The organism is Paenibacillus sp. HGH0039 (genome assembly GCF_000411255.1).
GTDB lineage: Bacteria > Bacillota > Bacilli > Paenibacillales > NBRC-103111 > Paenibacillus_F.
Genome location: NZ_KE150412.1, coordinates 2569133 through 2626387, shown reverse-complemented (window position 1 = coordinate 2626387; position 57255 = coordinate 2569133). Strand labels below are relative to the sequence as shown.

Annotated in this window: 55 protein-coding genes, 1 other RNA gene and 1 riboswitch (1 of these 57 running past the window's edge); of the genes, 38 read left to right on the top strand and 18 right to left on the bottom strand. The window is 52.9% G+C overall.

Going from position 1 to position 57255, the window contains the following annotated elements; genetic code table 11:
• Positions 1–1756, bottom strand: partial view of a DEAD/DEAH box helicase gene (locus tag HMPREF1207_RS11480; RefSeq protein WP_009671585.1) — the 5' portion only. The gene continues 1127 nt to the left of window position 1, outside the view; the window shows 1756 of its 2883 coding nt (coding positions 1–1756); its start codon is at positions 1754–1756; its stop codon lies beyond the left edge, outside the window.
• Positions 1753–3342, bottom strand: coding sequence for an SWIM zinc finger family protein (locus tag HMPREF1207_RS11475; protein ID WP_009671637.1), 1590 nt, complete (start codon positions 3340–3342; stop codon positions 1753–1755). The genes HMPREF1207_RS11480 and HMPREF1207_RS11475 overlap by 4 nt, the downstream gene beginning before the upstream one ends.
• A 421-nt stretch (positions 3343–3763) precedes the next feature.
• Between HMPREF1207_RS11475 and HMPREF1207_RS11470 the strand changes: the two genes are divergently transcribed.
• Positions 3764–4063, top strand: coding sequence for a hypothetical protein (locus HMPREF1207_RS11470; RefSeq protein WP_009671638.1), 300 nt, complete (start codon positions 3764–3766; stop codon positions 4061–4063).
• A gap of 74 nt (positions 4064–4137) precedes the next feature.
• On the top strand, positions 4138–5937 hold the full coding sequence (gene recQ / locus HMPREF1207_RS11465) for a DNA helicase RecQ (RefSeq protein WP_009671630.1): 1800 nt from the start codon (positions 4138–4140) through the stop codon (positions 5935–5937).
• A gap of 320 nt (positions 5938–6257) precedes the next feature.
• Here the strand turns inward: recQ and HMPREF1207_RS29805 are convergent, their stop codons facing one another.
• Positions 6258–6413, bottom strand: a complete 156-nt coding sequence (locus tag HMPREF1207_RS29805) for a hypothetical protein (RefSeq protein ID WP_009671626.1) — start codon at positions 6411–6413, stop codon at positions 6258–6260.
• 1259 nt (positions 6414–7672) lie between these two features.
• Between HMPREF1207_RS29805 and HMPREF1207_RS29800 the strand changes: the two genes are divergently transcribed.
• From HMPREF1207_RS29800 to HMPREF1207_RS11445, 3 genes are all read left to right on the top strand, one after another.
• Positions 7673–8821 carry a sensor histidine kinase gene (locus tag HMPREF1207_RS29800; protein ID WP_170318596.1) on the top strand — a complete coding sequence of 383 codons (1149 nt, stop codon included), beginning with the start codon at positions 7673–7675 and terminating at the stop codon, positions 8819–8821.
• A gap of 20 nt (positions 8822–8841) precedes the next feature.
• The gene (locus tag HMPREF1207_RS11450; RefSeq protein WP_009671588.1) at positions 8842–9141 is read left to right on the top strand and encodes a 4a-hydroxytetrahydrobiopterin dehydratase; all 300 of its coding nucleotides are present in this window, start codon (positions 8842–8844) and stop codon (positions 9139–9141) included.
• Between the two features lie 151 nt (positions 9142–9292).
• Positions 9293–10678 carry a molybdopterin-dependent oxidoreductase gene (locus HMPREF1207_RS11445; protein WP_009671584.1) on the top strand — a complete coding sequence of 462 codons (1386 nt, stop codon included), beginning with the start codon at positions 9293–9295 and terminating at the stop codon, positions 10676–10678.
• Between the two features lie 241 nt (positions 10679–10919).
• Here HMPREF1207_RS11445 and HMPREF1207_RS11435 read toward each other — a convergent pair whose 3' ends face one another.
• Both HMPREF1207_RS11435 and HMPREF1207_RS11430 read right to left on the bottom strand, forming a co-directional pair.
• Positions 10920–11411, bottom strand: a complete 492-nt coding sequence (locus tag HMPREF1207_RS11435) for a GNAT family N-acetyltransferase (protein WP_009671612.1) — start codon at positions 11409–11411, stop codon at positions 10920–10922.
• 264 nt (positions 11412–11675) lie between these two features.
• Complete coding sequence (locus HMPREF1207_RS11430) at positions 11676–12119, bottom strand: MarR family winged helix-turn-helix transcriptional regulator (protein WP_009671623.1); 444 nt, start codon at positions 12117–12119, stop codon at positions 11676–11678.
• Between the two features lie 244 nt (positions 12120–12363).
• Between HMPREF1207_RS11430 and HMPREF1207_RS11425 the strand changes: the two genes are divergently transcribed.
• Positions 12364–12834 (top strand): GNAT family N-acetyltransferase, encoded by a 471-nt coding sequence (locus HMPREF1207_RS11425; protein ID WP_009671632.1) that lies wholly within the window; start codon positions 12364–12366, stop codon positions 12832–12834.
• 127 nt (positions 12835–12961) lie between these two features.
• A complete protein-coding gene (locus HMPREF1207_RS11420; protein ID WP_009671587.1) occupies positions 12962–13807 on the top strand; it encodes a sulfurtransferase in 846 nt (281 codons plus the stop codon).
• 127 nt (positions 13808–13934) lie between these two features.
• Here the strand turns inward: HMPREF1207_RS11420 and HMPREF1207_RS11415 are convergent, their stop codons facing one another.
• The gene (locus tag HMPREF1207_RS11415) at positions 13935–15014 is read right to left on the bottom strand and encodes an NAD(P)/FAD-dependent oxidoreductase (protein ID WP_009671633.1); all 1080 of its coding nucleotides are present in this window, start codon (positions 15012–15014) and stop codon (positions 13935–13937) included.
• A gap of 331 nt (positions 15015–15345) precedes the next feature.
• Between HMPREF1207_RS11415 and HMPREF1207_RS11410 the strand changes: the two genes are divergently transcribed.
• Both HMPREF1207_RS11410 and HMPREF1207_RS11405 read left to right on the top strand, forming a co-directional pair.
• On the top strand, positions 15346–15927 hold the full coding sequence (locus HMPREF1207_RS11410) for a TetR/AcrR family transcriptional regulator (RefSeq protein ID WP_009671581.1): 582 nt from the start codon (positions 15346–15348) through the stop codon (positions 15925–15927).
• A 58-nt stretch (positions 15928–15985) separates the two neighbouring features.
• Positions 15986–16873: an alpha/beta fold hydrolase gene (locus HMPREF1207_RS11405; protein ID WP_009671594.1), complete on the top strand. Its 888-nt coding sequence runs from the start codon at positions 15986–15988 to the stop codon at positions 16871–16873.
• 116 nt (positions 16874–16989) lie between these two features.
• Here HMPREF1207_RS11405 and HMPREF1207_RS28740 read toward each other — a convergent pair whose 3' ends face one another.
• The gene (locus HMPREF1207_RS28740) at positions 16990–17160 is read right to left on the bottom strand and encodes a hypothetical protein (protein ID WP_009671601.1); all 171 of its coding nucleotides are present in this window, start codon (positions 17158–17160) and stop codon (positions 16990–16992) included.
• A gap of 224 nt (positions 17161–17384) precedes the next feature.
• Positions 17385–17810, bottom strand: coding sequence for a hypothetical protein (locus tag HMPREF1207_RS28735; RefSeq protein WP_036744557.1), 426 nt, complete (start codon positions 17808–17810; stop codon positions 17385–17387).
• A gap of 381 nt (positions 17811–18191) precedes the next feature.
• Between HMPREF1207_RS28735 and HMPREF1207_RS11400 the strand changes: the two genes are divergently transcribed.
• The 3 genes from HMPREF1207_RS11400 (at position 18192) to HMPREF1207_RS11390 (ending at position 20693) form a co-directional block, all read left to right on the top strand.
• Complete coding sequence (locus HMPREF1207_RS11400) at positions 18192–19583, top strand: hypothetical protein (protein ID WP_231392074.1); 1392 nt, start codon at positions 18192–18194, stop codon at positions 19581–19583.
• Positions 19584–19754: 171 nt separating this feature from the next.
• Positions 19755–20237, top strand: coding sequence for a DinB family protein (locus tag HMPREF1207_RS11395; protein ID WP_009671592.1), 483 nt, complete (start codon positions 19755–19757; stop codon positions 20235–20237).
• Positions 20238–20264: 27 nt separating this feature from the next.
• Positions 20265–20693: a hypothetical protein gene (locus HMPREF1207_RS11390; RefSeq protein WP_009671586.1), complete on the top strand. Its 429-nt coding sequence runs from the start codon at positions 20265–20267 to the stop codon at positions 20691–20693.
• A gap of 89 nt (positions 20694–20782) precedes the next feature.
• On the opposite strand, the gene HMPREF1207_RS11385 is transcribed toward HMPREF1207_RS11390, so the two are convergent.
• A complete protein-coding gene (locus HMPREF1207_RS11385) occupies positions 20783–21358 on the bottom strand; it encodes a GNAT family N-acetyltransferase (protein WP_009671596.1) in 576 nt (191 codons plus the stop codon).
• A 233-nt stretch (positions 21359–21591) separates the two neighbouring features.
• Between HMPREF1207_RS11385 and HMPREF1207_RS11380 the strand changes: the two genes are divergently transcribed.
• The 4 genes from HMPREF1207_RS11380 to HMPREF1207_RS11365 all read left to right on the top strand — a co-directional run bounded on the left by HMPREF1207_RS11380 (position 21592) and on the right by HMPREF1207_RS11365 (position 24698).
• Positions 21592–22023 (top strand): MarR family winged helix-turn-helix transcriptional regulator, encoded by a 432-nt coding sequence (locus HMPREF1207_RS11380; RefSeq protein WP_009671620.1) that lies wholly within the window; start codon positions 21592–21594, stop codon positions 22021–22023.
• A 69-nt stretch (positions 22024–22092) separates the two neighbouring features.
• Positions 22093–22641, top strand: a complete 549-nt coding sequence (locus HMPREF1207_RS11375) for an NADPH-dependent FMN reductase (protein WP_009671609.1) — start codon at positions 22093–22095, stop codon at positions 22639–22641.
• 181 nt (positions 22642–22822) lie between these two features.
• The gene (locus HMPREF1207_RS11370) at positions 22823–23440 is read left to right on the top strand and encodes an ArsR/SmtB family transcription factor (RefSeq protein WP_009671583.1); all 618 of its coding nucleotides are present in this window, start codon (positions 22823–22825) and stop codon (positions 23438–23440) included.
• A complete protein-coding gene (locus HMPREF1207_RS11365; RefSeq protein ID WP_016423673.1) occupies positions 23433–24698 on the top strand; it encodes an MFS transporter in 1266 nt (421 codons plus the stop codon). Before HMPREF1207_RS11370 ends, HMPREF1207_RS11365 begins: the two co-directional genes overlap by 8 nt.
• 94 nt (positions 24699–24792) lie before the next feature.
• Here the strand turns inward: HMPREF1207_RS11365 and HMPREF1207_RS11360 are convergent, their stop codons facing one another.
• Positions 24793–25605, bottom strand: a complete 813-nt coding sequence (locus HMPREF1207_RS11360) for a helix-turn-helix domain-containing protein (protein WP_009671621.1) — start codon at positions 25603–25605, stop codon at positions 24793–24795.
• 145 nt (positions 25606–25750) lie between these two features.
• Here HMPREF1207_RS11360 and HMPREF1207_RS11355 point away from each other — a divergent pair, with 145 nt between their 5' ends.
• On the top strand, positions 25751–26200 hold the full coding sequence (locus tag HMPREF1207_RS11355; protein WP_009671619.1) for an SRPBCC domain-containing protein: 450 nt from the start codon (positions 25751–25753) through the stop codon (positions 26198–26200).
• 212 nt (positions 26201–26412) lie between these two features.
• On the opposite strand, the gene HMPREF1207_RS11350 is transcribed toward HMPREF1207_RS11355, so the two are convergent.
• From HMPREF1207_RS11350 to HMPREF1207_RS11325, 6 genes are all read right to left on the bottom strand, one after another.
• Positions 26413–26634, bottom strand: coding sequence for a DUF1540 domain-containing protein (locus HMPREF1207_RS11350; protein ID WP_009671636.1), 222 nt, complete (start codon positions 26632–26634; stop codon positions 26413–26415).
• Between the two features lie 41 nt (positions 26635–26675).
• On the bottom strand, positions 26676–28067 hold the full coding sequence (locus HMPREF1207_RS11345; protein ID WP_009671590.1) for a cryptochrome/photolyase family protein: 1392 nt from the start codon (positions 28065–28067) through the stop codon (positions 26676–26678).
• Between the two features lie 149 nt (positions 28068–28216).
• Positions 28217–28681 carry a C40 family peptidase gene (locus HMPREF1207_RS11340; RefSeq protein ID WP_009671580.1) on the bottom strand — a complete coding sequence of 155 codons (465 nt, stop codon included), beginning with the start codon at positions 28679–28681 and terminating at the stop codon, positions 28217–28219.
• A 3-nt stretch (positions 28682–28684) separates the two neighbouring features.
• Positions 28685–28829: riboswitch (cyclic di-AMP (ydaO/yuaA leader) on the bottom strand.
• Positions 28830–29006: 177 nt separating this feature from the next.
• Complete coding sequence (locus tag HMPREF1207_RS11335) at positions 29007–29597, bottom strand: SurA N-terminal domain-containing protein (protein ID WP_009671606.1); 591 nt, start codon at positions 29595–29597, stop codon at positions 29007–29009.
• Positions 29598–29800: 203 nt separating this feature from the next.
• Positions 29801–30622, bottom strand: coding sequence for a hypothetical protein (locus HMPREF1207_RS11330; protein ID WP_009671617.1), 822 nt, complete (start codon positions 30620–30622; stop codon positions 29801–29803).
• 9 nt (positions 30623–30631) lie between these two features.
• Complete coding sequence (locus HMPREF1207_RS11325; protein WP_231392036.1) at positions 30632–32659, bottom strand: M1 family metallopeptidase; 2028 nt, start codon at positions 32657–32659, stop codon at positions 30632–30634.
• Positions 32660–32777: 118 nt separating this feature from the next.
• On the opposite strand from HMPREF1207_RS11325, the gene HMPREF1207_RS11320 reads away from it, so the two are divergent.
• A complete protein-coding gene (locus tag HMPREF1207_RS11320; RefSeq protein ID WP_009671595.1) occupies positions 32778–33284 on the top strand; it encodes a YwhD family protein in 507 nt (168 codons plus the stop codon).
• A gap of 411 nt (positions 33285–33695) precedes the next feature.
• Here HMPREF1207_RS11320 and HMPREF1207_RS11315 read toward each other — a convergent pair whose 3' ends face one another.
• Positions 33696–35774: a transglycosylase domain-containing protein gene (locus tag HMPREF1207_RS11315; protein WP_009671597.1), complete on the bottom strand. Its 2079-nt coding sequence runs from the start codon at positions 35772–35774 to the stop codon at positions 33696–33698.
• A gap of 375 nt (positions 35775–36149) precedes the next feature.
• Between HMPREF1207_RS11315 and speE the strand changes: the two genes are divergently transcribed.
• The 4 genes from speE (at position 36150) to argS (ending at position 40239) form a co-directional block, all read left to right on the top strand.
• Positions 36150–36977, top strand: a complete 828-nt coding sequence (speE, locus tag HMPREF1207_RS11310) for a polyamine aminopropyltransferase (RefSeq protein ID WP_009671582.1) — start codon at positions 36150–36152, stop codon at positions 36975–36977.
• A gap of 34 nt (positions 36978–37011) precedes the next feature.
• A complete protein-coding gene (gene speB / locus HMPREF1207_RS11305) occupies positions 37012–37881 on the top strand; it encodes an agmatinase (RefSeq protein WP_009671608.1) in 870 nt (289 codons plus the stop codon).
• A 271-nt stretch (positions 37882–38152) separates the two neighbouring features.
• Entirely contained in the window at positions 38153–38569 is a 417-nt protein-coding gene (locus tag HMPREF1207_RS11300; RefSeq protein WP_009671605.1) for a DUF1934 domain-containing protein, read from the top strand.
• Complete coding sequence (argS, locus tag HMPREF1207_RS11295) at positions 38566–40239, top strand: arginine--tRNA ligase (RefSeq protein WP_009671603.1); 1674 nt, start codon at positions 38566–38568, stop codon at positions 40237–40239. Before HMPREF1207_RS11300 ends, argS begins: the two co-directional genes overlap by 4 nt.
• Before the next feature lie 309 nt (positions 40240–40548).
• Here the strand turns inward: argS and HMPREF1207_RS11290 are convergent, their stop codons facing one another.
• Positions 40549–41727: a S8 family peptidase gene (locus tag HMPREF1207_RS11290; protein WP_009671599.1), complete on the bottom strand. Its 1179-nt coding sequence runs from the start codon at positions 41725–41727 to the stop codon at positions 40549–40551.
• Positions 41728–42097: 370 nt separating this feature from the next.
• Here HMPREF1207_RS11290 and rpoE point away from each other — a divergent pair, with 370 nt between their 5' ends.
• The 16 genes from rpoE to HMPREF1207_RS11215 all read left to right on the top strand — a co-directional run bounded on the left by rpoE (position 42098) and on the right by HMPREF1207_RS11215 (position 56796).
• Positions 42098–42685: a DNA-directed RNA polymerase subunit delta gene (gene rpoE, locus HMPREF1207_RS11285; protein WP_009671589.1), complete on the top strand. Its 588-nt coding sequence runs from the start codon at positions 42098–42100 to the stop codon at positions 42683–42685.
• A 301-nt stretch (positions 42686–42986) separates the two neighbouring features.
• Positions 42987–44603 (top strand): CTP synthase, encoded by a 1617-nt coding sequence (locus HMPREF1207_RS11280; protein ID WP_009671614.1) that lies wholly within the window; start codon positions 42987–42989, stop codon positions 44601–44603.
• A 160-nt stretch (positions 44604–44763) separates the two neighbouring features.
• Positions 44764–45144, top strand: coding sequence for a response regulator (locus HMPREF1207_RS11275; protein ID WP_009671611.1), 381 nt, complete (start codon positions 44764–44766; stop codon positions 45142–45144).
• Positions 45145–45300: 156 nt separating this feature from the next.
• Positions 45301–46155 (top strand): class II fructose-1,6-bisphosphate aldolase, encoded by an 855-nt coding sequence (gene fba / locus HMPREF1207_RS11270; protein ID WP_009671622.1) that lies wholly within the window; start codon positions 45301–45303, stop codon positions 46153–46155.
• 341 nt (positions 46156–46496) lie between these two features.
• Positions 46497–47756, top strand: coding sequence for a UDP-N-acetylglucosamine 1-carboxyvinyltransferase (locus HMPREF1207_RS11265; protein ID WP_009671631.1), 1260 nt, complete (start codon positions 46497–46499; stop codon positions 47754–47756).
• Between the two features lie 93 nt (positions 47757–47849).
• Positions 47850–49142 (top strand): transcription termination factor Rho, encoded by a 1293-nt coding sequence (rho, locus tag HMPREF1207_RS11260; RefSeq protein WP_009671576.1) that lies wholly within the window; start codon positions 47850–47852, stop codon positions 49140–49142.
• Between the two features lie 54 nt (positions 49143–49196).
• A complete protein-coding gene (locus tag HMPREF1207_RS11255; protein WP_009671628.1) occupies positions 49197–50459 on the top strand; it encodes a radical SAM protein in 1263 nt (420 codons plus the stop codon).
• Between the two features lie 104 nt (positions 50460–50563).
• Positions 50564–50761, top strand: coding sequence for a 50S ribosomal protein L31 (gene rpmE / locus HMPREF1207_RS28730; RefSeq protein WP_016423669.1), 198 nt, complete (start codon positions 50564–50566; stop codon positions 50759–50761).
• A 100-nt stretch (positions 50762–50861) separates the two neighbouring features.
• Positions 50862–51263: a hypothetical protein gene (locus tag HMPREF1207_RS11245; protein ID WP_009671579.1), complete on the top strand. Its 402-nt coding sequence runs from the start codon at positions 50862–50864 to the stop codon at positions 51261–51263.
• A gap of 94 nt (positions 51264–51357) precedes the next feature.
• Positions 51358–51622, top strand: an RNA gene (gene ffs / locus HMPREF1207_RS28725) — signal recognition particle sRNA large type.
• Positions 51623–51811: 189 nt separating this feature from the next.
• Positions 51812–53260, top strand: coding sequence for an ATP-binding protein (locus HMPREF1207_RS11240; protein ID WP_009671635.1), 1449 nt, complete (start codon positions 51812–51814; stop codon positions 53258–53260).
• Between the two features lie 86 nt (positions 53261–53346).
• Positions 53347–55083 (top strand): DNA polymerase III subunit gamma/tau, encoded by a 1737-nt coding sequence (gene dnaX / locus HMPREF1207_RS11235; RefSeq protein ID WP_009671578.1) that lies wholly within the window; start codon positions 53347–53349, stop codon positions 55081–55083.
• A 35-nt stretch (positions 55084–55118) separates the two neighbouring features.
• Positions 55119–55430 (top strand): YbaB/EbfC family nucleoid-associated protein, encoded by a 312-nt coding sequence (locus HMPREF1207_RS11230; protein WP_009671602.1) that lies wholly within the window; start codon positions 55119–55121, stop codon positions 55428–55430.
• A gap of 62 nt (positions 55431–55492) precedes the next feature.
• A complete protein-coding gene (gene recR / locus HMPREF1207_RS11225; RefSeq protein WP_009671618.1) occupies positions 55493–56089 on the top strand; it encodes a recombination mediator RecR in 597 nt (198 codons plus the stop codon).
• A gap of 171 nt (positions 56090–56260) precedes the next feature.
• On the top strand, positions 56261–56536 hold the full coding sequence (locus HMPREF1207_RS11220; protein ID WP_016423668.1) for a YaaL family protein: 276 nt from the start codon (positions 56261–56263) through the stop codon (positions 56534–56536).
• Positions 56533–56796, top strand: a complete 264-nt coding sequence (locus HMPREF1207_RS11215) for a pro-sigmaK processing inhibitor BofA family protein (protein ID WP_009671598.1) — start codon at positions 56533–56535, stop codon at positions 56794–56796. Before HMPREF1207_RS11220 ends, HMPREF1207_RS11215 begins: the two co-directional genes overlap by 4 nt.
• Positions 56797–57255 lie beyond the last annotated feature (459 nt).

The window sequence follows — 57255 nt, the reverse complement described above, 5'->3', positions numbered from 1 at the left end:
GCGTATACGAGGTGATGACCAAGTCAGCGCTTTCTACGGATTCCGGGAAGAAGCTTCCTTTGGCGCGCTGCGGCCCGTAATGAATGTGAACGCGGAGGTTCGGCGCAAAACGGCGCAGCTCCATCTGCCAGTTCCCGATTACGGAGGTCGGACAGATGAGCAGGGAAGGCGCCTCCGGGGCTTCGGTTTCCTTCACCTGAAGCAGATAGGTGATGTACTGGATGGTCTTGCCGAGACCCATGTCGTCGGCAAGACAAGCCCCCAGGCCGAAGCGCCGCAGGAAGAGCAGCCACGTGCTGCCCTCCAGCTGATAAGGCCGCAGGGTCCCCAGGAACGAAGCCGGGGTATCGATTCGGGGCAGCTCGGCCGTGCGCGTGAGCTGCTGGAACAGCCGGCGGAGCTGGCCGGTCAGCTCGATCTCGACCGCAGGCGGCCGGTTGTCGGGATCGGCGGCTTCGTCCGCCGGTCCTTCCGGCTCTCCGCCCGTACCGCCGCCCAGCAGCTGGAGCTCCAGCACCTCGCGCAGCGTAAGTCCCTGCTGCCGGTCCGCTCTGGCGAGCAGCTCCTCCGCCTGGCGCAGAAACTGCGGGTCGAGCTGGACCCAGCGGCCGCGGATGCGGATGAGCTTGCGCTTCTCTTCGAGCAGCTGGAGGAACTCTTCCTCGCTCAGCTCGAAATCGTCGATGGCAACGCGCCAGTCAAACTGCATGAGCTGGGTAAGCCCGAACATCGACTCGCCGCCTCCGCCGCCAAGCGAATTTTTGAGCTTGGCCTGGAGCTTGGGGCGCAGCTTGCGCGCCCGTTCCCACCAGGCGGGCAGCATGACGGCGAAGCCCGCCTCCACGAGCCGCACGCTGCCTTCCGCGAGGAAGCGCCACGCCTCCTCGTCGCTCAGACGCGTGCGCAGCTGCGGCGGCTCTCCTTCGTCCGCCGCGTTCAGCCACGGCAGAAGGCGCAGCCATCTGCCGACATCCCGCGGGACGCGTCCGAGGTCCGCGATCCAGGACTCCGGCAGGGCCAGCTCGCCTTCCAGCGGCTCGCCCGCCGGAGTTACGGCGCGCAGGACCGTGTCGTCGGAGCGGTCCTGCAGCAGGATCTGCAGCCTCCAGTCTGGGTCCCCTTCGGGTTCCATCAGCTGGAGGCTTGCGCGGAACGGCGTCGGATCGTGCTTCCAGCCGATCGACACGAGCCAGTCCTCTTCGTCCAGCCAAGTATCGGCCGGACGTGTGCCCAGGCGCAGCAGAGGATGCGCCTCTTCGAGCCGGCGGAGCGCCGCTTTGCGGGAGCCGTCCGCTTCGATCCAGGCGGGGATGAGCTGGTCGAGCCACAGCTCCGCCTGCGAGGTGACGGACGCGGCGGCTTCCCCTTCGAGCTGCAGCTTCCAGCTCAGGGTGCCCGTCTTCCACTGCTCGTAATCGGGAACGAAGCGTCCTGCGGCAAGCGCTTCCTTAACTTCGGGAGCGAGCTTCCGGAGATTCGTGGTGTCCGTATCCCAGCGGATGGAAAGATGCTTCACCGTATGCGGATCGCCGAAAAAATCCAGCGCCGTTAGTGCGGGCAGGGACAAGCCTTCGCGGTGTCCCCATTCGGTCGTTTCAATAAAGGTTCCGTAAAAGGAAGGGGCATGCCAGGCGAAAAGCAGGCCCTTCAGATCTTGTGCATCCCAGATGCCGCCGTTCTCCCGGGTTCCCCATACGAAGAAGGCGCCGGACGGCATCCAGACGGCATGAACCGTCAGCGGACTCGTTTCTATCATGGCAGCCAGCTTCCTTTCTCCAGTTCTTCCTGAAACGCGCGGAGGCGGACGAAGTGATCCGACAACCGGTTAATGTATGTCTCCCATTCACGCTTCCGCCCGAGGGTCGTGTAATAGCCGTGAAGCTTTTTCAGAAGGCGGACAGCGGTTTTATAAGACGTTCGGTTCTTCTCCAGCACGGACCGTTCCACGGCCTGATGGTACAGGGGGAGAAGGAGGGACGGATCGGATTCCTCTACCGATCTCAGCTCCAGGGCATACAGGTTCTGGGGGCCGATCCGGTTGGCGATTTGCAGATCCACCCACTGCCGGTAGCGCTTCGTTTGAAGCAAATAGCCGGTGTAAACATAGTAGGAACGCGGAAGAAGCGTCTCCATGATACGAACCCACTCGTCGTCCGCATTGGCATGCTTGGCGGCGTCCGTCCAATACTGGCAGAGCAGGCGGAAGTCGTCCTGGGCCGCCGACTGCATGGTCGGAGCGAGCCAGCGGAGCCAGCTCAGCAGGGTGTTCCATTCGGCGCGTTCATGGCAGCGTCTCATATAGAGGATAAAATCTCTTGCTCTGCGCTGATGCAGAGCCTCCAGTCTAAGAAACGCCGCGTCCGGACTGTTCTCCATGAGGTCGAAATGAGCCCGGGCCACAAGCAGAACGTCCTGCTTGCGGTTCCGGCGGCCCTCCTCCCGTTCCTGGAGCTGTTTATCCAGCCGTTCTTTCTCGCGCTTGATCCATTCCGCTTTCTTCGGCAGAGCCCACCATACCGCCCGGTAGGCATACAGCCAGTCGTTCGGTCCCTCTTTGCCCTGGAGGGCCAGAGAGGCCAGGCGGTTCAACGCTTCCGTCCAGCGTTTGGGGTGCTCTTTGACCGAGACCGGAAGTGCCGGCGAAGCCAGAAGCCGGTCCAGACGGGACAGGCAGTCCGCCGCGGCCGTTGTGGCGTTGGACTCATGATAGCCGGATAAGTAGGAACTTTTCGTATCTCCAAAAAACTGTTCCATGCGGTGCATTACAAAAAAGGTCACGTGCAGGTCGTATAAAAGGCGGATGCCGTCCGGCCAGCCGGAGGCATAAGCTTGAAACCGCTCGAAAGCGGAAGTGACAAACAAATCGAACGAATACTGATGAGAAATCGAAAAGCCGTGATACTGCGCTTCAAAAAAACGGTGCCAATCTTCGGGAGAGCCTCCTGGCACCGGTTCGGAAGTGCGGCGCTTGGACTCGCGGTCGGCGTTCTTGGCGGGCTTCCGTTTCGTCGTCATCGCGCGCTTCAACTCTTGAACAAGCAGTTCAGGCCTGCCGTGAGGAACGTACAAGGCAAATATGACCGCTGCCATGTGTCTGCACGGTTTATCGAACGAGCAGGTGCAGTCGCCTGCACTGAAGCTTTCCAGATCGATCGTGGTATGGTAACGGTCGTTGCCCCGTACCGATGCATGCACGACCGTTCCTCCCACAAGTTCCACGCCGCTCACGCGGCCTTTGTGGTGAAACATCCAACCCCGTTCCATATCCTCGGGGTCCATGTGGGTCTGCATCTGCTTGATCAAGTAGTTCATTCTGTTCTTGGGTATTTGCAGTTCGAGCATTCCTTCTGAACCTCCGGGGTATCCTTATCTCTCCATAGTACCAGATTTTTTCCTGTTTTGCCCATTGGTTTAGGATTGGCTAATGGAGGATTTTTTAGACGTGCCATCAAGATAGGCGAAAGGGGCCTCAGCCTTGTAAAAAAACCGCATCTGCCGGGAGGCGGCAGCCCTCGCTTGGGAGCACGCTTGCGCATGCTCCGGCATGTAATAAAAAGATTGAACCGGCAGGGGAAAAAGGGTGAGGCCGCCGAGGCCTTCCTACCATTTTACCACTATACGTCTGCTGATTCAGGAATTCGGTTAAAATAATAAAAAACGAACGCAGGTTTGGAAATTCAAACATCCCGGTGGTATACTGGGAACACAAGAGCAAGGCTCCGGAGCAGGAGCCTTTTCCACTTAAGGGAGGCACTCGAAACGTATGGGGATCAAGTTCGGCAGAGAGTACGAAGACATCATCCGCGATTTGATGAACGGGCTTGGACATGTGGACGGGTTTTACGGATTTTTTGAAATGAGCGAGGCGGACTGGCATGAGCTTCCCGAGGAAGACCGTCAGGAGTGCCTTCGTACGCTGGCCGACGATGTGTTCTACGGACTCGGTTCCGAGCCGCTGCTCCAGATTGCGGACGCGAAGGTGCGCTATATGAAGGATAGACACCTTATTCAGATCGACCATGACGATCAGGTTGTCACGATTGTGCGGCTGACATCCGCGTAAGCACGGATACGAAAGAGGTTCCGGCCTTTGAAGGCCGGGCCGCCCAGGAAAAGAAACAAGAGGTGCAATCTAACATGCTAGCCAAAGCGCAAGAGCTTCTGCAGCAGTATTACGGATATCCGGAGTTCCGGGAAGGGCAGAAACACATCATTTCCGCCCTTCTGGAAGGACGGGATACACTTGGCATTATGCCGACCGGCGGCGGGAAATCAATCTGCTACCAGATCCCGGCGCTGATGATGGAGGGCGTCACGCTAGTCGTCTCGCCTCTCATCTCGCTGATGAAGGACCAGGTCGATGCTCTGCATACGGTCGGCATTCCGGCGACCTTCCTGAACAGCACGCTGGAGGCGGGAGAAGCCGGTCGCCGGATTAGGGAGGCGATGCAGGGCAAGTACAAGCTGCTGTATATCGCCCCCGAGCGGCTTGAATCCGACTGGTTCCGCCAGTGGATGCATTCCATGAATATCTCCTTCGTTGCGATAGATGAGGCGCATTGCGTCTCGCAGTGGGGGCATGATTTCCGCCCCAGCTATGTCAATATAGCTCCGTTCGTACAGGACCTTCCGAGCCGTCCGCTCGTTGCGGCTTTTACCGCTACGGCGACAACGGAGGTTACGCAGGATATCGCCCGGCTGCTGGAACTAGACGACCCGGAGGTCGTGGTAACGGGCTTCGGCCGGAGCAATCTGGAGCTGTCCGTACTGCGGGGCGTCAACAAACGCGACTTTGTTTTCGACTATGCCAAGGCGCACACTCACCAGCCCGGCATTGTCTATGCCGCCACGCGTAAAGAGGTAGACGAGCTGTACGAGCAGCTGCGCCGTAAAGGGCTGGCCGCCGGGCACTATCATGCCGGACTTTCCGACGAGGAGCGGGCCCGCAATCAGGAGGCCTTTCTCTACGACGACGTGCGGGTGATGGTCGCCACGAACGCATTCGGGATGGGGATCGACAAGTCCAACGTCCGGTACGTGATCCATTACAATATGCCGAAAAACATGGAGGCGTATTACCAGGAAGCGGGCCGTGCGGGCCGTGACGGAGATCCCAGCGAATGCATGCTGCTGTTCAGCGCCCAGGACATTCTGACGCAGAAATTCCTTATCGAGCAGAATCAGCTTTCCCAGGACCGTAAGAGCAACGAGTACAAGAAGCTGCAGACAATGATCGACTACTGCCACACACCTCGCTGCCTGCAAAATTATATTTTGCAGTACTTCGGAGATGAGGGCGAGCTTGTTCCCTGCGGCAACTGCAGCTCGTGCAAAGATGACCGTGAAACCGTCGATATTACGGTGGAAGCGCAGAAAATCTTCTCCTGCGTCCGCCGTATGCAGGAACGGTTCGGCATCTCGATGGTTGCCGGCGTCCTGAAAGGATCGAGAAACAAGAAGGTGCTTCAGTACAAGTTCGACAATCTGCCGACCTACGGCATTATGAAGGACCGGACCGAGAAAGAAATCGCCGATTTAATTAATGTGCTGATCGCCGAAGGGTACATGGGATTGTCCGAGGGGCAATATCCTGTGGTCCGGCTTCAAGCGCCGGCGGTTGAGGTTTTGCAGGGGCGTGTTCAGGTGTTCCAGAAGGTCACCCCGAGCCAGCCGCTGGAGTCCGCCGTGGACAACATGCTGTTCGAGCAGCTGCGCCTGCTGCGCCGGGACATGGCCGCGAAGGAAAAAGTGCCGCCGTACATTATTTTCAACGACAGCACGCTTCGTGAAATGAGCGAGCGCTGCCCGACGACCGAAGCCCAGATGTTGAAGATCAAGGGCGTCGGCGAGGTGAAGTTCCGCAATTACGGTCTTCCTTTCCTGGAGCTATTGCAGGAATATGTGCGGGAGCAGGAGGCTTATGCGGGGGAATTTTGATGTGAGGTAAGGGACTTATTGTTTATAGGTATTTATATGGCATTCTTTAAGGATTTGTGGGGAGCGGTTCGGACTCCACTACTCCTTAAAGAATGCCTTTTTTGCTTATAAAGATGGTTGGCGCTTCTTGCATTCGTTTCTCGTTCATGCCTGACTTGATTTCATTTACCCAAATTTGAGGATTCTTAGTAGAATCATTAGCAGGTATATATAACCTTTTGTATAATATAAATGGTAAATGTTCGAATAAAAATAGCCTCTAAAATTAGAGGCTATTTCCAAGAAGACGTATCCAATTGTAATCTAATTAAATTAAATGGTTAGCACCATGCTAGTTTATAGATTTTATTTTTCTCCAGTTGGTGCTTTAAGATTTCTTCGATACTTAAGCGTGCAGTAGAATTGTTATTCTTCAACTTTTCTGACCTGATTTCTTTCTTCAATTCCGGCGACCATAAAATAAGAGTTTGATCCATGCCAAAACCTCCTTTAATTGTTAGAAAATATAAGTAATTATAACATTCTGTAGAGGTGAAGTATATTGACTAAGCGAAATCTTATCATTTTTTTATGTTTTTTAATATTTGTAAGCTTACAGGCTCGCTTTCTCAATTTGATCTATACGAATCCTTACTTAGGGATCTATTTAAAAGAGAATTCTGAGAAAAAATGGAGTGTCGATTCGTTCGATCCTCTGGGTGTGGGTAAATATTATGATTTAAAAAATGGGGATGTTATACAACAAATCAACGGCAAGGATTCGATGGATCATACAGAGTTCAGACTATGGCGAAATATAGAGAAGGCAAATGCTCTGACTGTTGCCAGGGGTTCTGAAGTAATAGACATTCATTTTGATCAAAAAGTAAATATTCAGATACATGATTTGATTGCACTATTTTTTGAAATGGTTTGCTTTTCTTTGGCCGGCTTCATTTATCGTAAAGGAAACAGTAATAATCAAGAAATGTCTGCAAAATACCTTGCCCTTGTTTTTTTTGCAATCGGGGCAACATTTATGGCTTTGGGAGCTTCCAACAGAGGAGATATTTCGGCGAAGATCTTAATATCCACTTTTATTGTTCTTATCCCCTGTTTTTTCTTGCATTTTTTAGTCTTTTTCTTCAAACAGAAAAGGATAAATATTCCGTCCGAGTGTGCTTTGCGGTTTTGGTATAGTATCATCATTTTCTGTACGCTTATCCGGATGTTATATTTTATCGATCCTCTTGCTTATGATGTTTATATATGGTTTAACCTGATAGTTATTCCATGTTTTTTGTGCTGCTTGTTCAATAATTTCTGGCTTTTACACCAAGTCAATAAAAAAGTTAAAAGGAACAGGGAACTAAATTCTTTGCTGAAAACGATCTGGTATTCTTTATTCATCAGCTTTGCGCCGTTTGCTCTGCTTTCTTTTCTTCCTGCTTTGATTATTCAAAGGGAACTAGTACACTCTTTTTACACAAGCTGGTTTGTATTCATTTTTCCTGTTTCATTTGCTTATTTGATCTTATCTAAGAAACTTTACGATTTGGATTTATATATGCGCCGAATTTTGTTTTCAGCAACGATTTCAATTGTGCCGAGTGTTATTACTATATCTTGCATTACTTTTATTTTTCATAGACATATTTCATGGATAGAAATCACTTATATATTTACAGTCATCCTATTTATTTTCTCCATCTTCGCTTACTCCATGGAATACTTCACTACAAAACTCGAAAAATTCATGTTTCCTCGTAAGTACTTTTTACAGCAGTCCCTTAAGAAAATTTCCAAAGCTCTTGGAACGATCACCAATTTTAACGCACTTAAGGAAATCATCCTCAACGATATTGTCAATACCCTCGACATCCACGGCGGAGCCATCGTATTTGTAGAAAAAGAAGGCATCCAAGTGATCACGGCGGGTGACATTGATGAAGAAGATGTTAAAACCTCTATGGAAAATGGAGTCTACAAAGGGGACAAGTATACGGCTTTTGAGATCAACCGGCACGAAGAGTATCGAAGTTTCCTGGTTGTAACCGGCAAAAAGTCCAACACGCATCTCGGCCAAGAGGACCGGCACTGGATCAATTTAATCGTGACTTATCTGTCCGCAAGTCTGGAGAACGTATACCTCATCCGCAAGCTGACGCTGAAAATGTACGAGCTGATGGCTAATATCCCGAACGAAGAGGCAACGCCGGAATTTGTGTGGCTCCGCAAAACGATGTACGACATCCAGGAGAAGGAGCGCATCCGCATTGCGATGGACTTGCACGATACGACGATGCAGGATCTTTTTCTGCTCAAAAGAAGGCTGTACCCGATTCTTCAGCGTTTCCCCAAGATGACGGACGAGTACGGGCAGTTGACGGGCATTCTGACGCATATCGATTTGATTAATGAAAACTTACGGCAGAGCTGCTTCGAACTGAATCCTTATGTGCTGCAAAAGACGGGGCTGGTCGGCAGTATCCGCAAACTGGTCGATGTGGAGAGTTCCTACAGCGAATTTCAGGTTAATTTTATCGCCGACTGTACGGCGCAGATCGAGCTGCTTGAGGTCGAAAGGAAGAAGCACCTGTTCCGGGTAATTCAAGAGCTGCTCAATAATGCGAAGAAGCATTCGCAGGCCGAGCATGTCACGATCCGTCTGGTGGAGGAGAACAGCAGCATCAGTCTGTTGTATGAGGATGACGGTATCGGGTTCGATCGCCAGGTAAAAGAGATGAACCGCAAGAACCGGATTATTTCGGGGGCGGGCATCGGGCTCGATCAGATGCAGGGAAGGGTGCTGCTGATGAACGGTGAGTTCTATATGGATACCGAGCGTGGAAAAGGTGTACAAATCGAGATTCGAATCCCATTCCTGGAGGGTATTTCTGCTTAGAGGGGAAAGGAGGGAACACAATGGCTGCTGCAAACAAGCTTTCGTACGATCAGGTGGCCGTGAAGCTGGCCGGATTGAACGGCTGGAATTTGCGGGACGAACGTACAATCGAGAAGACCTATGAATGTCGTGATTTCAAAACGGCCATTGATTTTGTCCGCCGGGTGGCCGATGTGGCAGAGTCTCTAAAGCATCATCCCTTTATCAAAGTGGACGACAGACGGGTCACGATGCAGCTCAGCACGCATGATGCGGGCGGTCTCACAGACCTTGATTTTACTTCGGCGGTACAATACGATGGTGTGCTTCCCGTAGCTTAGCTTCCGGCTCCGGCCGGAGGATAGATAGAGGACCGCTGTCTTGCGGTCTCTTTTTGTGGGAGGGCATGGCCCTTTGTTAAAATAGAAAAAAAACCATTCACATGAAAAAACGTTAATCACGTTAACGATGAAGCGGGAGGAGTAGGCCGGTATGGAACGTAAGAACAACTGGCTGTCGGCCGGGTTCGGCAAGAAGCTGAACCGGCTGCACGCCTGGAATGCCTGGGTCACGCTTGTTCTGGCCCTGACCGGCATTGTGCTCAGCATCGGCTGGATCCGCGGCGACCTCGGAGCTTTGCGTGTGGTGCTGAAGCAGGGGCACATCTGGCTCGGCGTCTTCTCCATCCTCCTGCTGGCGCTGTACGTGCCGCTGCTTCCCAAGCATCTGGGGCAGCTGCGCAAGCGCAGGAAAGCCGGGCAGCAGGGCAATCTCGCCGGCGTGCTTGTGTTTACGGCCGGCTGGATCGTCAGCGGCGTCATCCTGTGGCAGTTCCGCAGCCTGCCGCCGGTGTGGAGCAATACGGCCCTGTTCATCCACGATGCTTTTACGTGGGTGGGCGTGCCGTATTTGCTCTACCACTCCGTCACCCGCAGCCGCTGGGTGAAGAAGCGCAGCGCGGAGCTGCCTGCCTCCGCATCCGCGTCGAGTCCGCCTGCACGGGCAGCCGAAGCCGCACGTCCGCAGGCGGATGCGCGGCAGCCTATCCTGCGCGCGGATACGGGCGCCGTCTTCCGCGACGAGACGCGGGATGCCGGCGGGGCGGCGACTCAGGCGAGCGCGTGGAGCGAGTCGCTGGGAAGGCGCATGACACGGGGCGCCTTCCTGAAGCTGGGCGCGGCGGCGGCGCTCGCGGTCGTGATCGGCCCATCGTTCGTCAGGTGGGCCCGGGGCAATCTCTTCGGCGGGGGAGGGCTGGAAGAGGCGGTGCGCGCGGATGCGAACCGCATGCTTCCGGCCCCCGTGCCGCTGGCGGAATCGTCGCCTCCCGTCGGCGGCGGGGCGAAGGGGGATTTCCGGATCTATACGGTAACGGAAATCCCCGCGTTCTCCTCCGACAACTGGGCGTTCAGTGTGTCGGGGATGGTCGACAAGCCGCTCCGATTCACCTGGGAGGAGCTGCAGCAGGTGGAACGCCTCGTCCAGGTCAGCGACTTTCACTGCGTGACCGGCTGGTCGGTGAACAGCGTGACCTGGGAGGGCATCCGGCTGTCCGAGCTGCTCGGACGGGCAGGGGTACAGCCCGGAGCCGGATTCGTGAAGTTCATCTCCGGGGACGGGGTTTATACCGACTGCCTCAGCTTGGAGCAGGCCCGCATGGATGAAGTGCTCGTCGCGCTGCTCATGGACGGCAAACCCATCCCGCAGCAGCTTGGAGGGCCTGTCCGCCTTATCGTCCCGAGTATGTACGCCTACAAATCGGTCAAGTGGCTTCAGAGCATCGAGCTGATCCGCGATGAGCATATCGGGTACTGGGAAGTGCGGGGGTACGAGAAAGACGCCTGGGTTCCGGCTTCCCGGCTGAAGAGGGGCGTCTAGTGGAGCTTGCGGACTTTTGGAAACCGGTGCACCCGTTAGAAAGCAAAAAAGGGAAGGGGCTTTATCCTCCCTTCCCTTGCCGGACAACCGATTGCAGATCGTTACAGGATGTACAGCTTCTATATCCGGTAGGCGACGATGGCGTCCGTTTAATTGTAAACGCTATCACGACAAGGCGGCAACAGGCCCATGCCGAAAGAAAGTCTGCCGAGGAGATGGTCGGAGGCGCAGCCGGATAAGCTTACGCGGGCTCCGCTCCGTGAACCATACAGTGCATCATAGCCATGCCGGTTGGCGTCATCCGCTCGTACGTATCCGTGACGGCAAACCCCGCTCGGATGTAAGCTTTTATGGCACGCTCGTTGCGTACGAGTACTTCCAGGTCAATTTCGTTGCCGGGATTCCGTCTGCGCGCTTCGGCAACCAGGCATTCCACGTACGAGGGTCCGAGTCCCTGCCCGCACAGATCGGGACGGATTCCGAGTCCTAGGCGGGTCACGCCCGTCAGAGGGAAAAATTGCGCAAACCCGCACAGCTCGTCCCGCTCGTCGACAATGGCCGCATACTGCTTCTCACGGATATCGGGATCTGCGAATTCTTCCGCTCTCGCTGAAAGCTCTTCCCAGGAAGGCCAATTGTACACGCTGTAGGGGGCCGGATAGGACCAGGCGCAGATGGCTTTTCCATCGGTTTCGGTAAAAGGGCGCACGCGCCATGAGGTTGCAAGAGTCATGTTTTGTCCGCCTTTGGTTAAAATAGGATTGGGTCTATTATAGAACAGAATTCTGTATTAGAACAGGCTTGAAGTTAACCTTATACAGACTAAGAACAGCCGCACGGAACGAATGCTGTGGTGAGGGAGGGGAATCTCGGAATCATCCGCTGAAAAGTAAAAACGGCCCCGTATCCCCGTTAATTTTTAAAGGAATAGGCCGTTATTCTGTGTAAATTATTCGGATGCGGAACCGCTTGCGCAGGAGAGACAGCTATCGGCAAACTAGTCTGCCGTTTCTTCTCCTTTATCGAGGTTGTCGATCATATGAGCGAAAATCCGCGACATATGGGTCATGTCTTCGTCGGTTAAGCCTTGCATCATGCGCCTGATAATGCCGAGCCGATACTCACTCATCACTTTTACCATCTCGCGGCCTTTCTCAGTAACAGCCAGGAACACCACACGACGGTCTTCTTCCGTCCGTATCCGTTCCGCATAACCCCCGGCAATCAGTTTGTCCGACATTCCCGTAATAGCTCCCGCCGTAATAAACAACGCTTCCGCCAGGCTCGATACTTTCTGGGGTCCTTCTTTAACCAGCGTTTCCAGAATAAGAAACTGCGATTTGGAAAAAGAGCGATCGACGTACTTCGTCCATTCATTGGACATTTTCCTCAAGAGTTGTCTGAAGGACTTTTCCATCTCAAGATAACCCTGATCGGGCATGATCCATCTCCTTTACCGGGCATAAGATTCTAAAAAATATTTTAGAACTAAATCATATACCGCTATAGGTATTTTTCTTATGGGGTTCCATATGGTAAACTTATAGTTACCCCCGTTTATTATCTCTATTATAAAATACCTTGTCTATAAGGGCAAAAAGAAATCCCACATTTTTTGTCGATAAAAATCAAGTGACAGGAATGGAAATTTAAGGAATACTAAGGGTTAGAAGAGGAGGTTGTGTATGAGCCGTGTTGAAATACGTGAGGCGGAGCTGAACGACCGTGATGCTCTCCGCGGGTTGATGAATACTTATATTTATGATTTTTATCAATATCCGCGTCCGGAAGAAGAAAAGTTGGAGAACCTGCTGGATGTCTTGTTGGAAAAGAAAGCAGGCACGCAATTCGTCGCCGTGTACGAAGGGGAGTTAGTCGGTTTCGCCACCTTATATTTTACATATAGTACGCTACGCACGGGCAAAGTCGTCATTATGAACGATCTGTTCGTGACGGAGAAATGCCGGATTCAGGGCGTCGGTACCAAATTGTTCCGTGCATGCAACCAGTATGCCGCTTATAATGGCTATGTGGCCATGCTTTGGGAAACGTCTAAGGCCAATGAGAATGCCCAGAAGTTTTATGAGAAAATGGGCGGAGAACGCGAAGAATGGTACCCTTACTCCATCAAGCCTGTCATCGGCGTAGGAGATTAGGCGGCCGGCCGGTTCCATAGCCGGGACGGCCGCGGTTCTGCCGGAGAGGGGCCCCGTTCTTCCCGCTCCGCCATGCGGTTTTAAACTCATTATGCAGCCTGCTAGGGCGGGGAGGACATTGATTCGGATGCGGAATATTGTCAGTTTGGAATGGCTTTACGAACACCTGCAGGACCCCGATCTTCTGATCGCGGACTGCCGGTTTGCGCTGGGTGAGCCGTGGAGCGGCCGCCAGGACTACAGCATCGACCATATCCCCGGTGCTTTCTACGTGGATCTGGAGGAAGACATGTCCGGCGAGAAGCGGGAGCACGGCGGCCGCCATCCTCTGCCGGACCTGGGCGCTTTCTCCATGCGCGCGAGCGCGCTCGGAGTTGACGCCTCCAAGACGGTCGTCGCTTATGACGACCAGGGCGGAGCGATGGCAGCGAGGCTGTGGTGGATGCTGCGCTTTCTCGGTCATGAGCGCGTTTACGTGCTTGACCGCGGCTATTCGCAGTGGAAGGCGGCCGGTTACCCGGTAACGGCCGAGGCTCCGCAAGCAAGCCCGGCGACCTTCTCGCCGAAGGTTCAGCGGCACATGCTGGCGAGCATGGACGAGGTGAAGGCGAAGCTCGGCGAGAAGGGCACCGTCCTGATCGATTCGCGCGAGGGAGCCCGCTACCGCGGCGAGCAGGAAGCGATCGATCCGGTGGCGGGACACATCCCAGGCGCTCGGAACTGCTTCTGGAAGGACGCGCTCGACGCGGAAGGCTCCTGGCGGAGCGCCGAGGAGCAGAAGGAGAGATTCCGCGGGCTGGAGAACGCGGAAGAGCTGATCGTGTACTGCGGCTCCGGCGTCAGCGCCTGCCCGAACGTGCTCGCGCTGGAGGAAGCCGGCATCCCGGGCGTGAAGCTGTACGCGGGAAGCTGGAGCGATTGGATTAGTTATGAGGAAAATCCAATTGCGGTGGGGGAAGAGGAGAAGGCGTAAGCAGTTATACAGGTTGTAACACGGAGTACGTCGTCGCTCATGTGACGATGTGCTCCTTTGCTTTGTGTCAAAGAGTATCGAGGTCAATTTGCACGTGCATGCGATTCCACTTGATTGATTCACAACCTCACGCGCGAGAAACAGCGGGGTCATCCCTCATGTGGTCCTTAAAACGGGAGAGTCGACAAGGGACTAATTCGCTTCTTGATTCCCGATTGATTATTTCACTTGCAGCCAGACGCGCAATCAGCGGCGCCAGCGTAATTGCAGAATGCATCACTGTCAGATAAAGTCCCTTTATGTGATCATGGAAGCCCACGATCGGATAGCCGTCTTCAGGCATTGGTCTCATCCCGACCCGGATGCTTTCCAGTTCCAATTGATTTCCGCCCTTCAGACTGCGACGCAACGTCTCGAACGCTCGCTTGCCGACCGCCTCTGGCCCGTTTTCTTCCGACTCGTCGATATAATCTTCCGCAGCCAGCAGCGTTTGATCCGTCAGTTGACGCGCTTCAAATTGCGCATTTGAGATTAAGGTGCGTATCAGCTTATTCGCAGTTTTCATCCGAATCAGAATGGAAGGCGACGGCGTTACCGGCACGGGACAACCTACCGGGTTGCAAAGTTCGGGTATGCCTGTACCTGCGGCCAATACCACGACATCCGACTCCAGAAAACCCTTGGACGTGTGGACGCCGACCAGGCAGGAATTTTCTTGCTGCAGCTGTGTAACGTTGGTACTGAACTGAACCTTTGCTCCGTACTCCCGCGCTTTGCTCAACAACAGATCCGTTAACCCTATCGGGTCCACCGCACCTTCTTCGCTGACAAACATCGCTTCATCCGGATATTCCTTCAGATTCGGTTCCAATGCCTCAAGCTGCTCCCGGTTTAATTTTTGAAAACGGAGTTGCTCCCTTAAGGGCGGATTGTCCCAAGTCAGCGCCCCGTGCCAATGAATTTGCAGTTCGGACAAATCTTGCTGAAGCGCATGATATTCTTCACAAGCCGCATCGTACAAATGCCAGTATTCGGGAGCCACACTATGCGTCGTATGTATCCAGGCAAACGATTTTTCCGTGACTTCACGCGCCGCGGCGGAGTGTCGTTCAATAACGGTTACATCTTGATTTCGTTTGGCCAGATGATAGGCCACGGACGCCCCGACAATTCCTGCGCCAATAATCACGATTTTTTGTTTACTCAATAATGTCGCCCCCTTTGTCACCTTATTGTAGCATAGGCGTCCTAATAATCCGACGTCATAACATAGGAAGACAGCTGGAGCGATTGGGTTTCCTACGCAGAGAATCCGATTGCGACAGGAGAAGAATAAGAGCCGAAAGACCTCGTCGGACGCGGGTTTGGGGGGCTGTGACAGGTTGCCGATAGACAGTCTGTCACAGCCCTTTTTGGGCTTTCCGTTCGATAGTTTGCAAACTTAAAGTCGAAAAAGGCAGTTGCGGGTATGCTTTAAACAAACAACTTGCGTTTATGGAAATTTTTTTCTATAATCAATAATGAACGGAGGTTCATTTATGGTTCAGGTTTTGAAAGAGGAATTGAGGCAAGCGGTTATCAAGAGTGCTCAAGTTGAGTTTGCTCAATTCGGATATGCGGGGGCATCCATGAAAAGAATTGCGGCCCAGACAGGTATCTCCGTTGGGAACTTGTACAGATATTATAAGGATAAAGAAGACTTGTTTGATTCCGTTATATCGCCGGTGTACCATGAGCTGGAAACGCTGATAAGCAATCATCATGCTCAACCACATGGTCAAGGGAATATCTTTGAACTTATCGTTGAAGCTTTAACGAATATCGTCATTGAATACCGTACACCACTCTTGATTTTAATCGATGGTGCTAGAGGCACCCGGAACGAAAACGCCGTTCAGAAATTTCACCAAATGATGGCGGATAATGTAGCTGTGCATTTAGCGGATTACAGCAATAAGGGCGGGGAGGGCTTGAAGCCGCAAGTCGCGTGGCCTGTTTCTGTCGCATTTCTACAAGGATATTTTGAGATTATTAGGCTCCATGAAGGAACCGAAGATTGCAAAAGAATGGTTCGCCAATATTTGTTGGTTTGGTTTCAAGGTCTGCAAGCCATTCTTTAAAAAGGATTACGATTTTTTGCTTCAATAACGAATTTAAGTTTATTTATGGAGGGTGTAAATGAATAAGTCTATTCGTCAACACCAGACAAAAGACGGATTTATCTTAGAGTACAGCATTGTCGGCCAAGGAGAACCGGTTTTGGTTCTGCACGGGGGCCATTCGAGTTGCTATGGAGAATTAGGCAGAAACGAACTCGCGGCTCGTCACTTCTCTGTCATTACTCCTTCGAGGCCAGGTTACGGCAGAACATCCAAGGAACTTGGAGAATCGCTTATTGTCGCATGTGATTCATATATCGAGTTGCTTGATGAGTTGCAAATTCCCCAGGTCAATGTTATCGCTATGTCCGCCGGAGGCCCGAGCGGAATTCATTTGGCATCCAGATTTCCAAATCGAGTAAGAAGCCTTGTCTTGCAATCCGCCGTAACCCAATGCTGGTTAAGTCCAGACGACAAGCTGTATAAATTTGCTCAATTCTTGTTTCGGCCTCCTATAGAAAAATACGTTTGGACTATGATTCGACTTTTGAATAAGCTATTTCCGTCCTTTCTGTTGAGCAGTATGATTCCCTCTTTTAGCAAACTGCCGAAGGAGAAGGTATTACCGCAAATCAATGATGCCGATCGTAGGAAATTTAAAAGCATTATAGCTCAACAGCGGTCAGGACACGGCTTTCTGATAGATGTGGTTCATACCGGTAAAGATGCGACTTCAGCACTTGCTGCCATCAAGTGCCCTACTCTAATTATGCATAGTATTCATGATGCATCCGTAAGTGTGGATCATGCTCGGCATGCTAGTCGACTGATACCGAACTCCCGACTTTGCGAGCTTGACTTATGGGGACACTTGATTTGGCTTGGAACAGGTGCCGATGAAATGAATCGACAGTTGTTTTCGTTCCTTGAAGCTGCAAACGTTCATCAACAGTCTGCAAACAGCTGAGTCTTGACCGAACCACAACCCCTCAATCCCTTTTGCGAGAAGGCTAAACATCGTTGCTTCCTGTCGAAAGTCCTTGTTAAAACAATAAGCCAGGCTGCTGATCGAAGACGATTCGTTCAGTGCCTGGCCGCTGCCGTAGGTGATGAAGTCACCGCGCCGAAGATGCCCGACTGGCTCGTCCGCATTTTCGCGTCGACGGTGATTCCGTAATCTTCACGCTCCAGTCCCCATTTCACGAGGTTTCCGAAATCACGATCATATCCGTGACTTACGACGACTTCATCCACTTCGATTTCATCCGACGCCCCGGTTTCCGCATGAGCAAGCGTGACCCGTTCGATTCGATCAGCAGTGCCGTGCAGGCTTAAGTTGCCGTCTCTTCCGTACTAGAGCAAAGCAGCCCATCCTCTGATAAGGAACGAGCTGCTTTTACTTTGTCATCTACACCATTCCCCAAATCGAGACATCTGCAGGTCTCTCTGTTCAGGTGCTGAAAAATGCGAATGGGTTGTTATGTTCTCGTTTTAACGGCAAGCCCGCTGAACGATATAGGCCCGACAACATCTGCTCTTGTATTTGCAGTAAGGTTTTCTGCTGTGACTGTATAAACATGGGTGCCCGTTCTTACATTTCTATCTTCCGCCTGGAACGTAACCGCATAATTTTGCTCAGAACCAGCAGATTCGATACCTTGCTGTGTGTTGAAAATCTCTTTCCCATCGCGGAAGATTCTAAATAATATTTGGGCAATGCCAGTGACACCTCGAACACCGACGGTTGCTACCAAATCTACCCGATTAGGTTGAGAATTCCTTGGAATAAGGATTGTGATTGTTGCAAGACGAGATCTTGCTGGTGAACGTCGGATAACAAATGAGTTTGCTAAGTTGAATTTGCGGCGCGGCTGAACGGCAGCTTTATCGAGTATACGTACCAAAAGATCAACTCCTATTGATTGATATCTGTAATATATTCTGGGCAAGCAGAGAAAGAGTGGGCAATTCTTTAATCTGCTTTGATTTGAGGCAAATACACTCACAACCCATCCACCCCTTAGGGTGCTGTCAGCAGCGTTTTCATTCCTTTGGCATTGCAGGCATCGCTTATTGTTGAATTAGAACCTTCCATGTTAAAATTACGTTAGAAAAACCGAGCATGCGGACATTCAGCTTACATAATCGGTTTTTGGATGGGATATTCCTTCAAGATAATGACTGGAACCCAAACTCACCTTCGGCTGCTACCTATAGGGTGGGTTTTTTGCTTTATCTTACTGAAGATGGCTTTCAGGTAAAGGAGAACGATCGTCTTGATCATTGTGCAGCTCAGCTACTTCGGACTCTTGTTTTGGTTCGGCTTATACATGGTTAATCGCGATGTAAGAAACATTCGGCTCTTGCTGGCCGGTCTCGGCGTAATTGTTTGCTCGCTTGGTTTCGGGGTGACTTTACTGATGCCCTATAGCCAAGGGGACCCGTTTATGGCGCCGCCGCTCAGCACGGTACGGGACATCTGCTTTTATCTGCCCTTGGTATTGTGGCAAGGTGCCGTTCTATCTACTGTCTCCCGAGAGGAGGGTGAACGGAACGTATTATGGCAGCTATGGAAGTATGTTCTGACGGGGTTGACAGTAGGCATCGTGATTTGGCTGGCCTTCGCTGCTAATCCGGACATATACTTCGTTTCCAGCAAAGCAGCAGTATATGTGTTTTTTATCCTGGTAACGGTGCTTTCCATATGGGGGGTGGTGTCCGGCGGGACAAAACGGTCTTTTCCCTTCTATGTCTTTAATTATGTGCCGCTTTTTGTATTTGCCTGTATGACGGCTTTGAATCTGTTTTTTCCTGAGGTTGTATGGAATAAGTGGACGCTTGTGGCCAACAGTGCCGGAATGCTGCTGTTTGGCGCATATACGATAGTCAAGGAGATCAGGGAGCAGGGGGAATCCTGGCTGCCCGATTTGTTCCGGTCCCTCGATTATTCCGTCTTTTTTACACTCATTTTTTCCGGTCAGGTCGCGCTTGTTATTTTACTCGGAACGGGGACGGGATTCGATTTTGCGACGCTGTTGTTATTGATGGTCAGCATAATGGTTTCCATTGCATTCCAAGTGTTTGTATATCCGATTCGGGCTTTGCTCGACAACATTGCTTTAATGACGTTCCCGAAGCTGCGCACGGAACGCTCCAAACTGCGTTTGGTCGAAAGCGTTCAGGTCCGTATTGATGGCGATGCGAATCCGGAGGAGATGGACAATGAGGAGTTCTACCGTCATATCCGGCGAGCGACTAGTAACTTGGGGAACTTGGAGCGATTGGCGGCAAGTCCGCTGGCGCAATTGGCGCTAATTGACGAGCGGCTTCGGAAATCCGGGGCGGCGGATGGTGTAGTGGAACGTGCTAACGAGCTTAAGTCTTTGCTTATCGAAAGTATATTGCAAATGAAGCCGCGCCCGGATGAAGCGTTCGGCACGACGGACGAATGGAAATTTTATAATGCTTTGTACTTTCCTTACGTCGCCGGCATTAAGCCGTATAGCGTGCGTTATTCGAACCATCAACTGGACGCTCCTTCCAAAGAAGCTTTGGAGTGGTTCCGTACCTGTGTGCCCGAGCGCACCTGCTATAATTGGCAGAACGCCGGCGCGCGTCTTATTGCGACAAGTCTAAAGGAGAAGAATGCCTTATTAAGGCGGAATAAAAATGAATGACATGGATGGCGGTTGTTTCCTTGGGAATACCCAGGGAAGCGGCCGCCTTTTTTTTGAACGAAAATAGGCAAGATTGGCACCAAACGGCAGTGAAAAGCATGGTTCTGGCAGTCGTTTGTAGGCTAATCTCGGTGTTGTCAGGCACAACCCAACCATTAGGAGGAATGTACAATGTCACAAGCAAGCATCCAAACCGCAAAAACGGCTCATCAATTGGTTATCGGATCCATTCAAGCGATTCAGGAAGAAATTTACGATATTACGCCCGCAGGATTCAATAATACGGTTCGTTGGAACGCCGGCCATATCGTTACCATGCTGAATTGGTTTCTCTCCGCAGGTCCGGCGTTAAATACGAAGCTGCCGCAAAGCTATGCCGGCTTATTTATGACCGGAACGAAGCCGTCGGACTGGACCGTCACGCCTCCGTCGAAGTCGGAGTTGATTCAATTTTTATCCGCGCAGCTTGACGATTTGTCCAATCTAGACATCGAGTCGTTGAATGTACCTTTGAGCGCGCCGTTTGAAATGGGGCCGCTGAGGTTCGAGACGGCAGGCGAGTTGTTTAACTTCGCTTTTATCCACGAAGCCGTGCACTTGGGAATCATTTCTTCACTTGTGAAAGCCGTACAAGCCGTACAAGCCGATCAATAATCGCCCCGAAAGAAAGAGGTGTGCAAGATGAAACCAAATGAAGCAATAACGCCGACAGGAGAAACTCTCATCCGTAAAGTTTTGCTGACGAATGCCGTTTCGTCCGGGATATTCGGGCTGCTGTTATTGGCCTTTCCCGGGTATGTCGCCGAATGGACGGGACTAGAAAGTAGAACCGCCTTGGTCGAAACCGCGGTTTTTCTACTCTTGTTTGTCGCATTTCTCGTTTGGACCGTATCCAGGAGTATGGTTCCTCCATCGGCGGTGCTTGTCATTGCCGTGATCGACATTCTTTGGGTCGCCGGCAGTGTGCTTCTGCTGGGGGATAAAGGAACTACGGGGAAGATGACCGTTTTCGGTATCACGGTAATTCTTTTGGTTGCTGCGGTAGTTGGCGTATTCGCGATTTTCGAGGTGTTGTATTATGGGCGCAACCGTTACTTCCGAAGAAATTAAGCAATCCGATAAACGGCAGCCTGCCGGGTCTCGGGGAAAATGGAAAGGAGCCGCAAATCTTGCGGCTCTTAAGTCCCGAACGTTAATCATCATGGTTTCGAAAGGGTCAATTCCCGTATAATTTCGATGCCGTCCCGGTCTACTTCTTCAAAACCTAATGAAGCATATAAATGGGACGCCCGTTCGTTTTCGGCCCGATGCCCGAGTACGATTTTGTCGCAGCCGTGCTTTTCGTGGATGTAACGTACCAGCTCCTTCATGCCGGATCGCCCTAAGCCTTTATGCTGGAACTTATGATCGATCATATAGGCCATGATCCAGTAGCTCCCATCGTCAGGATCGACGGCGTAGACCGCAAATCCGATTAACTGTTCGCCATTGTACATGGCAAGAGGAGTGAAGCCGCAATAAGCCGACTCTGCAAGCCAATACACAACCGGAACAGGAAATACGTTCTTCTGCTCGTCCGTAACTACAAGCTCGGTGCAGTCATACCAGTTGTTCTCATCAACAGGCTTGAGTTCGACGGTCGGTCGGTAACGTTCACCTATCCGATCGCATGCCCCTATGAGCTTCTCTTTAAGCTCAACGGCCCGCTCCGGTGAGTTAGGGTCCTCCATATCCTCATCGCTGCGGAGACTCTTTGTATTTTTGTTCCTATTCAAACAACATCAGTCCTTCAGGTCATGTGGGGATATAAAGGCTGCATGCTGATTGTCTGTTCCCCCATGAACCATCGTCGGATAATTTTGCATGGTTATCAAGGTTTAGTTTAGACTAATCCAATTTATCCAAAACCAGTCTGCAACAATGCCGGTTCCCTTGACATTCCACCAAGTTTTTAAGATAATAAAAGTGAAATTGTTGATATATCAACTAATAGGGTCAGGGTGAACGAATGGAACGGGACATGGAAGAACATATCGGTTTAATGATCCATATGGCGGATTTGGAGATTACCAGCTACTTGAAGAAACGGCTGGCTCCCATGCAGCTTGCTCCGGAACAGCATCTGGTGATCGCGCTTCTCATGAGGCAGGAGGGCTTGTCGCAGAACGAGATCGCGGAACGCCTCAGCAAAGACAAATCCGGCATTACGCGAATGCTTGCTAGTCTGGAGAGCAAAGGATTTATACGCCGTACTCCCAGCGCGAGCGACCGCCGCTCGATTGAAGTGTATTTGACCGATGAGGGACGGGCGCTAAAAGCAAACGTGGAAGAGATCAGCAGCCATATGAAACAGCATCTCAGAGCAGGCTTTACGGCTGAAGAGACGGCCGAGCTGAAGAGGCTTCTTACAAAGGTCCGCGAGAATGTGCGTAAGTGGTAGCCCGTCTTGCGCTCCTGTTCATCTTTTAGTTGATATAGCAACTAAAACTATATATCGGAGGGTTCGTTTATGAAAATCGCAGCAGTTATCGGAAGCAACCGCAAAAACTCATATAATCTGAAGCTTGCAGAGTATGTGCAGAAGACCTTCAAAGACCGGCTCGACGTGGAAATCGTCCGCGTAAACGATCTGCCGTTTTACAACGAAGATATCGAGTTGACTCCGGACCAGTCGGTGCTGGATTTCCGCGGCAAAATTGCGGGCGCCGATGCCGTGCTTTGGGTTACGCCCGAGTATAACTACTCCATCCCCGGCGTGCTGAAAAATGCCCTGGACTGGCTGTCGCGCGGTGACCGGGTGATGATCGGCAAGCCATCCTGGATCATGGGCGCTTCGATGGGAACTCTGGGCACTGTGCGGGCACAGGAGAATCTGCGCGATATTTTGTTCTCTCCCGGGATTTCCTCTGTACTGCTCCCCGGCAACGAAGTGTACGTAGGCCTTGTCCATGAAAAAATCGATAAAGACGGCAACCTGCATCACGCGCCTACTATTGAGTTTCTAAATGTGGTCGTGAACAATTTTATGAACTGGCACGGCAAGCTGTACAAAAATTAATCGGTAGCCGGGATTATCCCGATCCGAGTTTTGGGGGTCTTCTCTCCTAAAAGGCTGCATGAGGTACGCAAAGTACCCCATGCGGCCTTTATTTTCCTGAATCCCCATTGACAGGAGAGAAGATTATTTGGTAAGTTTTTATTGTCAATAAAAACTGACAAGTCAAATGGAGCTGACATGTATGGAAAAACAAAATGACATTATGGTATTAACGAATCTCGAACAGTTGAAATCTTTGAGCGATCCGCTGCGAATCGAAATCCTGTGCCTGCTGGTGGAGGAGGCGCGGTCGGGGCAGCAGCTTTCCCAGCAGATGGGGGAATCGCGTTCGAAAATCCACTACCACCTGCAGGATCTGGAGAAGAACGGCTTGATTCGGCTGGTGGAGGAAAACCGCAAGGGGAACATGACCCAGAAGCTGTATCAGGCCGTGGCGAAAAGCTTTATTCCGTCTACGGAGCTGCTATCCTTTCACAATGAATACGGGGAGAGCCGCCGGCTGATGACGCTATCCACTCTGGACCGGGCCAAGAGCCGTGCCCTGGCGGCTCCGGAGAGCGCCTTCCTGACGGATTCCGAAGACCACAGGAAGTGGCACCGCATAGCCAGTCAGACTGAGGTGAACATTCCGAAGGAAAAGTTTAAGAAATGGGTCGCGAAGTATCACGAGCTGATCCAGGAGCTGAACCGGATGGCGGAAGAAGAGGTTTCGGAAGAGGAGATGGAAACTTTTTATCTGATGACGGTAGCGTTCCAGATCGACGAGCCGTATTTCAAAGGGGAGAAGGAAGATGAGTAGCTTGGAGGCCCGAATCCAAGCGGAGAGGATGCCCCGTCCGGCATCGTCGCTTTTCCGGGAAAGAGCGTTCGCGATGTTGTGGCTGTCTACGATTTTCTCCGGCCTCGCCTTGAACATGTTCTATTTCGCGGAAGCCTGGTATGTGGTGAACGTCTTGAACATGGAGGCTTCCCTCGGCGTTATTTATCTGATCGGGACGCTGCCCCGCGTCTTGTTCATGGCGATCGGTGGCGTGCTGGCGGACCGGATCAGCCCGTCGAAGATCATGTTCGTGTCCACGATAACCAAATCGGCGCTGCTCGCCGTCCTGGTTCTGGTTCTGGTGGAGGGCGGGGGACTCGGATTGGGAGCCCTGACCGCTTTCGCGCTGCTGTTCGGCATACTGGACGCGTTCTTTTGGCCCGCTTCGGGCTCCATCGTCCCGTCCATCGTCTCCAAGGAGGAGCTGACGAGGGCCAACTCCATTATCCAGACGACGAATCAGTCCACCTCGATATTCGGGCCGATGATCAGCGGTTTTGTCATCGTCGCTCTCCGGTATGAAGGGATCTTCGGCCTGATTACCGTGCTGCTGGCGCTGGGTGCCCTATTCGCGCTGCTTGTCCGCGTGCGGAAATCCCCATCGCCGGACGCGAAAGCGGAACGGATTCCGATGCTGACCAGCGTCAAGGAAGGGATCGGCTACGTCCGTCAGGCGCCCGTATTGAAGGCGTTTGTGCTGAAAACGCTGTTTTTGAATCTGTTTTTTACCGGCCCTTTTGCCATCGGCATCCCGGTTTTCGTCAAACACGTTCTGCACGGGGAGACACTCGATTTCAGCATGCTGCAATCCTTTCTGGCGGGAGGAATGCTGATCAGCTCGATTGTGCTGGGCATTCTCAACCTGAAGCGCCGGAGAGGTTTGATCAGCGTACTGGCCCAGTTAGGCCTGTCGTTCAGCTTTCTGGCGTTGAGCATGGCTGGCACACTGTGGACCGGAGCCGTGTTCGCCGCTTGTATGGGAATCTCAATGGGAATCTCCAACATCTGCGCCACTTCCGTGATCCAGAATCATGCCGACAAAGCCTATATCGGTCGTGTGATGAGTATTCAGACCATGTCTTCCATGGGACTTACGCCTATTTCATACGGTTTGACTTCACTGCTTCTCAGCGTTGGCGTGGGAATACAGAACATTGTAATGGGCGGCGCTCTTCTCCTGCTCGCCTTTACCTTCTGGCTGATCGTTAAAATCCCGTCTTTACGGAAAGCGGACTAAAGACTACTTTCAGAAAGCGGCCTCGCTGAATTGTAGAGTGCTTCCAATCGCTAAATCGGCGGGCCGTTCCATTTTTTTATGCAGCTCTGCCGAACTAACCTTGTTTACCGCGCACGTACTCCTCCGGAGATTTGCCGATAACCGTTTTGAAATCTTTAATTAGATGTGCCTGGTCGTAATAGCCCAGATCTACCGCGAGCTTCGACCAGTCCGGCGATTCTCCCGCATCCGCCGATACGGCGGCATCCTGCAAGCGGTATCTCTTGATAACCCATTTTGGGCTGACGCCGACATACTGGCTGAACATCCGCTGCATCGTTCTTGCGGAGATGCCGAACCTGGCTCCAACGTCCTCAACCCGGTTGATTTCCCTGTGTCCCGCAATATAATCGATCACCGAATTGACGATTTCGATTTGTTCGTCAGCCGGCGGCCGCTCTCTAATGAAAAAGTCATCCACGAAGCGGACCTTCGCCTCTTCATCCGGTTCGGAGAAAAGGGCTTCTTCCAGCGGAAGGCAGCTTCTGCCGAAAACCTTCTGGAAGGGAAGGCTGCGGTTGACCAGCTCCGAAGCCGGCTGCCGGTAAAACGGATAAAACCCGCCCGGCCGGAACAAAACGCCGAATACTTCTCCTTTGCCCTCAAGAAGCTGCGATAGTTTCCCCTTGTTCGTCCCGTAGATCCGCGTGTTGTCTTTTTCGAAAACCAGATTAAAGCATGGAGGCTGGAGCACCTCCTGGGTATGGGAAGGAAGTCCTCTCAAGTCCCAATGAATCAGCCAGTAATGCCGGATAAAAAAAGCCAGCTCCGGAGCGGGCAATCTTCGGGAAATGTTGAACTTTTGCCGGCCCTTTTCGTAATTCAAAATGCCTTTGTTGACGATGACCGGGTTCTCCTCGGGTTTCATGCGGAGCCGCCTCCGTTCCAGATGAAGTCTCAGGGAAGATGTCGCTTTTTTACAATCGCTTTGCGCCGTGGCCCTGTAAAGTTGATGGTAGCAAAACGGCCAAGCTATCACAAGACGCCGACACTAGGCTAGGGAGGAATTTTCAATGGATCTCATTTATCATTTTTATATCGACGGCAGCCCTGAGCAGGTGTGGGATGTTTTCGTAACGCCGGAGAAAACCCGTAAAATCTTTTTCGACTGTGTGATCGATTCTTCTTATGTCCCCGGTGAATCTATCCGGTATATCGGGCCCGGCAATGACGGCGAGCAGACCGTCCATATTTACGGAGAAGTGCTGGAATACGAGCCGAACCGTATCCTGAGTTACACGGAACATCCCGGGCCTTCCTATTATCCGAATCATGCGGAGATCACAACGCGGGTAACCATTAAGCTGGAGCCGGTCGGCGGCTGCACTAAATTAACCCTGATCAACGATGAGTGGGTCGACAATCACCCTTCCTACGAGAAGGCGGACCCCGCATGGTGGATGCTGCTGAGCGCCATCAAAACGTTTGTGGAGACCGGAAAGAAACTGGATCTCGGCTGGTAAGGCGGAGAAGGACGGGATTCCGTATAGAACCAACCAACCTGCAGGAGTAAACGAAGCGTGTCCACACAAAAAAAGCCGGGCAGGATGAAGCCTGACCGGCCTTTAATCACCCGCTGATCTCAGCGGGAATATTTTGTAAGCCGACAGCAGAGGAACTCTACGGTTCCTCTGCTGTCGGCATTTTCATTTTTTAATGAAACGTTTGATTGAAATTAGTGATGATGACGTTCCTCGAAAGTTTGACAGCAGGTGTCGGTGATGCCCTCGGCGGAATCCTGATGCCCGGAATCGTAAGGCAGACCGTCCCGTTCTTGCGGTTGTGGCTTGTTCGAATGAGCGTTTACTTCGATCATAATAACTTCCGCACTGCAGTTATTGCCCTGCTCCCAGTATTCGCAGTTGGCAATGCTGCACTTCACCATTGGATTTTCCATGTTTATCACCTCGTACTTCTATTTACCCGAAGAACGGAGCTTTAAACAGGGGGAGAGTCATCCGGAGAAAATCCGGCCGGACCCGCACCGGCATCAGGTTTAGCCTCTGCCAGCATGTGCTTGTAAATCTCGATCGCTGCCGCGCGGGAGCTCTTCAGATCGACGATCGCGTCCGCCTGCGGTTTGTGAATCTCCTTATCGCTCAGATGAGCGAGCCGTGGAAGCCACCGCCGGATGTACATGCCCGTCGGATCATGCGTCTCCGACTGGGTGACGGGATTCATGACGCGGAAGTACGGAGACGCGTCGAAGCCGAGCGAAGCGCTCCACAGCCAGCCGCCCCGGTTGAGCACGTTGTCGTAATCGGCGAGCTTGCGCCGGAAATACCGTTCACCCAGCGTGAAGGGACACCGCAGGTTCTTGGTCAGGAACATGGCCGTCACCATCCGCAGCCGGTTCGGCATGTGCCCTGTGGCGTTCAGCTCCGCCATGGCCGCATCCACGACCGGAATGCCGGTCTGCCCCCGGCACCACCGCTCGAAGAGCGTGTCCTCCAGGCCGGAGAAATCGAATTTCTTCTCGTAGACGAAGAAATCCGGGTTATAGACGGCCTGGTACAGGTAGAAGTCGCGCCACGCCAGCTGGCGCGTCCAGGCTTCGTGCCGCTCGCTGCCGAGAGCGGCTTCATACGCCCGGCGCACGGAGAGCGCGCCGGTGTTCAGGTGGCGGCTGATCCCGCTGGTCGTCTCGAAGGCGTACCGGTCTCTTTGCGCTTCATAAGCGCGGAGACCTCCTTCGAGAAAACCGCTCAGAGTCTGAGCGGGATCAGGCGCCGTGCCTGCCGCTTCCGGGTCCAGCGGAAGCGGAAACCGGGCGGACCAGGCTTCGCGGTCCGGCAGCGGCCGTGTCTGCAAATCGCGCACGGTGACGGCAGACGACGGCCGGAAAAATAGATGCATGTAAGCGTTCCATTTTTTATAAAAAGGGGTAAATACCTGGTAAGGGGCGCTGCGCTCCGCGAAGTGCTGGAAGTCTCCGAAATCGGCGAGCGTATGGTCGATCAGCGTGGTAACCGGAACGCCGCGGGCGGAAGCTGAAACCTTCAGTTTGCGGTCACGTACTAATGCGTAGGGTGTAACGTCGCCGTGCAGGACGATTTCTTCAATCGGCAGCTCGGCCAGCAGCTGATCGACCACGGCATGAGGCTCGCCGGCAAGCACTTCCAGATGAGCGCCCGCTTCCCTGTATTCGCGGATGAGCCTGGAGACGTGACGGAGGAAGTTGACTCCGCTGTGTTCCCGGTCCCGGCCGTCGCGCAGAAGGAAGGGGTCCAGAATCAGGATGTGCAGGCTTGGACGCCCCAAGCTGTGAATGTAATCAAACGCAGTGAGGTCGTCAATCCGCAGATCTTTGCGATGAATAAAAAGGATCATAATGAAGGGACGCTCCTTACTTTTTCGTCTAACTTCATAGTAACAGGAAATCCGGCGCAAATGAAAAGAAGCCCGGCAAGCCAGGCGGCAACCTGGATTACGGGGCTCCCTTTCGGGTATATGCTGCGTTCCATTACGAGTGCGTCTTACTAGTCTGCAGTGATCTTGTTAAAAAGGTCATCGCCGATAACGCGGCGTGCAGAAACGTATCGTTTCGCATAGTAAGATTCGCTCAAGTCACTCTTTGTAACACCTTTGTTCGTAGCGGAGTGGGCGAACTTGTTGTTCCCGATGTAAATACCTACATGGGAGATGCCTTTTCCGTCGGTGTTAAAAAATACAAGGTCACCCGGTCTCAGATCGCTTTTCGCAACCGAGGATCCTTGGCCGTTCTGTGCTTTTGAAGTGCGTGCCAGATCAATGCCGAACCGGTCGAATACGTAGGACGTGAAACCCGAGCAATCAAAACCGCTGGTCGATGTGCCCGAATACTTGTAAGGCGTCCCTACCAATCCGTCAATCGTGGAACTGAGCGTCGACTTCGCGGAAGCGCTGCCGATCTCCACACTCAAAAACAGGGTCAAGCTCAAAACAAACAACAAGACTTTCTTCAACTGTGTTGCTCCTTCCTGTGCCTACGAGGTTAGCTGGAGGGTTCGGTAGAAGGTCCCCTATGATCCCTTTGTTGCAAGATCAATTCACCCAGAGTGGATCCCCCGTTCTCTTCCTTTCGTCTAAGAAGAAATTCGGCAATCTTTTTCTGTTCGACACTAAATATTCGCCATAGGTCCAGAAATTCCTTCCAAAAAACTAAAAATAGTTACAAAAAAGTTTCAAAAGCAGTTATTTAGTCGGATTTCAGGGCAAAAAATAGATCAAAAAACCCGCCTTCTTGTATAAAAAGGGCGGGTTTTCCATGTCTTTCAGCTTAGAGGCCATCTAAGTTTTCGGCTGATCCGGAAACTTCACGCGCAGCCCCGGTTTCGTTTCGGCAAGCAGTTTTTCTTGCAGGGCGTTGAGGTCTTCCTGCGTTTTCAGCTCGCCTTTTTTGACGAGGTACTCGATCGTCTTTTGCTGGAGGAGATATTTGGCGTACTGGTTGACGGTTTTAGGATCGGTCCAGTAGGTCGCTTCGGTCAAGCCGGCGCTTTTGTAGAGCATCTCTTTCAACTGAGCCGCTTCGGGACCGGCCGCTTCCAGCGCTTTGCGCTGCTGGTCGATAGCCTGCTTCACTTCGGCTTCTTTGACTTTGACTCCGCGCTTCTGGCCGTAACGGACGAAGAGCTCGTCCTTAAGCATCAGATCGAGAAGCTGATCGTTGGTCAAATTGTTTTGAGCGCCCTGCATTTGAAAGGCCAGGTCGACTTCGGCTTTCATTTTGTCGAAAGCTTGGTTGGAGATGCGGACGTCGTGACCGATCGCCACAACCTCTTTGGCTTTAACGTCGGACTGTCCGTAAAAGAACGACCCGGCGGCGACACAAAGGCCAATTACTGCCGCCACGACGGTGCTTGTCCGTGGGGATATCATCGGTAATGCCTCCTTTTATCTTCTATCTTTCCATGATAGCTGAAAAAAACGCAAATGGAAACTAAAAACCCCCTGGCCGGTGAACGGCAGGGGGAGACGGATATCGCGCCGGAACAATCCGGAAAGAGCACGGTTAAGAAGAGGGTGGCGTTTGTGACTCGTCTGTTTTGCCGCCCGGCTTACGGGCAGAAAAACAGGCCTTTCTAGGTGCGGTAGCTTTCCCAGATTTCACGCTGCGCGGCGATGGACCACATTTTGACAAAGGTCCGGACCAGAGGGTATATCTGGTGGATAATGAGGGCCGTCAGGCCCGCCCATATATAGGAGGCATAAGTCGCCGCGACGGCCAGAAGGAAGCCGAGCAGGACGAGCAGCAGGGCATTGCCCGCGATCCGTAAGCCTTGGCGGAAGACGACCGGAAGCACCGAAAGAAGTCCCCGTCGATCCTCGGAGGCCCTGCCGAACTGCAGGAACAGGAAGAGGAGCCGAACAAGCAGGGCATACACGGCATAGAGAGCCGTCCAGGGAAGCATGGACAGAAGGAGCTGCTCGAATCCGTAGGCTTTGTTGAACAAAGCAAGCGCTTTGGGAGCCAGCCAGTAGAGCGGCGCAAGCATCAGGACCGTTTGAAGGAGATAATAGAGGAAGAAGGGCAGCAGCAGCTCGCGGATTCCTTTCATAAACCGGTAGCCCGCATTCATCTGCCGGTGTTCCAGAGAGTACAGCACGCCGGCGTTCAGCATGGGGCTGATCAGCATCCGGACGGCCAGCAGGATGAGAAGCCATTCGAGATACGGCTGGATGAGATCCGTTTTTACAAGCCGGAACTGGCTTTCCATCAAGAACAAATGAACGGCGCTCTGGGGCTGATCGCCGGCCGGATAACGGTGGAGCAGAGGGACGATAATGGATTGGACCCATTTATAAAGCAGAATCCCCCAGGCAAACTGGTACACATACAGCACGCAAACGGCGAACGGCTGCTTGAGGGCGGCCGTCAAGCCTTGTCGAAGATAGCGGAGCATCTCATCACCTCACCAGGCTACAGTATCGAACAGCGTTTCCAGCAGTTTGACGACGCCGAGGGTCCAGCGGATTCTCCACGTGGTGTCGACTTCGGTTTTCATATAATTGTTGATATGCCGGTTTTCGAGCTTCAGGGTGTATTTGGGATCCAGGGAAACCCAATCCACCGGGGATTTATGGGTCAGCTTGTATTCGATCTGCTCGCCCTGTCCGTCCCAGATCTTCTCTGTCGTCGAACCGTCGGCAAAATGGAACCGGATCGGCACAGCCGGTACAGTGCCTCCGAACTTGCGGACCAGCACGCTGCTTTCGTACAACGTCTGTCCCGACTCGTTCGCCTGGCGGATGCGGATGCTATCGACCGCATAGTCGGTCATCATGCTGCCGTATACATACTGGTCGAAAAACTCCGTCCATTTCGTTTTGGTGATTTCCTCCACGACCGTTTGGAAATCGCGGGTTCCCGGGTGCTTGAATTTCCAGCGCTGGAAGTATGTTTTCATAATGCGGTCCATCGTGTTCAGCCCGACACGGTTTTCGATTTCCTTGAGAACCAGCTTGGCGCGGGTATACACGTTGTCGGCGTACTCGCCGTGGCTGCGGTAACCCCACGCATTTTTCTGCAGCGCGGCCGGAGAGGTGATATAGCTGGCTTCGACCGGGAGGTTGGGTTTCGACCCGTATTCCAGTTCCATCAGCTTATCCTCGGTGTAGGAAGTGAACCCTTCGTCCAGCCAAGCTTCCTCGAACTCGTTGGTGGCGACGAGTCCGTACCAGAACTGGTGGCCGATCTCATGGACGACGACCCGCTCGAGTTCCAGGTCGGGCGTCCCCTCGGAGGCTCCCCAAGCGGTAACGAGCGTGGGATACTCCATGCCGCCCGCCCCGTTAGCCCCTTCCGGAGGCACGACAACGGATAAGGTCGAGTACGGATACGTACCATACCACTGGGAGTACCGGCTCAGCGCTTTTTTGGCGGCGATCATATAGCGGGACTTGTACGGTTCATGCTTGGGATCAAGGTACAGCTTGATCTTGACTCCCGGCAAATTGGGAGCGGCATAGGGCTCCTCAAACACCTTAAAGTTGGGCGAAGCGGACCAGGCGAAATCGTGCACGTCATCCGCATAAAACTGATAGGTTTTCTTGCCGGCTTCGACGACCGGATTTTTGGTCGGAAAACCGGTGGCGGCCACGATGTAATCCGCCGGGACTTTCACACGGACATCGAAAATGCCGAAGTCCGCGTAAAACTCCGAATTGCCGTGGTACTGGTGCAGGTTCCATCCTTCCGCGGTCCGTCCCCGGGTGCCGGCAGGTTCGTACACGGCAAGCTTGGGAAACCACTGTCCCGCCATAACGAAATCTTTCGTTACGCCCATGCGAGCGAACACTTGGGGAAGCTTGACCGCAAATTCCGTATGCAACGTAATGGCGGCTCCTGCGGCGACAGGCTTCGGAAGCGTAATCTTGATCAGCGTCCGGTCGTCGGGGTTTCCGTCATCGGGCTGGACGAACTGCATGGCGGAGCTGAGGTCGGTTTCGTCCCCGGTTTTGATGCTGCGCAGTTCCATATCTCCGAAGCTGCCTTTTTTGGCTTCGTCTCCCCGCAGCTTGCCGCCGGATTCCTTCATAAAAGTCGTCTTTTCCGATGCGAAGGCATTCGGATAAAGATGCATGTACAGTTCCTGCACAGGCTGACTGCCCGGGTTTTTCCAGGTGACGGTTTGCTGACCGAGGAGCTTCTGGTTTTCCGGGCTGTATTCCACATTGATGTGATATTCGACGATGCGCTTGCTGAGAGGCTGGTGGACACCTTCTCCTGTCGCCGGCGGCTGACCGATTGAAGAAGAAGGTTCCGCATTCACCGGGGAGACTGGATTCTGAGCGGTTCCGGACAGAACGGCCCGGCTTGTCTGGCCCGTCCTTTCTTCAGGGGAAGAAAGGAGCGAGTTGGCGAGGAAAGCTGCGCCCAGGAACGCGGCGGCTGCGGATACGAGCCAGGCTTTTTTTCGGTTGGCCATCTTTACTTTCATGATTTTCACCCCGTTGACAAGCATCTACAGCATGTATATGTTTGCATTCCGGGGATTATTAGCTAAAATAAATGAAGAAGAGCAGAATTATTTTTCTAGGAAAGCGTAGGTGCCTTTCATGGATTCCCATAAAGAAGAACCGAAGAAAAAACCGGCGGCGCTGAATATCGTCAGCACGAAGGTGAATCACAAAGGATTCGGGGCGGGTTCGATTGATCTGAGCAACGTATCCAGCCTTATCCTCGACGGAGACGAAGCTTATCTCGACATGGGCGCGCTGCACGCGAAGAGCCAGGTGGAGAAGCGGATTAAATTCTCGACGAACAAAGAAGACGTCCCGGACGGACGCCGCTGCTGGATCGTATGGGTGGCCGTGGACCGCTCCCCGGAAGGAACTTCCTACGGCGGAGTGACGGCTTGCGAGATGCTGATCGATACGGAAGCGCGCAGAGGCTGGAAAATCCTAGCCGATCACGTGAACCGGATGGACGCCGCAATGAAGCGCAAGATCATGGTAGAAGGTCTGGATGAAACGGAAAAATCCGCGCTGCGCAAGGCTTTGATCGAACATAACGAGGAATGGTGGAACCACTCTTCCGAGGAGCTTAAACAGGCGCTAGCCTAGCCTTGCGGAAAATGTGTACAAATTGTGTCATGGATTGTGAGACCCAGGGGAAGCGGGTATACTAACACTAGTGTATGTTACACTCATATACTAGGACAGCAAAAAGGCAGACTAAGGACGCTTAGTTCTGCCTTTTTGCGTTGGAGATAAATGACTGTTCACCCGGTTATTTCCTGTAAAAGGGCTTTCGCCGCTTGGAGAAGCTTCAATAAAAGAACCTGCTTCAAGCTTCGAAAAAAGCTGAACACAAATCCTCACCGGCCGGTATTAATCCGGTTGGAAAACAAATAAGGCAGATGGGAGCCCGCGCTCGCATCTGCCTTATTTGTTTTTTTCGGGAAAGGGTTGCGGGTGTTACCCTCAACGGAGAGAGTCTGCCGGCATCGCTGCCGATGCTGCCTTCCGCTTCTGTTACTCGTTCCACCAGCGCTTCACATCTTCCCACCAGGAGCGCGCTCCGCTGCCGAACCCTTTGCCTTTGGCAGCCCGGTTCGTGCAGTACTCCTTCGGCTCCGTGCCGGAAAGGAACGCCTCGTTGCGCGCGCCGGTCGTACAGTCTTCATTGGCGAGCTTGCCGCTCTTAGGATCAATGTAGACGGTCGTGACTCCCTCCGGCACCGGGAAGAGCTTAGGCGGAATCGCCTCCAGGACGGCTTCGGTGTAGCCGGCGAAGATCGGCGAAGCGAGATGCGATTCCGCCGTGTTGATCGCACGCCCTTTGTCGTAGCCGACCCAGACGGCGGTGGCCAGCTCGGGCGTGTAGCCGACCATCCACGCGTCGGCGTCGGTCGTGCCCGTCTTGCCCGCGACGGGCCGCTTGATCGTGGCGGCCACCCGGCTGCCGGTACCGCCATCCTCGAATACGCTCTCCATCATATGGGTGAGCACGTAAGCGGGCGCGGCATCGGCGACGCGTTCGCTTTTCGGCGCAGCCTGATAGAGGACGCTGCCGGCCATATCTTCGATCTTGATAATGGCCGTCGGCTCGACTCGGACTCCCTGGTTGGCCAGGGCGGAGAAGGCGGCGACCATCTCGTACGGACTGACCGGATAAGTGCCCAGCGCGAGGGAGGGCAGCGGCTTCAGATCGCTTGTAATGCCGAACTTCCGCGCGTTGTCGATGACCTTCTGGGGACCGACTTTCAGGATCGTATCGACGGCGAAAATATTGTCCGACTTCGCGATCGCCCGGCGCATGTCGATGTCCGCATTTTCGTACTGGTCATTGTAGTTGCGGGGCGTGTAAGACTGCCGGCCCTCATCGTATTTGAAGACGGTCGGTTCGCTTCGGACGGTGCTGAGCGGCGTAAAGCCGTTCTGCAGAGCCGTCAGGTAGACGAACGGCTTGAAGGAGGAGCCCGGCTGGCGGGTCGTCGCAAACACGCGGTTAAACTGATTCGCTCCGTAATCCTTGCCGCCTACCATCGCTTTAACGTAGCCGGTTCGCGGATCGAGCGAGATTAGAGCGCCCTGAATCTCGCTTTCTTTAGGCAACTGTTTGGCCATCTGCTCTTCCGCGATTTTCTGCGCTTTCAGATCCAGCGTCGTGTAAATATTCAGGCCGCCTTGTTCGAACTGGTCTTCCGTGATGCCGAGCTTCTGCACGGCCAGCGTTTTGATATAGTCGCGGAAGTACGGGGCCTGCGAAGGTTTCTTCTCTACCAGCGGCTGAACGGTCAGCTTCTCCTGCTTGGCCGCATCCGCTTCCTGCTGGGTAATGAAGCCTTCCTTCGCCATCGTCTGGAGCACGACGTTTTTCCGGTCCATCGCATTCTCCATGTTATAGTAGGGCGAATAAAATTTCGGCCCTTTCGGCACGCCTACGAGCATGGCGCTCTGCGCCAGGGACAAGTCCTTGGCATGCTTGCCGAAGAACAGCTGGGAAGCCGCCTCGATTCCATACGTGGAATGGCCGTAGTAAATCTGGTTCAGGTAGCTTTCCAGAATCTGATCCTTGGTCAGCTGCATCTCCATCTGCACGGCATACACCGTTTCTTTGATTTTACGCGTCCAGGTGCGGTCATGATTCAAATACAAGTTCCTTGCCAGCTGCTGGGTAATCGTCCCGGCCCCCTGCACCTTGGACATGCTTTTCAAATTGACGATGGCTGCGCGCGCAATGCTTTTGACATCAAAGCCCGGATGACTGTAGAAGTTCTGATCTTCTATCGCGAGCGTCGCTTTAACCACATACACGGAAATGTCGCTGATCGGCACGATCTTGCGGTTCTGGCCGGAATCCAGCGTATCGATTAAAGCTCCGTTAACGTCAAAAATTTGGGACGTCTGGAGTACCTTCGTGACCGGAAGCGCCTGTGAGCGCAGATAGAGAAGGAACACTCCTCCCAGTACGCACAGGACCAGAAACGTCGTAAAGGAGAAAGTGAATCCCCGTTTTAAACGGCCAGGCCAGTTCTTGTCCGCTGGACCTGGCGGCTTTTTGTCGGGAGCGGCATTGTTTTCGGGTTCGTTCTGTTGGTCGTCGGCCAAGAGTCACTCACTCTCCTTTCTTGTCGGGCCTAGCGGGTTCAAGCATGAGCTTAGGATAAATAATAGCGGCATATTACACAGTATGGAAAAGCTTTCCGGCCCCTATTCAGGTATTCTCCCTTCCGCTTCCTAAAATTTCGTAAAACGGCCCGTCCGTCCTGCAAATTTCTTGCATTTCGGGTTCAATCCTCTATAATACAATTTGTGCGTGCAAACCCTCAAGGCGCAAGGCTCATTCCGCGCATGGATTTACCCGCTTGTGGTACAATGATGAGGATACTATTCAGTACGAAATAATGGAGCGGTCGGTCTCATTTCCGGGCTTGTCCGCATGCACTCCTTACATCACTATACTTAAGAAAAGAGGCTGGGAATATGGAACTTTGGTATACCGAGAAACAGACGGAAGACTTCGGCATCACCGCCAAGATTAAAGAAACGCTGGTGACCGAGAAAACCGATTTTCAGGATCTGGCCATGATCGATACAGCCGAATGGGGCCGCATGCTCGTTCTGGACGGCATGGTCATGACGACCGTAAGAGACGAATTCGTCTATCATGAAATGGTTGCGCATCCTGCCCTGGTTACCCACCCGAACCCTAAGAACGTTCTTGTGGTAGGCGGCGGCGACGGCGGCGTTATTCGTGAAGTGCTTAAGCATCCGAAAGTGGAAAAAGCCGTTCTGGTTGAAATCGACGGCAAAGTAATCGAGTATTCGAAGAAATACCTTCCCGAGATTGCCGGCGAGCTGGACAACCCTCGTGTCGAAGTCATCGTCAACGACGGTTACATGCATATCCACGATCACAAAAATACATACGACGTGATCATGGTGGATTCCACCGAGCCCGTCGGTCCGGCCGTGGAACTGTTCTCGAAAGGCTTCTACCAAGGCATCTACGATGCGCTTAAAGAAGACGGCATTTTCGTGGCGCAAACGGACAACCCTTGGTTCAAAGCGGACCTGATTCAAACGGTTAACCGCGACGTTCGCGAAATCTTCCCGATCGTCCGCGTTTACGGGGCGAATATTCCGACTTACCCGAGCGGTCTCTGGACGTTCACCATGGGCAGCAAAAAATACGATCCGCTTCAAGTCGAAGAAGCTTCGATTCCCGAATTCGAAACGAAATACTACACGCCGCGCCTCCACAAGGCCGCGTTTGCTCTGCCTAAATTCGTTGAAGATCTCGTAAAATAAGGACCGTTTTCGAACAGAAAGGTGCGATGACCGCATGCGTTTAGACCAAGCTTACTCCGGCAACATTTTTATCGCCGCCTCCGAGGACTACGCGTCCTCCCGTGCCGTACTTTACGGAATGCCCATGGACTACACGGTCAGCTTCCGTCCGGGCTCCCGTTTCGGCCCTGCCCGCATCCGTGAGGTTTCCATCGGGCTGGAAGAATACAGCCCGTATCTCGATAAGAGTCTCGACGAGGTGAAATACTTCGACGCCGGCGACCTGATGCTGCCTTTCGGCAATGCGGGACGCAGCCTCGACATTATCGGCGAATATGTCCGCGGCCTTCTGAGCGACGGCAAGTTCCCGCTCGGTATGGGCGGCGAGCACCTCGTGTCCTGGCCGGTCATCCGCGAAGTGTACGCGAAGTACCCAGATCTGGCGCTCATTCACATCGACGCGCATGCCGACCTTCGCGAGCAGTACGAAGGCGAGCCGCTGTCTCACTCGACGCCGATCCGCAAAGCGGCCGAGCTTATCGGCGGCAAGAACGTGTACCAGTTCGGCATCCGTTCCGGTATGCGCGAAGAGTTCGAGTACGCGCGCAAGAACTTGAACCTTTACCCGTTCGAAGTTCTGGAGCCGCTCAAGAAGGTGCTGCCGGAACTTGCGGGCCGTCCGGTTTACCTGACGATCGACATCGACGTGCTCGATCCGTCCGCAGCGCCGGGCACAGGCACAGCCGAAGCGGGCGGTATCACAAGCAAGGAATTGCTTGCGGCTATTCACGCTATCGCAGGTTCCGAGCTGAACATCGTAGGCGCCGACGTGGTTGAAGTGGCCCCGGTATACGATCCGTCCGAACAGACACAGATCGTAGCGGCCAAGCTGATCCGCGAGATTTTGCTGGGTCTGGTGAAATAGCTTTTAATCGTCAACAACATACGATGCGTAATCCCATCCTCCAGGCCTTGTGTCTGGGGGATTTTTACTCTTCGGGGTTTTCACATGCGACGGTGCCGGCGAATAAAGGCTTTGGGCCGAGGCTGCAATGATCCATTGAAAATACCCGTATGATACTATACACTTAGAGCTAACTTTGCTTTTTGCCGGGCCGCACGGGGGAAGACGGTTTTGGCCGGGGAATCCCCGGAAGCGGCAGGGCACAGTCAAGAAAGAACGGAGCGTTCGGGCCATGTCCAACAAGAAAAACGTCCGTATCCGCATAACAAGCGTTGCCGGACAGGAATCGATCATACAGGAAGCCCGCGGAGAGCTGTACATCCGGGAGGGGAAAGTATATGTCCTCTACCAGGAGACATCCGAAGAAATGGGCAGCACTTCGACGATGGTAAAAGCGGGTCCCGAGGAGCTTAAGATTACGAGAAAAGGGCAGGTCGGCTCCGAGCAGACGTTTGTCGCGGGTCATTCCCGGACAGGCTGGTACCGGATGCCCCAGGGCTCTCTTCCTATGGAAACCCGCACGCGGACGTACGTCCGGAATCTCCAAGACGGCATCGGAGTCATTGATTGGAGCTACGACCTGTATGTAGGCGAGGAACATGCCGGTTTATATATATTATCGTTAACGATTCAGGAGGATGTAAGATGAATGTGCTCGAGCAGGTAAAAGAAACGCTTAAAGTAACGATAGGCGAGGCCGCGGTCGCAGCGGGACTCGTACAGGCTTCGGAGCTTCCCGAGATTGTGCTGGAAGTACCGAAAGATAAGTCTCACGGTGATTTTGCAACTAACCTGGCCATGCAGCTTTCCCGGATAGCCAAGCAGAATCCCCGCGCGATTGCGGAACAGCTGATCCAGAAGCTCGACAAAGAGAAGGCTCAGATCGCGGATGTTCAAATCGCGGGTCCCGGTTTTATCAATTTCCGTATGGACAAAAGCTACCTCTATCCGATTCTTGCCCAAGTGGCGGAGCAGGCGGACGCCTACGGCGCAGTAAACGTGGGACAAGGACGCAAGGTGCAGATGGAGTTCGTCAGTGCGAATCCGACCGGTTCCCTGCACCTCGGACACGCACGCGGCGCGGCGGTGGGCGACGCCCTGTGCAACGTACTGGCTCTTGCCGGTTACAACGTTACGCGCGAATACTACATCAACGATGCGGGCAACCAGGTGAACAACCTGGCCAAATCCATTGAGGCGCGCTATTTGCAGGCTCTCGGACAGGATGCCGAAATGCCGGAGGACGGCTACCACGGCGAAGATATCAAAGGATTCGGCAGCGAGCTGGCGGCCGAAGAGGGCGACCGTCTGACCAAACTTGGACAGGACGAGCGTTTGGCTTATTTCCGCCAGTACGGGCTGAAAAAAGAACTCGATAAAATCAAGCGCGACCTCGGACGGTTCGGCGTTAAATTTGATGAATGGTTCTCCGAGACTTCGATTTATGAGAACAACCTGATCGACGACGTGCTCGGCAAACTCCGTGAATCCGGTTACGTGTACGAGTTGGACGGAGCAACCTGGCTGCGTACGACAGAGCTTGGCGACGATAAGGACCGTGTCCTGATCAAAAACGACGGTTCCTTCACGTATTTGACGCCGGACGTGGCTTACCACCGGAACAAGTTCCAGCGCGGCTACGACGAGCTGATCAATATTTGGGGAGCGGACCATCACGGCTATATTCCGCGTATGAAAGCGGCCATGACGGCGCTCGGTTACGACGCGAACCGTCTGACGGTGCTTATCGCTCAAATGGTGAGCCTGTTCCAGAACGGCGAGAAGGTAAAAATGTCCAAGCGTACCGGCAAAGCAGTCACGATGGAAGACCTGATGGACGAAGTCGGCGTCGACGCCATCCGTTATTTCTTCACGATGCGCAGCATGGATTCGCATCTTGATTTCGACATGGATTTGGCGATTTCCAAATCCAATGAGAATCCCGTGTTCTACGTGCAGTATGCACATGCACGGATCTGCAGCATCTTCCGGCAGGCGGAAGAGCAGGGTGTGGAGCTGCGCGAGCTGGCTCAGGTGGACTTGTCCCGGCTTTCGACGGAAGCCGAGTATGAGCTGCTGCGCAAAATCGGCGAGCTTCCGCAGGAAGTCGCCGTCGCGGCCGAGCTGTATGCGCCGCACCGCCTGATCCGCTACGTGTACGATCTGGCCGGGCTGTTCCACAGCTACTACAGAGCGGAGCGCGTCATCACAGAAGATGCGGAGCAGACGCAGGCCCGCCTGGCGCTGCTGGGCGCGCTGCGCACCGTTATCTCCAACGTGCTGACGGTCGTAGGCGTATCCGCTCCGGACCGGATGTAGGCTCCGGCGGGGCCGGAGACAAACTGCGCAGCCGCGTTCATGCGCTTCCAGCCCCTGTGCACAGGGGCTGTGCGTCAAGCACGGCGCTAGCTGCCAGCACGTCGTGGAGCGCCGCTTGGCGGCGGCAGAGCATGGGCGGCTTCCCTCGGCTGGTCCGGACCACGCTGTCCATTCCCGTTGAATGGGACAGCCCCCGGCTGCGTCCCTCTCTACGGGGACGCAACCGGAGCAGCCGCCCTGCTCCGCAGCTCGCGGCCTTGCCGCTTCACGGCGCACCAAAACAAACCAAACCTGACGCTTTCAGCGGTGTCAGGTTTGGTTTGTTTTGAGCAGGGCGGTTACGGCGCGCCTCGCATGGATGAGGCCGGGAGCATCCGTGCCTTCCGGCTGCTTCGCTCTCGTGAGCGGCGTTGCGCTTCGCCGGAGAATCTGCTTGATCTGCTGCGGCCGCAGGGAGGGCCTAACCGACAGCATAAGCGCGATGACGCCGCTCACATGCGCCGTCGCCATCGAGGTGCCGCTGAGCTCGTTGTACTTGCCGTGGAGCCAACAGGAATAGATGCTCTCCCCCGGCGCAAAAATGTCTATGCGTTTGCCGCGGTTGCTGAAGGGGGCGACTTTGTTGACCTTGGTCGTGGCTCCTACGGAGAAGACACTCGGAAAACGCGCCGGATAGTCAATCGCAGCCCCTTTGCCGTCGTTGCCGGATGAAGCGACGACGATGGTGCCGGATTGATAAGCGTTTATCACCGCTTCCTCCAGCGCCCGGCTGTACGTTTTCATCCCGAAGCTCATATTGATGATGTCCAGGCCGTTGCGCACGCACCAGTCGATCCCCGCCACAATGTCCGAAACGAATGCGCTCCCGTTCATGTCGAATGCTTTAACCGCGTGGATGATGGCCTTTGGAGCCACCCCGACAATGCCTATCCGTCCCGCCGCGGCGATGGTTCCGGCTATATGTGTACCGTGTCCGTTGTCGTCATAAGGGGGCTGGTTGCGGTTGAGCAGGTTGATGCCCCGGGCGACCGAAGCCTGCAAATCCGGATGGTAGTAGTCGATGCCGGTGTCGATAACGCCGATCGTGACGCGGCTTCCTTTAGCTTTTTTCCATACGTCCGGAGCTTTGATCTGTTGGACGCCCCAGGGGATAAACTGAGAGCCTTCGGACGTTTTTTCGACGATTTCCGATGTCTTTACTGTCTTTCTGGGCCGCAGTTGGATATTTATGGACGCATCCTCTTCAATAGAGAGAACGGCGGGATGCTTAATCAGTTCCGCACGGTTACGGATAGGGCAAGAGATCCCCCGGATCAGTTTCAGATCATAGACGGAGGACAGGCTGGAATGTGTATCTTTGTGCAGGCGGATAAGCTCGGTGACCTGGCGGTAATCCCGATCGCTCTGGAAAAGAATGATGTGCCGGCGCTCCCCCTGCGATGCCTGGATTTCTTCATGCAGCATCATGAGCAATCGTTTCGAGTCCAAAGCCCCATTCCTCCCATAAACCGAAGGTGCAATTCTGGCTTATTATATGTACAGGTCGGGGGGCCCGACTGAGATTAAGGCCCCTTTCCAAATAAATAGGTGCATTGCCGTGTCAACGTGCTCTTGCCTACATAACATAAAGGGAGAGGTGAAACATCTCTCGGTTTCAAGGGGCGGAGATGGGCGGATCGGCGATTCGTTCGTAACCGCAGGATACAGTCGGGAAGCGGAGGGAAACCTTCGCTTTTACTCTTGTTTCGGGGGACAGGCGGGCGGGAGTTGCATTTTTACATAAAATAGGTTTTACTTAAGGATGAAATGGGATAAGGTAGTTAAAGTATTGTTAATACGGTGAAGGGAAGTGCCACAAATGAGTAGCCCGTACACACTGAAAATCAAGCCGGAAAAAGCCGCGGAAATGCCGATGGTGGATCTGGCGTTTGAGGTGCTTAAAGCGGCCAACACGCCGTTCTATTATCGCGACCTGATGCAGGAAATCGCGAAAATCAAAGGCTTGGCTGAAGATGAAACGATGAATGTCATTGCCCAACTATATACAGAGATTAATATCGATGGCCGTTTTGCTTGCGTCGGAACAAACCTGTGGGGCCTGAAGCGTTGGTATCCGGTCGAGAAATCGGACGATGCCGTAGGCAACGCCAAGCGTCCGCGTATCATCAACGACGAGGACGACGATCTCGACGAGGATCCGTACTCCGAGGAAGAAGAATACAAAGAAGAAGAGTACGATACCTTCACGGCGGACGGTTTCGACAAGAATGACGCCGAAGAAGAAGAAGAGGAAGAAGAGGAAGAGGAAGACACCGAATTCTTCGAGGAAGAAGAGCTGGACGAAGAACTGGAAGACGCCGAACTCGACGAAGAAGTGGATGAAGAATCCGACGATGAATCCGACGACGATGAAGATTTCGAGGCCGACGACAAGAAGGATAAATAATTCATCGCGGCGGTTCTTGACAGAGGATGTCGTTCTTAGTAAACTATTGCATGGGCTTTAAAAAGAACGACCAAATTTACGCCATATAAAAAGTGCCCCGTATACCACGGGTGTCACTTTTTTTTGTTTTTTCAGGGACATTATTTGATGTCCCGGAGGTTTTGGTGGAAGCCTAGAAGGGACCGGCCGTTTTCTTGGACTGCCGCATATGCGGCAGGCACTCAGGCGTTCGGTCCCCCACTTTTGTACGGCGAACCTTTATGCACCCAAGAATTTAGATATGCTCGAAAGGAGTTCTCAGATGACTAAGTATATTTTTGTAACCGGGGGTGTCGTTTCCTCGCTCGGTAAAGGCATCACGGCGGCTTCTCTGGGCCGCTTGCTCAAAAACCGGGGTCTGAAAGTGACCATCCAGAAGTTTGATCCCTACATTAACATCGATCCGGGGACGATGAGCCCTTACCAGCACGGGGAAGTTTTCGTAACGGACGACGGCGCCGAGACTGACCTCGATCTGGGTCACTATGAACGGTTTATTGACATCAATCTCTCTAAGAACTCCAACGTAACGACGGGTAAAGTGTATTCTTCCGTTATTACCAAAGAGCGCAGAGGCGAATACCTGGGCGGAACGGTACAAGTTATTCCTCACATTACAAATGAAATCAAGGACCGCGTGTTCCGTGCCGGCCGCGAAGCGGGTTCGGATGTAGTGATCACCGAAATCGGCGGAACCGTGGGCGATATCGAGAGCCTTCCGTTCCTCGAAGCGATCCGGCAGATCAAGAGCGACATCGGCCGCGAGAACGTGATGTACATTCACGTCACCCTGATTCCTTACATCAAAGCCGCGGGCGAAGTCAAAACGAAACCGACCCAGCACAGCGTAAAAGAGCTGCGCAGCCTCGGTATCCAGCCGCACGTGATCGTCTGCCGTACGGAGCATGCTCTTACGGAAGACATGAAGCGCAAGATCGCCCAGTTCTGCGACACCGATCCGGAAGCGGTCGTGGAATGCCTGGACGCCGAGACCTTGTACGAAGTGCCGATGATGCTCAGAGAGCAGGGGCTTGACGATATCGTCGTCAACCACTTGAAACTCGGCGGCTCGGCGCAGCCGGACATGACCGAGTGGGAACAGCTCGTCCAGCGCGTCAAAGGCTTGAAAGAAACGACCGAGATCGCCATCGTAGGCAAGTATGTCGCCCTTCATGACGCTTACCTCAGCATTGTAGAATCTCTGGGCCATGCCGGCATCGACAACGGAGCCGAAGTGAAGATCCGCTGGGTTAACGCGGAAGAAGTGTACGATCACAACGTGGACGAGCTTCTCGGCGGCGTGGACGGCATTCTCGTTCCGGGCGGCTTCGGAGACCGCGGCATCGAGGGCAAGGTTATCGCCATCCGCCATGCGCGCGAGAAGAAGATTCCGTTCTTCGGTATCTGCCTGGGTATGCAGGTTGCGGTGATCGAGTATGCACGCGCGCTTGCCAACCTCGAGGGAGCGAACAGCTCCGAGATCAACCCGGTCACGCCTTACCCGGTTATCGACCTGCTGCCTGAGCAGAAGGATATCGAGAACCTTGGCGGAACGATGCGTCTGGGACTCTATCCTTGCAAACTGGCGGAAGGTTCCCTGGCCATGCAGTGCTACAATGACGAGCTTGTGTACGAACGTCACCGTCACCGGTACGAGTTTAACAACGAATACCGTGAAATGATCGAATCCGCAGGGCTGCGCATCTCCGGTACTTCTCCGGACGGCCGTCTGGTCGAAATCGTCGAACTTCCGGACCACCCTTGGTTCCTGGCCGTTCAATTCCATCCGGAATTCACGTCCCGTCCGAACCGTCCGCAGCCGCTTTTCCGTGAGTTCGTGAAAGCAGCCTTTACTTATAAGCAAGAATCCCGGGCGTAATAGCCGGGATTTTTCTTTTTTTTTACTTATTTGTTCATTCTCCCGGATAGTAGGGAGGAAATTGGCAAGTCGATAGCGAAGTAGGGGGGAGTTCGAGTTCGCACGGCTGCAAAGTTCATATTCGGAACTCAGCCTTGAGCTTGTGGAAGGAGGCTTTCCCGTGAGTAAAAAAATCCTAATCGTGGACGATCAGAATGGAATCCGGATGCTTCTTATGGAAGTGTTCAGCAACGAGGGTTACGAAACCTATCAAGCGCCTAACGGCAAAACCGCTTTGGAGATTGTTAAAACGCATTCTCCCGATCTGGTCCTTCTGGATATGAAAATTCCAGGCATGGACGGTTTAGATATTCTGAAGCACGTCAAAAGTATCGATCCCTCCATCAAGGTCATCATGATGACCGCCTACGGAGAGCTGGATATGATCAAAGAAGCCACGGAACTTGGGGCCATCATGCACTTTACAAAACCGTTCGATATCGACGAATTGCGACTGGCTGTTCATACGCAATTGATTGAAACTACACCGCTGGGATCCTGATTGCAAGGGTCCTTTTTTTGTGAAAACTTTCACGTCACCCGGCAGGCTCGGTTACGTTTTGTCAGGGAGTGTGCTATAATAACACCGTATGACAAAAAGAGCGGCAGCGCATCTTAAAAACGATCAAGCCAACACACACAGTAGGAGGAAGAAATCATGCCATTGGTTTCAATGAATGAATTTTTACCTAAGGCTAAAGCAAATAAATTTGCGGTAGGCCAGTTCAACATGAACAACCTGGAGTTTGCCCAAGCGATCACGGAAGCGGCTATGGAGCTGAACTCTCCGTTCATCTTCGGTGTCAGCGAAGGCGCGCTCAAGTATATGGGGATCGAATACACGGTAGCGATCGCGGAAGCGGCTGCCAAGCAGTCCGGCCTTCCGATTGCCCTTCACCTCGACCACGGCAGCTCTTTTGAAGTGGCCATGAAATGTATCCGTGCCGGCTTCAGCTCCGTTATGTTCGACGGTTCCCACTACTCTTATGAAGAGAACGTACGCCTGACCAAAGAAGTCGTAAAAGCCGCGCACGCAATGGGCGTTTCCGTTGAAGGCGAGCTTGGAACGATTGGCGGCGTTGAAGATGATATCTCCGTAGACGAAGCTGATGCTAACCTGGCTAAGCCGGAAGAAGCGATCCGCTACTATGAAGAAACCGGAGTCGATTGTGTGGCAATCGCGGTCGGAACTGCACACGGCATGTATGCAGGCGAGCCGAACATTCACTTTGACATCATCGAGAAAGTTTCGCAGGCGATCCCGATTCCTGTCGTTCTTCACGGCGGATCCGGCGTTCCCGACGAAATGATCAAGAAAGCGATCGCAGCAGGCGCAGGCAAAGTTAACGTGAACACGGAGAACCAAGTGGCCGCTACAGCCGCTATCCGTGAAGTTCTCGGTGCCGACGCTAAAGTATACGATCCTCGCAAATACCTCACTCCAGCACGCAAAGCGATGGTTGAAGTCGTGAAATCCAAAATTCAACTGTTCGGCAGCGCTAACCAAGCTTAATATCGATTCAGATAGAGACAGAGACGGGAAATGCATCTTAACGGATGCATTTCTCTCTTCTATTTTAGGTTCCGTATCCATCCCAGACGCCCCATACTCCCTTAAAAGTTGACAACGCACGCAAACTGCGTTTTATTTAGATATGTACGCTTGATTTCTATCCGTTATGTTTATTTTGTGAGCCGGAAGCCAGCCCCCGATTTAACGGGCGGCCTTCTATTTTTGTATGCAGCCAGACACGAGCTGCTTCTAGTTGTTGCAGCAGGTCACTTTTGATTTTTTTACAAATTGTAGTTAAGCAGCTAAGCTATCTACCGGAAGCAGGGGGAAGATAACGCATTATGGAAAAATTAATGATCGCAGGCGGACGTCCGCTCAAAGGGACAGTAACAATCAGCGGGGCCAAGAACAGTGCCGTTGCTTTAATACCCGCCGCGATACTCGCCGAATCGACGGTTACCTTGGACAATTTGCCGCACCTCAGCGATGTGGCTATCTATACAGAAATTCTTAGCGAACTCGGGGCTTCCATCGAATGGAACAACGAGCAGATGATTATCGATCCGAGCGCCATGAAGAGCAAGCCCATGCCCAACGGCAACGTAAAGAAACTTAGAGCCTCCTATTATCTCATGGGAGCCATGCTGGGAAGATTCGGCGAGGCCATAATCGGTTTGCCGGGCGGCTGCAACTTCGAGCCGCGTCCGATTGATTTGCATATCAAAGGGTTCGAGGCGCTGGGCGCCGAAATTTCGAATGAGAACGGCTCGCTGCATATTCGGGCCAAACAGCTCCGCGGAGCCAAAATTTATTTGGATATGGTCAGTGTAGGCGCAACCATCAATATCATGCTTGCCGCCTCCCGTGCCAAAGGCTTCACTTTGATTGAAAATGCGGCCAAAGAGCCTGAAATTATAGATGTAGCAACACTCCTCAACTCCATGGGAGCGAAAATCAAAGGAGCCGGAACGGAAACGATTCGCATCGAAGGGGTAGACGAGATGCACGGCTGCCGTCACTCCATTATCCCTGACCGCATCCAGGCGGGGACCTACATGATTGCCGCAGCCGCAACGCGGGGAGACGTAACGGTAGACAATATTATTCCGAAGCATATGGAAGCCATGACGGCCAAGCTGCAGGAAATGGGCGTTGAAATTCACGAGATGGATGAGTCGATCCGCGTGGTGGGTCGAGCTCTTTACGACAGTATAGATGTAAAAGCGCTGGTTTATCCCGGCTTTGCGACGGACCTTCAATCCCCGATGACGAGTCTGCTTACGCAGACCACCGGTGTGAGCATGCTGACGGATCTTGTCTACAGCAACCGGTTCAAGCATGTGCCTGAACTGGTCCGCATGGGAGCCAAGATCAAAGTAGAGGGCCGGACAGCCGTCATCGAGGGAAGCACGCTAAGTGCGGCGAAAGTGAAAGCAAGCGACCTGCGGGCAGGCGCAGCCTTGGTTATTGCGGGTCTTACCGTGCCGTCCGATGTTACGGAGGTTACAGGCGTGGAATATATTGACCGCGGTTATGAGAATCTTGTTGCCAACCTGACCCTGCTTGGCGCGGAAGTATGGCGCGAGAACGGTGAAGAATAGGCCCGGAATAAGAAAGCGGCCTTAGGGTAACACTGGGTACTAGCTTTTTAGATTTATGGAATTAATAACTTACTAGTTTGGTGGTTGAATAGAATGGATATGCACCTCGCGCAGTTGGAGGCACTCAAGCTTACGGAGCTTTATAAGCTCGCCAAAAAATATCAGATCCCGTACTATGGGCAGCTTAAGAAAAAAGAGCTCATCTTTTCCATTCTGCGGGCCCAGGCGGCGGAAAGCGGCCTCATGTTTATGGAAGGAGTTCTGGAGGTTCTGCAGGAGGGCTTTGGTTTCCTGCGTCCGATTAACTACCTTCCGAGTACGGAGGACATCTACATTTCTGCCTCCCAGATCCGTAAATTCGACCTCCGCTCAGGAGATCTTGTTTCCGGCAAATGCCGTCCGCCGAAAGAGAACGAGCGTTATTTCGGACTTCTGCATGTGGAAGCCGTCAATGGCGAAAGCCCGGACACGGCGTCCGAGCGTCTGCACTTCCCGGCTCTCACGCCGCTGTATCCGCAGACGAAAGTTGTTCTCGAAACGTCTCCCGAGAAGCTCTCGACGCGTATCATGGACCTCATGGCACCCGTCGGTCTCGGACAGCGCGGTCTGATCGTTGCGCCTCCGAAAGCGGGGAAAACCCTGCTTCTCAAAGAAATCGCGAACAGCATTTCCACGAATTATCCGGAAATTGAGCTATTCGTTCTTCTAATCGACGAACGTCCGGAAGAAGTGACCGATATGCAGCGTTCCGTCAAAGGGGAAGTGGTCGCTTCCACTTTCGATGAGCTGCCGGAAAATCATATCAAAGTAGCGGAGCTTGTTCTGGAGCGCGCGCAGCGTCTTGTTGAACATAAGAAGGACGTCGTCATTCTTTTGGACAGCATTACCCGTCTGGCTCGTGCTTACAACCTTGTGGTTCCTCCGTCCGGCCGTACATTGTCGGGGGGGATCGATCCAGGCGCGTTCCATCGTCCGAAGCGTTTCTTCGGTGCCGCCCGGAATATCGAAGAAGGCGGCAGCCTGACCATTCTGGCCACCGCGCTTGTCGAAACGGGATCACGTATGGATGACGTCATTTATGAAGAATTTAAAGGCACCGGGAATATGGAGCTTCATCTGGATCGCAAACTTGCGGAACGCCGTACATTCCCGGCTATCGATATTCGCCGTTCGGGCACGCGCCGCGAAGAAAGTCTGCTTACCAAAGAAGAACTCGAGAAGGTATGGGGATTGCGCAAAAGCATGAACGATACTTATGAATATACGGAAGCCTTCATCAAGAAACTCGGTGAGACGAAGACGAATCAAGAATTCCTGGATTCCCTGGAGACCAACAACGGGAACGTAACGTTGGGTAAAGGGAAAATGAAAAATTCCGCTTCCTGATTATAGGTTGTTGAAAAATTCGCTTCCATCTCCCATTCAAAGGAGTACCTGACAATGAATGTGGTTTATGCGGACCCGTCCGGCAATGTATTCGATCATCCCGATTACGAAGCGCTTGGACGGAGTGCCGATCAGATTGTGGAACTATTGGAAGAAGAGCTGATCCCGCTGCCGGAGGGAGCGACTTTGGTAAGTCTGCCTCATACGAGAGCGGTCGGGATCAACACGGAAACGGGCGAAATGGAAGTTCTGCCCGGGGATTTTGCGGCCGTTGGCGCGCTCCTGCCCCAGGGCTTTACACGACTTATGCTGCCCGGTTACGTTAAAACCGATAAAGAGGAGAAGTTTCCTCTGTTCGGTTATACGGCCGTCGTGTGGAAAGACGGGGCCTTCTATGTCGCCGCGGAGCAGTGCGACGATCCGGAACCGTGGAACCCGCGCAACTGCGATCCAGACGAGCTGGAGGTCGGCGTTGAAAAGCTGCGCGCCCGGTATCCGGAGAACCGCCTGTACGAGCACCTGTCCAAATGCGCGCTGGAATACGAATGCCTGACCGCGTCAAACACCTTCCTGAACCGCTGGGAAGGCGCGGTGCCGGTTTCTTTCTCCTGCAATGCTGGCTGCTTCGGCTGCATCTCCGAACAGCCCGACGACAGCGGATTTCCCGCTCCGCAGACTCGGATGAACTTTAAGCCGCAGGCTAAAGAGCTCGCCGAGGTTATGCTGGAGCATCTCAAGACGCCGGACAGCATTATTTCCTTCGGTCAAGGCTGCGAAGGTGAGCCGTCCACACAGGCCAAACTCATTATCGAGGCAATGCGCGAAGTGCGCAGCCGTACCGATATGGGCTATATCAATATCAATACCAACGCCGGGTTAAGCGACCATATCCGCGGAATTGTAGACGCGGGGCTTGACCTCATGCGGGTCAGCACCATCTCGGCTCTCGACGATCACTATAACGCGTACTACAAGCCGCGGGGATACACGCTCGCCAACGTCGAGAAATCGCTGAAATACGCTTCAAGCCAAGGTGTCATCACATCGATCAACTATTTGATTTTTCCGGGTGTAACCGACCGCGAAGAAGAAGTGGAAGCGATGATCGAATTTGTGCGCCGGACCGGACTGCGTCTGATCCAGATGAGGAATCTCAATATCGATCCGGAAAGCTACCTGAATCTGATTCCGAAAGCCCAAGGTGATATTCTGGGTATGAAGCAGATGCTGGACATTTACCGTGAGGAACTGCCTGATGTGGTAATCGGTTCGTATACGCATATCCCGGCTTTCTTCGACCGTGCACAGCGGGCTTGAACAACCCCATTGCAATAAAAGATACATTCATGCTATAATGAGTTTATGTGTCATCATAACTCTGGTTCGACGAATAGATCCAGGGCGGAAAGAGGTGAATGGGAATGAAACAAGGGATCCATCCCAACTATCACGAAACAACGGTAACTTGCGCATGCGGCAACACTTTCGAGAGCGGTTCTGTTAGAGAGAACCTCCGCGTAGAGATTTGCTCCAACTGCCATCCGTTCTTCACCGGCAAACAGAAGTTTATCGATGCCGGCGGTCGTGTGGACAAGTTCAAGAAGAAATACGGTATCTAATTCGAGGTTTTTCCTCAATTCGGATTGCATAACACAACCCCCCCGGGTCATCCTAATAGCGTGCCTTGCACGAACCAGGATACCAAGGGGGGTTTTTGCTTTGGGAAACGTTATTGTCAAACGGTCCGCAGGAGGCTTACTGGCCGCTCTTGTGATGGCCGCAGCCATAACCGGATGCAGTCCGGGTCAGCCGGCCGGTCCGAAAGCGTACAATTACTCCAGTGACGGATATTTGGGCACGACAAGCGCAAATCCGAATCTGGCGTTAAACCCGGGCTACCACACTTACCAGGCCGACTCTGACATCGCGCTCTCGGTGTTAGGAAGGCTGAAAGGCGTTGTGGACACTCACCTTCAGTTTAACGGTCCGATCGGTTACGTGAAGCTGTACGTCTCGCCGGGCACACCGCCGGAGAAAGCGGCCGCGATCCGGGCACAGGCCGAGCAGGATCTGCACACGCAATTGCCGAGATACCGGTTTATCGTTACCGTTAAACGGTAGAAAAACGCTTTTATTCCAGGATCTTGTCGCTGTCTTTTGGTAAGTTTCTCCCCGGAGTTGCACTTTGCTTCACAATGGGCTATACTTATTTTTGCCGTGCTAGACGGGGAGGTAGCGGTGCCCTGTTGCCCGCAATCCGCTGTAGCGGGGTTGAATCCCTGTTAGAGGTACTGTCGATGTGAGGTCTGGCCTTTACACGTGGTGTTGAGAGTCGGGTCCTTCGCAATGAGCACCAGTGAACCCGGTCAGGTCCGGAAGGAAGCAGCCGTAAGCAGGACCGCCCATGTGCCGAGGGGTTGCCTAACTTGAGCTAACGATAAAGGTACGTTCGTATCGCTTTATCAATAACAGGTGCACGGCCTTATATAAGATTACAAAAAACGAGCCTTCCGGCAGCGGAGGGCTTTTTTTGCGTTCTCTTTTTCTACATAAAAATGACAGTTCGTCGATTTTTGTTTTCCAATAGAAGGAAAATGCTAAAAATGAGAGAATAGGTAAACATTCGCAGTCTTTCGGCTTAAAGCTGTTATAAAGAGGGGGAAGGACAAATGTTGGATGCCAGCCTTCATCATATAGGGGTGTTCATTTCCGCAGCTGAGCTGGGAGTAAGATTGGAAGAAATGTTCAAGGGCTGTTTGATTGTAGCCAATGCCCACAATGAGATGGTGTACGTAAACGAACCATTTTTGAAACGTACCGGATATACCGCGGAGGACATGAAAATGGCGCCTTTTTCGGAGGTCATCCAACTTCCTGAACCGGTTGACCGTTTTTATAGCCGGCATTTCGATACAGACAGCGACAAGACGGACGCCAAGTATCCTATCGCGATCGTAAAAGACAGTCAGGGGTTTATCCAGCTGCAGAAATGCAGCATGCTGTTTGCGGAAGTGAACAGCATGCCTCACTACCTCTTTCTGCTCGACGACCTGGAGGAAATGTCGGAACAAAATTTGCTCCAGCGTTTCTCGGGTACCTTTTTAAGGGATGTCAATCTGGGCGTTCTGCTCATAGATACCGAATTCCGGCTCGTGGATATCAGCGATATGGCCTGCCGGGTGCTGGGCTTTCATAAAGAATCCATCCTGTTCAAAAGAATAGAAGATATCTTTGCTTCGATCCCTCCGGAACACCGGCTTGTTGAGAGAACTCTTCTGGACGGCAGAATCGTAAGGAATCATGCGGTATCTTGGATGAACAATCAAGAACGGTACGAACTGCTGCTGGATTCCAACTTACTGAGGGACAATGAAGATCAAATCGTTGGCGCTTACATTATTTTTAAAGATGTGACCAACCTGCGGTCTCTTGAGGCCCAGGTTCAGCGGAGCGACCGCCTGGCCATGATCGGGCAGATTGCTGCGGGTACGGCGCACGAAATCAGAAATCCGTTAACGTCGATTAAGGGATTTTTGCAGGTGCTTAAGAAGACGTTCGAGTCCAAGGATATGGCCAAAGAGCAGGGTTATATCGATGTCATGCTGGATGAGATTAACCGGGTAAACGAACTGGTTAACGAATTTCTTCTCCTCGGCAAGCCCAAGAACGTTCTGCTGCAGAAAATCGACGTTTCCACGGTGATCAAAGGAATACTGCCGATCATCAACAACGAGGCGATTCTGCATAAAGTGCACATGAACTACGAAGAATCCAGCGGACTGCCGTCCGTTATCGCCGACCAGGAGCTTTTAAAGCAGGTTTTTCTGAATATATGCAAAAACGGCATTGAGGCGCTGACGGATGGAGGCACCTTGACCATAGTGGAAAAGCTGGATCCCGACGGCAGATTCGTGAATATTGAAGTGCACGACACAGGCCCCGGAATCCCGGTTTATGTTATCGATAAAATATTCGATCCGTTCTTTACGACCAAAGAGGAAGGAACGGGACTCGGACTGTCGGTCTGCCAACGGATTATCCACGATATGGGCGGTCATATACGCGTATCGTCCAAAGGCTACGGAACGACCTTCACTGTCAGCATCCCCTGCATTTGATCTCCGCGCTTTCCGAGTTTTATTCCCGCCCGGGTTATAGTATAATGGGTTCAATAATTCAGAACGAATTATTGGAGAGTAAACCTATGACACATATTGCTTTATACCGGACTTGGCGATCCCAAGCATTCCGGGAGTTAGTCGGCCAGAAGCCGATCGTACAGACGCTGCAGAATTCTCTGCGTGAACAACGATTTACCCATGCTTATTTATTCAGCGGTCCCCGCGGTACAGGGAAGACGAGCGCGGCCAAGATTTTGGCCAAAGCCGTTAACTGTGTGCACGGGCCTGCCGAAGAACCGTGCAATGAATGTGAAGCCTGCATCCGGATCTCTCAGGGCTCGGTCATGGACGTCGTCGAAATCGACGCCGCATCGAATCGCGGTGTGGAAGAGATTCGCGACATCCGGGACAAAGTGAAATATGCACCGACGGAAGTTCGGTACAAAGTATATATCATCGACGAAGTCCATATGCTGACCACCGAAGCTTTCAACGCCCTCCTCAAGACGTTGGAAGAGCCGCCGGCTCACGTTATCTTTATTTTGGCTACGACGGAACCTCACAAGCTTCCCGCTACTATCATCTCCCGTTGCCAGCGGTTTGATTTCCGCCGCGTGTCGATGGAAGAACAGGTCGGGCGGCTCGCCTACGTGTGCCGTGAAGAGAACATCGCTATCGAAGAAGAGGCTCTTCACTATATTGCGCGCCTGTCGGAAGGCGGGATGCGGGATGCCTTAAGCTTGCTGGACCAGGCATCTTCTTTTGCCGTGGGAACCATTGCCGCAAGCGATGTGGTCGCCATGACGGGCGGTCTGGCATCGGATCAGTTTGAGAAACTGGTCGGAAGCATGAAGGAGCAGGACATTGGCGCCGCACTCGAACTGATTGATCAGTTTATGCAGGAAGGCAAGAGCGCGGATAAATGTATGGAAAACCTGATCCATTATTTCCGCGATCTTCTGATGATCCGTCTCGTTCCGGATTCGTCCGTGCTGACGGAACGCGTTTTCGATGTCGCCAGGCTGGATCAGGTTGCGTCCCGTTTCGGGATCGACCAGCTTATCACGATCATCGAAGTACTGAATCAGTACCAAAGCGAGATGAAATATTCCGTGCAGCCGCAGACGATCTTGGAAGTCGCGGTTATGAAAGCATGCGGAGCCATTGCTTCGGGATGCGGGAGCCGCCCGTCTGAGGCCCCGGCGGCTTCCCGCTCGGCGGCTGAGCCGGAACCGGAAGCCCTGTCTCAGCTTACCCGCAGAATCCAGCAGCTGGAAGAGCAGCTTGCCAAGCTGATGCAAGGGGGAGTCCCCGCTGCGGGGGCGCAGCAATCCCGGTCTCCGGTAGCGCCGCGTTCGTCTAACGCTGCGGTGCGCAAGGCCTCGGTCCGGCTGGACGATTTCACGGCCGCAGTCGACAGCCACCATACCCGGGCCCTGCTCGGCAAGTGGACGCAGATTCTGGCTATGGTCAAGGAACGGAAGATCACCGTTCATGCCTGGCTGGTGGACGGAGAGCCCGTCGCGATTCACGGAGACACGGTTCTGGTGGCCTTCAAAAGCGCTATGCACCGTGACACGACGGAGAAACCGGCCAATAAGCAACTGATTGAGCAGGTGATTTCCGAAGCGCTCGGAGAAACGCTTAAGCTGGCGACCGTCATGCAGAAAGAATGGAAAGAAGCCCGCGAAGGCGCCTCCGAGCCTGCCAGGGAAGAAATGACGCTGCAAGCCGAAGACTCGGAACCCGACAAGGAACCGTGGGTGGACGAAGCGATCAAGCTGTTCGGCGAAGATCTGGTGAGCATTAAGGACGAATAAGGGATCAGCCTCATTAAGACGAAGGAGTTGGGAATATGAATAACATGAACCAAATGATGAAACAAGTGAAGAAAATGCAGGAACAAATGCTGAAAGTCCAAGAAGAACTTGGGAGCAAAACCGTCGAAGGAACGGCCGGTGGCGGCGTGGTTACGGTTACTGCGAACGGGCATAAGAAAGTGACGGCAATCGCCATTAAGCCGGAAGCGGTCGATCCGGACGATGTCGAAATGCTGCAGGACCTTGTTCTGACAGCCGTGAACGATGCGCTTAACAAAGCGGAGGAACTGGCTGGCAAAGATATGGGTAAATTTACGGGCGGAATGAATATTCCCGGTCTGTTTTAAGGTAAAGGGCTTCGTAAGAAGCCTTTTTTCCATCTTTATTTACAAAAAGGAGAAACTTGGCGTTGCATTATCCAGAACCGATTTCCAAACTAATCGACGCATTTACACGTTTGCCCGGTGTCGGCCCCAAAACAGCCGGACGTCTGGCTTTTCACGTTCTCCGTATGAAGGAAGAAGACGTGCTTGATTTTGCCAAGGCGCTCGTGAACGTCAAACGCAATCTGCACTACTGCTCCGTCTGCTGCAATATCACGGATATCGATCCGTGCCGCATCTGTCAGGATAAGAGCCGCGATGGGTCCGTTATCTGCGTGGTTCAGGAGCCGAAGGATCTGGTTGCGATGGAGCGGACGAGAGAATTCGACGGCTACTATCATGTGCTGCACGGCGCCATTTCTCCTATGGAGGGCATTGGACCGGATCAGATTCACATTGCCGAACTGTTGAAACGTCTTGGAGACGAGCAGGTTAAAGAGATGATTCTGGCAACCAACCCCAACATAGAAGGAGAAGCTACGGCCATGTATCTTTCCAGGCTGGTTAAAGGCTTCGGCCTTAAGGTGACCCGTATCGCGCATGGTCTTCCTGTCGGGGGAGATCTTGAGTATGCGGATGAAGTAACGCTCACCAAGGCGCTTGAAGGTCGCAGGGAGATTTAGGCGGCTCTCTTCTGAGTTTGCACTGCATTCTTGACTGAAAATAAAATGTGGCCCGCCTTTCTTTATGAAGGCGGTTTTTTTGTTTTCGGACAGGTTCTAATCAGGGCTCTCTTCTCCATAGGATATTAAAGGCGACAGGCTCATGGCGATTATGAGTACAGGGGGGAAGGCATGAGTGACCTGAGGAAGGGTGCATTCTTGTTTCAGCGGAGGATACAAAAGACAGTGGAACAGGACAAGCAGGAGCTGCTGGCCGAGATCAGATTGGCTCATTCGCAGTGGAAAACGGCGCAGCACCATTTCGAGCACGCATTGGAAAAAGACGAAATCGATTATGCCATCTATGCGGTGGAAGCGGCGGAAAAACGCTACGAAATGCTGCTCAGGCAAGCTAAAAAGCTGAACGTGACGTCCGCTTATCATATTACTGCGGAGGTGCGGGGATGAAAACGGCCGTATGGGGAATGCTTGCTTTGTCGGCCGGAGCCCTGCTGTTTTTGCTGGTTCGTCAGCCGGGGGTCCGCAAAATTTTTTCAAGTATAGGTGTACATGTTGTAGTAGCGGCGTTTCTTCTTTATGGTATACAGCTGTTAAGTGGATACACTCGGTTCGAGCTGCCGATCAACATCTATACGGTAGGGACCGTGTCCGTTCTAGGAGTACCTGGATTGATGCTTCTGGCCGCTCTTAAAGTCGTGCTTGTGTAAGCTGCCGGCGTTTATATTTCACATGGTTAAAATTGTATGTTTGAAAATTGTTGACTTCATATTTATCCCGTGGTATCTTATTTAAGTCGCCGCTGAAACACGGTGCCGACAACGAGGCTGACAAGCCGAGATTGTCCTTTGAAAACTGAACAACGAGTGATTGAAGCGTCTCAAGTAATTGAGACATTAATGAGAAGAAATTCTCGTCAGCAACGAATTTTTGAGCTTAATCAGCTTGAGATAAACCGCTGGCCGTAAGGTCGGCACAACTTTATCGGAGAGTTTGATCCTGGCTCAGGACGAACGCTGGCGGCGTGCCTAATACATGCAAGTCGAGCGGACTTGATGAGAAGCTTGCTTCTCTGAGAGTTAGCGGCGGACGGGTGAGTAACACGTAGGCAACCTGCCTGTAAGATCGGGATAACTACCGGAAACGGTAGCTAAGACCGGATAATCGGT

Coding starts and splice junctions, on each gene's coding strand:
- HMPREF1207_RS11395 (WP_009671592.1), top strand. CDS start 19,755: ATGTCACAAGCAAGCATCCAAACCGCAAAAACGGCTCATCAATTGGTT.
- HMPREF1207_RS11470 (WP_009671638.1), top strand. CDS start 3,764: ATGGGGATCAAGTTCGGCAGAGAGTACGAAGACATCATCCGCGATTTG.
- HMPREF1207_RS11265 (WP_009671631.1), top strand. CDS start 46,497: ATGGAAAAATTAATGATCGCAGGCGGACGTCCGCTCAAAGGGACAGTA.
- HMPREF1207_RS11230 (WP_009671602.1), top strand. CDS start 55,119: ATGAATAACATGAACCAAATGATGAAACAAGTGAAGAAAATGCAGGAA.
- HMPREF1207_RS11435 (WP_009671612.1), bottom strand. CDS start 11,411: ATGACTCTTGCAACCTCATGGCGCGTGCGCCCTTTTACCGAAACCGAT.
- HMPREF1207_RS11375 (WP_009671609.1), top strand. CDS start 22,093: ATGAAAATCGCAGCAGTTATCGGAAGCAACCGCAAAAACTCATATAAT.
- HMPREF1207_RS11345 (WP_009671590.1), bottom strand. CDS start 28,067: ATGATCCTTTTTATTCATCGCAAAGATCTGCGGATTGACGACCTCACT.
- HMPREF1207_RS11420 (WP_009671587.1), top strand. CDS start 12,962: ATGCGGAATATTGTCAGTTTGGAATGGCTTTACGAACACCTGCAGGAC.
- speB (WP_009671608.1), top strand. CDS start 37,012: ATGCGTTTAGACCAAGCTTACTCCGGCAACATTTTTATCGCCGCCTCC.
- HMPREF1207_RS11360 (WP_009671621.1), bottom strand. CDS start 25,605: ATGAAACCCGAGGAGAACCCGGTCATCGTCAACAAAGGCATTTTGAAT.
- HMPREF1207_RS11425 (WP_009671632.1), top strand. CDS start 12,364: ATGAGCCGTGTTGAAATACGTGAGGCGGAGCTGAACGACCGTGATGCT.
- HMPREF1207_RS11330 (WP_009671617.1), bottom strand. CDS start 30,622: ATGCTCCGCTATCTTCGACAAGGCTTGACGGCCGCCCTCAAGCAGCCG.
- HMPREF1207_RS11350 (WP_009671636.1), bottom strand. CDS start 26,634: ATGGAAAATCCAATGGTGAAGTGCAGCATTGCCAACTGCGAATACTGG.
- HMPREF1207_RS11280 (WP_009671614.1), top strand. CDS start 42,987: ATGACTAAGTATATTTTTGTAACCGGGGGTGTCGTTTCCTCGCTCGGT.
- dnaX (WP_009671578.1), top strand. CDS start 53,347: ATGACACATATTGCTTTATACCGGACTTGGCGATCCCAAGCATTCCGG.
- HMPREF1207_RS11240 (WP_009671635.1), top strand. CDS start 51,812: ATGTTGGATGCCAGCCTTCATCATATAGGGGTGTTCATTTCCGCAGCT.
- HMPREF1207_RS11445 (WP_009671584.1), top strand. CDS start 9,293: ATGGAACGTAAGAACAACTGGCTGTCGGCCGGGTTCGGCAAGAAGCTG.
- HMPREF1207_RS11215 (WP_009671598.1), top strand. CDS start 56,533: ATGAAAACGGCCGTATGGGGAATGCTTGCTTTGTCGGCCGGAGCCCTG.
- HMPREF1207_RS11255 (WP_009671628.1), top strand. CDS start 49,197: ATGAATGTGGTTTATGCGGACCCGTCCGGCAATGTATTCGATCATCCC.
- HMPREF1207_RS11430 (WP_009671623.1), bottom strand. CDS start 12,119: ATGCCCGATCAGGGTTATCTTGAGATGGAAAAGTCCTTCAGACAACTC.
- HMPREF1207_RS11405 (WP_009671594.1), top strand. CDS start 15,986: ATGAATAAGTCTATTCGTCAACACCAGACAAAAGACGGATTTATCTTA.
- HMPREF1207_RS11450 (WP_009671588.1), top strand. CDS start 8,842: ATGGCTGCTGCAAACAAGCTTTCGTACGATCAGGTGGCCGTGAAGCTG.
- HMPREF1207_RS11300 (WP_009671605.1), top strand. CDS start 38,153: ATGTCCAACAAGAAAAACGTCCGTATCCGCATAACAAGCGTTGCCGGA.
- HMPREF1207_RS11325 (WP_231392036.1), bottom strand. CDS start 32,659: ATGAAAGTAAAGATGGCCAACCGAAAAAAAGCCTGGCTCGTATCCGCA.
- HMPREF1207_RS29800 (WP_170318596.1), top strand. CDS start 7,673: ATGTTTCCTCGTAAGTACTTTTTACAGCAGTCCCTTAAGAAAATTTCC.
- HMPREF1207_RS11380 (WP_009671620.1), top strand. CDS start 21,592: ATGGAACGGGACATGGAAGAACATATCGGTTTAATGATCCATATGGCG.
- HMPREF1207_RS11365 (WP_016423673.1), top strand. CDS start 23,433: ATGAGTAGCTTGGAGGCCCGAATCCAAGCGGAGAGGATGCCCCGTCCG.
- HMPREF1207_RS11355 (WP_009671619.1), top strand. CDS start 25,751: ATGGATCTCATTTATCATTTTTATATCGACGGCAGCCCTGAGCAGGTG.
- speE (WP_009671582.1), top strand. CDS start 36,150: ATGGAACTTTGGTATACCGAGAAACAGACGGAAGACTTCGGCATCACC.
- rpmE (WP_016423669.1), top strand. CDS start 50,564: ATGAAACAAGGGATCCATCCCAACTATCACGAAACAACGGTAACTTGC.
- fba (WP_009671622.1), top strand. CDS start 45,301: ATGCCATTGGTTTCAATGAATGAATTTTTACCTAAGGCTAAAGCAAAT.
- HMPREF1207_RS29805 (WP_009671626.1), bottom strand. CDS start 6,413: ATGGATCAAACTCTTATTTTATGGTCGCCGGAATTGAAGAAAGAAATC.
- HMPREF1207_RS11335 (WP_009671606.1), bottom strand. CDS start 29,597: ATGATATCCCCACGGACAAGCACCGTCGTGGCGGCAGTAATTGGCCTT.
- HMPREF1207_RS11220 (WP_016423668.1), top strand. CDS start 56,261: ATGAGTGACCTGAGGAAGGGTGCATTCTTGTTTCAGCGGAGGATACAA.
- HMPREF1207_RS11390 (WP_009671586.1), top strand. CDS start 20,265: ATGAAACCAAATGAAGCAATAACGCCGACAGGAGAAACTCTCATCCGT.
- recQ (WP_009671630.1), top strand. CDS start 4,138: ATGCTAGCCAAAGCGCAAGAGCTTCTGCAGCAGTATTACGGATATCCG.
- rpoE (WP_009671589.1), top strand. CDS start 42,098: ATGAGTAGCCCGTACACACTGAAAATCAAGCCGGAAAAAGCCGCGGAA.
- HMPREF1207_RS11410 (WP_009671581.1), top strand. CDS start 15,346: ATGGTTCAGGTTTTGAAAGAGGAATTGAGGCAAGCGGTTATCAAGAGT.
- HMPREF1207_RS11370 (WP_009671583.1), top strand. CDS start 22,823: ATGGAAAAACAAAATGACATTATGGTATTAACGAATCTCGAACAGTTG.
- HMPREF1207_RS11320 (WP_009671595.1), top strand. CDS start 32,778: ATGGATTCCCATAAAGAAGAACCGAAGAAAAAACCGGCGGCGCTGAAT.
- rho (WP_009671576.1), top strand. CDS start 47,850: ATGGATATGCACCTCGCGCAGTTGGAGGCACTCAAGCTTACGGAGCTT.
- HMPREF1207_RS11475 (WP_009671637.1), bottom strand. CDS start 3,342: ATGCTCGAACTGCAAATACCCAAGAACAGAATGAACTACTTGATCAAG.
- argS (WP_009671603.1), top strand. CDS start 38,566: ATGAATGTGCTCGAGCAGGTAAAAGAAACGCTTAAAGTAACGATAGGC.